54 protein-coding genes (1 of these 54 only partly in view) are annotated in these 57,286 nt (G+C 65.9%); 31 read left to right on the top strand and 23 right to left on the bottom strand.

Going from position 1 to position 57,286, the window contains the following annotated elements; genetic code table 11:
- A protein-coding gene (locus LDH66_RS16195) for a CARDB domain-containing protein (protein ID WP_226482129.1) crosses the window boundary here: on the top strand, positions 1 to 1,429 show its 3' portion. Its footprint begins 677 nt before the window's first position; only the last 1,429 of its 2,106 coding nucleotides appear in the window; its start codon lies off the left edge, out of view; its stop codon occupies positions 1,427 to 1,429.
- Between the two features lie 161 nt (positions 1,430 to 1,590).
- Positions 1,591 to 2,271, top strand: a complete 681-nt coding sequence (locus LDH66_RS16190) for a class I SAM-dependent methyltransferase (protein WP_226482128.1) — start codon at positions 1,591 to 1,593, stop codon at positions 2,269 to 2,271.
- A gap of 79 nt (positions 2,272 to 2,350) precedes the next feature.
- Here LDH66_RS16190 and LDH66_RS16185 read toward each other — a convergent pair whose 3' ends face one another.
- From LDH66_RS16185 to LDH66_RS16170, 4 genes are all read right to left on the bottom strand, one after another.
- Positions 2,351 to 2,890 (bottom strand): heme NO-binding domain-containing protein, encoded by a 540-nt coding sequence (locus LDH66_RS16185; protein ID WP_226482127.1) that lies wholly within the window; start codon positions 2,888 to 2,890, stop codon positions 2,351 to 2,353.
- A 103-nt stretch (positions 2,891 to 2,993) separates the two neighbouring features.
- On the bottom strand, positions 2,994 to 3,851 hold the full coding sequence (gene prs, locus LDH66_RS16180; protein WP_226482126.1) for a ribose-phosphate diphosphokinase: 858 nt from the start codon (positions 3,849 to 3,851) through the stop codon (positions 2,994 to 2,996).
- A 193-nt stretch (positions 3,852 to 4,044) separates the two neighbouring features.
- Positions 4,045 to 4,575, bottom strand: a complete 531-nt coding sequence (locus LDH66_RS16175; RefSeq protein WP_226482125.1) for a hypothetical protein — start codon at positions 4,573 to 4,575, stop codon at positions 4,045 to 4,047.
- Positions 4,576 to 4,662: 87 nt separating this feature from the next.
- Entirely contained in the window at positions 4,663 to 5,550 is an 888-nt protein-coding gene (locus tag LDH66_RS16170; protein ID WP_226482124.1) for an HVO_0234 family beta-propeller protein, read from the bottom strand.
- Positions 5,551 to 5,654: 104 nt separating this feature from the next.
- Between LDH66_RS16170 and glmM the strand changes: the two genes are divergently transcribed.
- Positions 5,655 to 7,031, top strand: a complete 1,377-nt coding sequence (glmM, locus tag LDH66_RS16165) for a phosphoglucosamine mutase (RefSeq protein ID WP_226482123.1) — start codon at positions 5,655 to 5,657, stop codon at positions 7,029 to 7,031.
- A gap of 277 nt (positions 7,032 to 7,308) precedes the next feature.
- Here glmM and LDH66_RS16160 read toward each other — a convergent pair whose 3' ends face one another.
- From LDH66_RS16160 to serA, 5 genes are all read right to left on the bottom strand, one after another.
- Positions 7,309 to 7,704 (bottom strand): universal stress protein, encoded by a 396-nt coding sequence (locus LDH66_RS16160; protein WP_226482122.1) that lies wholly within the window; start codon positions 7,702 to 7,704, stop codon positions 7,309 to 7,311.
- A gap of 76 nt (positions 7,705 to 7,780) precedes the next feature.
- Positions 7,781 to 8,962 (bottom strand): DUF7118 family protein, encoded by a 1,182-nt coding sequence (locus LDH66_RS16155; protein ID WP_226482121.1) that lies wholly within the window; start codon positions 8,960 to 8,962, stop codon positions 7,781 to 7,783.
- Between the two features lies 1 nt (position 8,963).
- Entirely contained in the window at positions 8,964 to 9,332 is a 369-nt protein-coding gene (gene hisI / locus LDH66_RS16150; protein WP_226482120.1) for a phosphoribosyl-AMP cyclohydrolase, read from the bottom strand.
- Between the two features lie 105 nt (positions 9,333 to 9,437).
- Positions 9,438 to 9,683 carry a hypothetical protein gene (locus tag LDH66_RS16145; RefSeq protein WP_226482119.1) on the bottom strand — a complete coding sequence of 82 codons (246 nt, stop codon included), beginning with the start codon at positions 9,681 to 9,683 and terminating at the stop codon, positions 9,438 to 9,440.
- A gap of 176 nt (positions 9,684 to 9,859) precedes the next feature.
- A complete protein-coding gene (gene serA / locus LDH66_RS16140; RefSeq protein WP_226482118.1) occupies positions 9,860 to 11,446 on the bottom strand; it encodes a phosphoglycerate dehydrogenase in 1,587 nt (528 codons plus the stop codon).
- 308 nt (positions 11,447 to 11,754) lie between these two features.
- On the opposite strand from serA, the gene LDH66_RS16135 reads away from it, so the two are divergent.
- Positions 11,755 to 12,210, top strand: a complete 456-nt coding sequence (locus LDH66_RS16135; protein ID WP_226482117.1) for a universal stress protein — start codon at positions 11,755 to 11,757, stop codon at positions 12,208 to 12,210.
- Between the two features lie 48 nt (positions 12,211 to 12,258).
- On the opposite strand, the gene LDH66_RS16130 is transcribed toward LDH66_RS16135, so the two are convergent.
- Entirely contained in the window at positions 12,259 to 12,945 is a 687-nt protein-coding gene (locus LDH66_RS16130) for a DUF7978 family protein (RefSeq protein WP_226482116.1), read from the bottom strand.
- Positions 12,946 to 13,098: 153 nt separating this feature from the next.
- Between LDH66_RS16130 and serB the strand changes: the two genes are divergently transcribed.
- Both serB and LDH66_RS16120 read left to right on the top strand, forming a co-directional pair.
- Entirely contained in the window at positions 13,099 to 13,743 is a 645-nt protein-coding gene (gene serB, locus LDH66_RS16125; RefSeq protein ID WP_226482115.1) for a phosphoserine phosphatase SerB, read from the top strand.
- Between the two features lie 198 nt (positions 13,744 to 13,941).
- On the top strand, positions 13,942 to 14,331 hold the full coding sequence (locus LDH66_RS16120; protein WP_226482114.1) for a hypothetical protein: 390 nt from the start codon (positions 13,942 to 13,944) through the stop codon (positions 14,329 to 14,331).
- Between the two features lie 195 nt (positions 14,332 to 14,526).
- Here the strand turns inward: LDH66_RS16120 and LDH66_RS16115 are convergent, their stop codons facing one another.
- From LDH66_RS16115 to LDH66_RS16105, 3 genes are all read right to left on the bottom strand, one after another.
- Complete coding sequence (locus LDH66_RS16115) at positions 14,527 to 15,342, bottom strand: DUF7978 family protein (protein ID WP_226482113.1); 816 nt, start codon at positions 15,340 to 15,342, stop codon at positions 14,527 to 14,529.
- A 138-nt stretch (positions 15,343 to 15,480) separates the two neighbouring features.
- Positions 15,481 to 16,686, bottom strand: a complete 1,206-nt coding sequence (gene metX, locus LDH66_RS16110) for a homoserine O-acetyltransferase MetX (protein WP_226482112.1) — start codon at positions 16,684 to 16,686, stop codon at positions 15,481 to 15,483.
- A complete protein-coding gene (locus tag LDH66_RS16105) occupies positions 16,683 to 18,020 on the bottom strand; it encodes an O-acetylhomoserine aminocarboxypropyltransferase/cysteine synthase family protein (RefSeq protein ID WP_226482111.1) in 1,338 nt (445 codons plus the stop codon). The genes metX and LDH66_RS16105 overlap by 4 nt, the downstream gene beginning before the upstream one ends.
- Before the next feature lie 168 nt (positions 18,021 to 18,188).
- Between LDH66_RS16105 and LDH66_RS16100 the strand changes: the two genes are divergently transcribed.
- A complete protein-coding gene (locus LDH66_RS16100) occupies positions 18,189 to 18,527 on the top strand; it encodes a DsrE family protein (RefSeq protein ID WP_226482110.1) in 339 nt (112 codons plus the stop codon).
- A 53-nt stretch (positions 18,528 to 18,580) separates the two neighbouring features.
- Here LDH66_RS16100 and LDH66_RS16095 read toward each other — a convergent pair whose 3' ends face one another.
- Positions 18,581 to 19,237 carry a DUF6517 family protein gene (locus tag LDH66_RS16095; protein WP_226482109.1) on the bottom strand — a complete coding sequence of 219 codons (657 nt, stop codon included), beginning with the start codon at positions 19,235 to 19,237 and terminating at the stop codon, positions 18,581 to 18,583.
- Between the two features lie 127 nt (positions 19,238 to 19,364).
- Between LDH66_RS16095 and LDH66_RS16090 the strand changes: the two genes are divergently transcribed.
- From LDH66_RS16090 to LDH66_RS16070, 5 genes are all read left to right on the top strand, one after another.
- Positions 19,365 to 20,597 (top strand): MFS transporter, encoded by a 1,233-nt coding sequence (locus tag LDH66_RS16090; RefSeq protein WP_226482108.1) that lies wholly within the window; start codon positions 19,365 to 19,367, stop codon positions 20,595 to 20,597.
- A 112-nt stretch (positions 20,598 to 20,709) separates the two neighbouring features.
- Positions 20,710 to 21,201, top strand: a complete 492-nt coding sequence (locus LDH66_RS16085) for a plastocyanin/azurin family copper-binding protein (protein WP_226482107.1) — start codon at positions 20,710 to 20,712, stop codon at positions 21,199 to 21,201.
- Positions 21,202 to 21,504: 303 nt separating this feature from the next.
- On the top strand, positions 21,505 to 22,107 hold the full coding sequence (locus LDH66_RS16080) for a plastocyanin/azurin family copper-binding protein (RefSeq protein WP_226482106.1): 603 nt from the start codon (positions 21,505 to 21,507) through the stop codon (positions 22,105 to 22,107).
- Positions 22,108 to 22,262: 155 nt separating this feature from the next.
- Positions 22,263 to 23,375 carry a pyridoxal-phosphate-dependent aminotransferase family protein gene (locus LDH66_RS16075; RefSeq protein ID WP_226482105.1) on the top strand — a complete coding sequence of 371 codons (1,113 nt, stop codon included), beginning with the start codon at positions 22,263 to 22,265 and terminating at the stop codon, positions 23,373 to 23,375.
- A gap of 117 nt (positions 23,376 to 23,492) precedes the next feature.
- A complete protein-coding gene (locus LDH66_RS16070; protein WP_226482104.1) occupies positions 23,493 to 24,839 on the top strand; it encodes a hypothetical protein in 1,347 nt (448 codons plus the stop codon).
- 202 nt (positions 24,840 to 25,041) lie between these two features.
- Here LDH66_RS16070 and LDH66_RS16065 read toward each other — a convergent pair whose 3' ends face one another.
- Positions 25,042 to 26,385 carry a S8 family peptidase gene (locus tag LDH66_RS16065; RefSeq protein ID WP_226482103.1) on the bottom strand — a complete coding sequence of 448 codons (1,344 nt, stop codon included), beginning with the start codon at positions 26,383 to 26,385 and terminating at the stop codon, positions 25,042 to 25,044.
- A 303-nt stretch (positions 26,386 to 26,688) separates the two neighbouring features.
- Positions 26,689 to 26,979, bottom strand: a complete 291-nt coding sequence (gene eif1A, locus LDH66_RS16060) for a translation initiation factor eIF-1A (protein WP_090617463.1) — start codon at positions 26,977 to 26,979, stop codon at positions 26,689 to 26,691.
- A 131-nt stretch (positions 26,980 to 27,110) separates the two neighbouring features.
- On the opposite strand from eif1A, the gene LDH66_RS16055 reads away from it, so the two are divergent.
- A complete protein-coding gene (locus tag LDH66_RS16055; protein ID WP_226482102.1) occupies positions 27,111 to 27,290 on the top strand; it encodes a DUF7470 family protein in 180 nt (59 codons plus the stop codon).
- 66 nt (positions 27,291 to 27,356) lie between these two features.
- Positions 27,357 to 27,617 carry a DUF8015 family protein gene (locus LDH66_RS16050; protein ID WP_226482101.1) on the top strand — a complete coding sequence of 87 codons (261 nt, stop codon included), beginning with the start codon at positions 27,357 to 27,359 and terminating at the stop codon, positions 27,615 to 27,617.
- A gap of 9 nt (positions 27,618 to 27,626) precedes the next feature.
- Here the strand turns inward: LDH66_RS16050 and LDH66_RS16045 are convergent, their stop codons facing one another.
- Complete coding sequence (locus tag LDH66_RS16045; protein WP_226482100.1) at positions 27,627 to 29,603, bottom strand: DUF460 domain-containing protein; 1,977 nt, start codon at positions 29,601 to 29,603, stop codon at positions 27,627 to 27,629.
- Between the two features lie 631 nt (positions 29,604 to 30,234).
- Here LDH66_RS16045 and LDH66_RS16040 point away from each other — a divergent pair.
- From LDH66_RS16040 to LDH66_RS16010, 7 genes are all read left to right on the top strand, one after another.
- On the top strand, positions 30,235 to 32,094 hold the full coding sequence (locus tag LDH66_RS16040) for a cellulase family glycosylhydrolase (RefSeq protein ID WP_226482099.1): 1,860 nt from the start codon (positions 30,235 to 30,237) through the stop codon (positions 32,092 to 32,094).
- A 168-nt stretch (positions 32,095 to 32,262) separates the two neighbouring features.
- Entirely contained in the window at positions 32,263 to 34,518 is a 2,256-nt protein-coding gene (locus LDH66_RS16035) for a fibronectin type III domain-containing protein (protein WP_226482098.1), read from the top strand.
- A 213-nt stretch (positions 34,519 to 34,731) separates the two neighbouring features.
- Positions 34,732 to 36,786, top strand: coding sequence for a cellulase family glycosylhydrolase (locus LDH66_RS16030; protein WP_226482097.1), 2,055 nt, complete (start codon positions 34,732 to 34,734; stop codon positions 36,784 to 36,786).
- Positions 36,787 to 36,802: 16 nt separating this feature from the next.
- Positions 36,803 to 37,009: a hypothetical protein gene (locus LDH66_RS16025; RefSeq protein ID WP_226482096.1), complete on the top strand. Its 207-nt coding sequence runs from the start codon at positions 36,803 to 36,805 to the stop codon at positions 37,007 to 37,009.
- Between the two features lie 66 nt (positions 37,010 to 37,075).
- Positions 37,076 to 38,614 carry a glycoside hydrolase family 5 protein gene (locus LDH66_RS16020; RefSeq protein ID WP_226482095.1) on the top strand — a complete coding sequence of 513 codons (1,539 nt, stop codon included), beginning with the start codon at positions 37,076 to 37,078 and terminating at the stop codon, positions 38,612 to 38,614.
- 167 nt (positions 38,615 to 38,781) lie between these two features.
- Entirely contained in the window at positions 38,782 to 40,290 is a 1,509-nt protein-coding gene (locus tag LDH66_RS16015) for a cellulase family glycosylhydrolase (protein WP_226482094.1), read from the top strand.
- A 91-nt stretch (positions 40,291 to 40,381) separates the two neighbouring features.
- A complete protein-coding gene (locus LDH66_RS16010) occupies positions 40,382 to 41,869 on the top strand; it encodes a glycoside hydrolase 5 family protein (RefSeq protein WP_226482093.1) in 1,488 nt (495 codons plus the stop codon).
- A gap of 8 nt (positions 41,870 to 41,877) precedes the next feature.
- On the opposite strand, the gene rnz is transcribed toward LDH66_RS16010, so the two are convergent.
- On the bottom strand, positions 41,878 to 42,813 hold the full coding sequence (rnz, locus tag LDH66_RS16005) for a ribonuclease Z (RefSeq protein ID WP_226482092.1): 936 nt from the start codon (positions 42,811 to 42,813) through the stop codon (positions 41,878 to 41,880).
- 313 nt (positions 42,814 to 43,126) lie between these two features.
- On the opposite strand from rnz, the gene LDH66_RS16000 reads away from it, so the two are divergent.
- The 3 genes from LDH66_RS16000 to LDH66_RS15990 all read left to right on the top strand — a co-directional run bounded on the left by LDH66_RS16000 (position 43,127) and on the right by LDH66_RS15990 (position 45,809).
- A complete protein-coding gene (locus tag LDH66_RS16000; protein ID WP_226482091.1) occupies positions 43,127 to 44,275 on the top strand; it encodes a DUF7282 domain-containing protein in 1,149 nt (382 codons plus the stop codon).
- A 39-nt stretch (positions 44,276 to 44,314) separates the two neighbouring features.
- Positions 44,315 to 45,319, top strand: coding sequence for an AAA family ATPase (locus tag LDH66_RS15995; protein ID WP_226482090.1), 1,005 nt, complete (start codon positions 44,315 to 44,317; stop codon positions 45,317 to 45,319).
- Positions 45,320 to 45,452: 133 nt separating this feature from the next.
- Positions 45,453 to 45,809 carry a hypothetical protein gene (locus LDH66_RS15990; protein WP_226482089.1) on the top strand — a complete coding sequence of 119 codons (357 nt, stop codon included), beginning with the start codon at positions 45,453 to 45,455 and terminating at the stop codon, positions 45,807 to 45,809.
- Between the two features lie 41 nt (positions 45,810 to 45,850).
- Here the strand turns inward: LDH66_RS15990 and LDH66_RS15985 are convergent, their stop codons facing one another.
- Positions 45,851 to 46,366, bottom strand: coding sequence for a DUF21 domain-containing protein (locus LDH66_RS15985; protein WP_226482088.1), 516 nt, complete (start codon positions 46,364 to 46,366; stop codon positions 45,851 to 45,853).
- Positions 46,367 to 46,464: 98 nt separating this feature from the next.
- On the opposite strand from LDH66_RS15985, the gene LDH66_RS15980 reads away from it, so the two are divergent.
- Positions 46,465 to 46,902 carry an acyl-CoA thioesterase gene (locus tag LDH66_RS15980; protein WP_226482087.1) on the top strand — a complete coding sequence of 146 codons (438 nt, stop codon included), beginning with the start codon at positions 46,465 to 46,467 and terminating at the stop codon, positions 46,900 to 46,902.
- A 353-nt stretch (positions 46,903 to 47,255) separates the two neighbouring features.
- On the opposite strand, the gene LDH66_RS15975 is transcribed toward LDH66_RS15980, so the two are convergent.
- Positions 47,256 to 48,377, bottom strand: a complete 1,122-nt coding sequence (locus tag LDH66_RS15975; RefSeq protein ID WP_226482086.1) for a methyltransferase domain-containing protein — start codon at positions 48,375 to 48,377, stop codon at positions 47,256 to 47,258.
- A 178-nt stretch (positions 48,378 to 48,555) separates the two neighbouring features.
- Between LDH66_RS15975 and LDH66_RS15970 the strand changes: the two genes are divergently transcribed.
- A complete protein-coding gene (locus tag LDH66_RS15970) occupies positions 48,556 to 49,116 on the top strand; it encodes a TATA-box-binding protein (RefSeq protein WP_007109921.1) in 561 nt (186 codons plus the stop codon).
- A 378-nt stretch (positions 49,117 to 49,494) separates the two neighbouring features.
- Complete coding sequence (locus LDH66_RS15965) at positions 49,495 to 49,914, top strand: DUF7344 domain-containing protein (protein WP_226482085.1); 420 nt, start codon at positions 49,495 to 49,497, stop codon at positions 49,912 to 49,914.
- A gap of 93 nt (positions 49,915 to 50,007) precedes the next feature.
- On the opposite strand, the gene hisG is transcribed toward LDH66_RS15965, so the two are convergent.
- Positions 50,008 to 50,868, bottom strand: coding sequence for an ATP phosphoribosyltransferase (gene hisG / locus LDH66_RS15960; RefSeq protein ID WP_226482084.1), 861 nt, complete (start codon positions 50,866 to 50,868; stop codon positions 50,008 to 50,010).
- A 391-nt stretch (positions 50,869 to 51,259) separates the two neighbouring features.
- On the opposite strand from hisG, the gene LDH66_RS15955 reads away from it, so the two are divergent.
- Both LDH66_RS15955 and merB read left to right on the top strand, forming a co-directional pair.
- Positions 51,260 to 53,326 (top strand): heavy metal translocating P-type ATPase, encoded by a 2,067-nt coding sequence (locus LDH66_RS15955; protein WP_226482619.1) that lies wholly within the window; start codon positions 51,260 to 51,262, stop codon positions 53,324 to 53,326.
- Positions 53,327 to 53,433: 107 nt separating this feature from the next.
- Positions 53,434 to 54,069 carry an organomercurial lyase gene (merB, locus tag LDH66_RS15950; protein WP_226482083.1) on the top strand — a complete coding sequence of 212 codons (636 nt, stop codon included), beginning with the start codon at positions 53,434 to 53,436 and terminating at the stop codon, positions 54,067 to 54,069.
- 8 nt (positions 54,070 to 54,077) lie between these two features.
- Here the strand turns inward: merB and LDH66_RS15945 are convergent, their stop codons facing one another.
- Positions 54,078 to 54,695: a helix-turn-helix domain-containing protein gene (locus LDH66_RS15945; protein WP_226482082.1), complete on the bottom strand. Its 618-nt coding sequence runs from the start codon at positions 54,693 to 54,695 to the stop codon at positions 54,078 to 54,080.
- Between the two features lie 187 nt (positions 54,696 to 54,882).
- On the opposite strand from LDH66_RS15945, the gene LDH66_RS15940 reads away from it, so the two are divergent.
- Positions 54,883 to 55,839, top strand: a complete 957-nt coding sequence (locus LDH66_RS15940) for an ABC transporter ATP-binding protein (protein ID WP_226482081.1) — start codon at positions 54,883 to 54,885, stop codon at positions 55,837 to 55,839.
- Complete coding sequence (locus LDH66_RS15935) at positions 55,836 to 56,732, top strand: ABC transporter permease subunit (protein WP_226482080.1); 897 nt, start codon at positions 55,836 to 55,838, stop codon at positions 56,730 to 56,732. The genes LDH66_RS15940 and LDH66_RS15935 overlap by 4 nt, the downstream gene beginning before the upstream one ends.
- 117 nt (positions 56,733 to 56,849) lie before the next feature.
- Here the strand turns inward: LDH66_RS15935 and LDH66_RS15930 are convergent, their stop codons facing one another.
- Complete coding sequence (locus LDH66_RS15930; RefSeq protein WP_226482079.1) at positions 56,850 to 57,218, bottom strand: SHOCT domain-containing protein; 369 nt, start codon at positions 57,216 to 57,218, stop codon at positions 56,850 to 56,852.
- Positions 57,219 to 57,286: the final 68 nt, after the last annotated feature.

Raw genomic sequence — 57,286 nt, 5'->3', positions numbered from 1 at the left:
CGCGACCCTCGAGGAGTCCCCGGACGCGGTACTGGCCGCCCTCGCGGACGCTCGCGACGATCTCGCTGTCGGCGCGCGGAGCGGCGAGGTGTTCGTGGTCGCGGTGCCAAACGAGATCGACTGGGGGTCGAAGCGCGGGATCCAGTACGGCGAGTCGGACGCGTGGGTCGTCGACGACGCCGCGCTCGACGAGCGGAACCCGGTCTGGCTGCACGAGTACGTCCACGTCCGGCAGGATTTCGCCGGCGAGACCGACACCGACCCCGCGATGGAGTGGGTCTCCGAGGGCCAGGCCGACTACTACGCCGGCCTGCTCGCCCTCGAGAGCGGTGCGACTGACTTCGCCGACTTCCGGTCGCTCCTCGAGCGCGGCGAGCACGAGCCGTACGCCGACGGCACCCTCGTCGACCGGTCGACCTGGGACGATCCGGAGACCCACTACGCGAAGGGGGCGCTGGTCTACGGCGAGATCGACCGCCGACTCCGGCTCGCGACGGACGGCGACCGGACGCTCGAGGACGTGTTCCGGACGCTGAACGCCCGGGAGGAGCCCGTGACCGAGGCGGAGTTCCTGAACGCGCTCGAGGAGGAAGGCGGACCGGCGGTCCGTGCGGTCGCGGAGCGGTATACGCAGACGGCAGCGTCGCCCGAGATGTGGAGTCGGAGCGAGCACGAGGCCGCCTTCGAGCAGTCGGTCGCGGCCTTCGAGTACGGACTGGGGTCCGAGCCGATCGAAGTCGCGGATCGGGAGTGGCCGCGTTGGACGGCGTCGGAGACCGACGGTACCGACGAGAACCGCGACGTGATCGCGGTGCCGGTCGACGAGTCGGTGACGATTCCGAGTACGGTCGCGAACGTCGGTGAGCGCGAGGGGACCTACGACGCGACCCTGCAGGTCGACGGCCGAGTCGTCGATCACCGCCGGGGGACGCTCGCGCCCGGGGAGGACGCGAACAACGCCCTCTCGTGGACGCCGTCACAGCCCGGCGAGTACGACGTTCGCGTCGGCTCGGAACGGCTGACCGCGGTCGTCCGTTCGTCACCGAGCGTGACCGTGACGGACCTGCGGGTCTCGCCCGACGGCATCGGGCCCGGCGAGTCGGTGAACGCGACCGCGACGGTCGAGGCCGCCGGCGACCGACCGGCCGCGGCCGTCCTCGCGTTCCGGACGGTCGACGGTGTCGTCGCCGAACGACCGGTAGCGCTCCGACCCGACGAGACGACGACGGCCGACGCCACGCTCTGGTTCGACGAGGCCGGACGATACGAAATCGCCGTCGGCGATCGGACGACGATGGTCGATGTCGGCGGTGGCGGCGGTCCGGCCGCGACGGTCGAGGAAATGTCCGGATTCGGGATCTCGGCGGCAGCGGTGGCTCTCGTGATGGCGCTTCTCGGATCACTGGTGGCCCGTCGTCGCAGCTACTGAGTTCGGTCCGTCTCTTCTCCGTCCGCAGCTACTGAGTTCGGTCCGTCTCTTCTCCGTCGAACCCGGTCCGGGGTGGCCGTTGGATAGAGTTGCGACCGGTTCGATTCCCCACGTTTTTGGCAACTCTGTGGAAACGGAGGACACGTGAGCGAGATTCCCGCATGACGCACCCGGATCGGAACGACGATGCCGTCAAGGACCTCGTCCGACGGCACTGGAACGACCGCGCACCGACGTTCGACGACGCGAGCCATCACGGGATCCACACCGACGACCAGCGCGATCGGTGGTCGTCGGTTCTCCGCGAGTGGACCGGTGACGACCCGCGCCAGGTGCTCGATATCGGCTGCGGGACGGGGGTCATATCGCTGCTGTTGGCGGGGCTGGGCCACGACGTCACGGGCGTCGACGTCGCGCCGCGGATGCTCGAGCGCGCTCGAGCGAAAGCCGAGCGGGCGAACCGATCGATCGAGTTCTACCGCGGGGACGCGGAAGCCCTCGCGGTTCCCGACGACGCCGTCGAACTGGTCACGGCCCGACACCTGATCTGGACGCTCCCGAACCCGGAGCGAGCGATCGAGGAGTGGCAGCGAGTCGTCGAACCGGGCGGACGGATCCTCGTGATCGAGGGCTACTGGGATCACGACGAACCGTGGGACGAGTACGAGGAGATCCACGATAACTTGCCGATGTACGACGGTCGACCGCCCGACGAATTACGCTCGGTCCTCACACGGCACGGCCTCCGAGACATCGAATACGAACCGCTACTCGATCCGGTACTGTGGGGACGGGAACCGCACCACGAGTATTACATCATGGCCGGAACGGTTTCGCGTTGAGTCGAGACGCGTCGGCGATCCGCCGATCGGCCGACACACGGTTCGACCGTGCGGTCGTCTCTCGCTTTCTTCGCCGTCGTTATTCGAAGTCGACGCGGAACCGACAGGCTTCGTCTCCGTCGTCGACGCAGGCCGTCTTCGCGACGGTCGCGTCGGCGTCGTAGGCGGCGACCACTCCCTCGAGGATCCCGTGGGCGAGTCCGCAGTAGCGCTGCTCGCGGTGGGTGTCGTACGTGACGATCGCGTGATCTGATTCGCGCGTACAGGAGAGTTCGGGAATCGAGGTGTTCTCCGTGGCCGTTTCGATGTTGTCGTAGACGTCCTCGAGTTCGGCGAGTAGTTCGGGCAGGTCCCAGTCGCGTTTGACGTGGGCGCTGAACGTCGAGAGCAGTTCCGGTGCGAGCGTCGTACCGAAGTCGCGCTCGATCGCCTGCCGATCCTGCGTGGCCATCGTCGAGAGCGTCTCGAGGATGGCGTCGATTTCTCCGTCATCGTAGTGAGAAACGGGGAGATAGAGCTTCGGCTCGAGGCCGGACTGCTCGACGATCGTGTCCCAGGTATCGTCGTCGGTCCGATCGACGATGTATTCCTTGAGGGTCTTGTGGACGATTCCGTGCATCTGACAGATCTAGGCGTTCTCCGCGACGGCTCGTGTGGCCGAGGCCCCCTCGTGCCACGCGCTAACAACTAGACCAGTGTCTGGGGACTACTTAACCGTTTAGTTACAGGTGTGCCGCGAGCGTCGGTGCGACGGAGACGGTGGCGACGCCTCGCTCGATGGTGTCAGTGCCGTAGATCGCCTCGACGCCGGCCCGCGAGAGCTTCGTGACGGCGTCGCGAGCGAGCAGCGGATGGACGCAGGTGACGAAGACTCGACCGACGTTCCGGTCCTCGAGGACGGCGACGGCCTCGCTCATCGTCGATCCCGTCGCGATGATGTCGTCGACGACGACGACGTCGCGGCCGGCGACCTCGACGCCGCTTGGCGAAATCTCGACCTCGGTGCCGGAGTGGCGGGTCTTCTCGAAGTAGTCGGTCTCGCCCGCGCCGTAGGCCGCTCGAGCCGTCTCGGCGAGGTCGATCGCTCCCGCGTCGGGAGAGAGGAAGACCGGCTCCGCGAGGTCGTCGGGCAGGGGATCGGCCAGTCGCCCGGCCGCGTCGACGGCGGTCGCCGTCGGCTCGAAAAATTCACAGACCGCCTCCTCGTGGGGGTTGACGGTCAGGACGCGGTCCGTCCCGGTCGAAATCGAGCGGGCGACTGCTCGGGCGGAGACGGGGTGGCCCGGCTCGAAGGCCGCGTCCTGCCGGCCGTAGCCCATGTAGGGCAGGACGGTGACGACCTCCTCGACGCCGGCCTCGCGGACGGCGTCCTGCAGCTGGAGCACCTCGAGATGGGCGTCGCTCGAGACGGTCGAGGCGACGATCACCGCCCGGTCCGGCTCGGCCTCGGCCACGCCGGGGACGGCGGCGAGCAGTTCACCGTCGGGAAAGCGGTCGTACTCGACGGCGGCGAGCGGTTCTTTGAGGTCGCGTGCGAGCGCCGCAGCGAGAGCCTGCGACGCGGATCCGCTGACGATCATAGTCGGTGGGACAGGCCGGGGGCTAAACCAGTTTTCGTTCTCCGACCGAGAGCGACGGCTCGTCGATCGGTTCCGTATCCCGCGAAAAGCTCCTCGTAGCTTCACCTTGTGACCAGAAGTACTTAAACGACCGCTCGGCGCGACTCGAGGCGAGTCCGTTTGTGATCGCGTCGGTCCTCACCGACCCGCTCGTTCACTCTTCGGCGTCGTCTAAGGCCGTATCGCCGTCGCCGCAGGGACCGCCGTCGGTATCGCTCAGGACCGTCAGCTCGCCGTTGCGATCGACCATCGCGAAGACATTGACACAATCCGGGTCGTTCCACCGCGCCGGCGTCACCTGCGTCGGCTTTCCGCCGTCGAGTCGGAACATGACGCTGAACGATCCCGATTCGGTCGGCCAGTTTCGCTCGAGTTTCGCGCCGCTGTCCTCGGCGAGCTCGTGGGTCGACCAGTGTTCGGGGCCGTCGCCGAACTCGACGATGACGTCGATCGTGTGTGTCCCGTCGTCTAAGTTCTCGAGAGAGATCTCTCCGAGCAGCGTTCCGCTGGCCGCCTCGGTGGTTTCGCTCCCGGTTTCCGGATCCGCGCTCTCGTCCCCGTCCCCATTCCCGTTCCCGTTTCCGCCGTCCCCGTTTTCGTCGTCACTGCCCATACAGCCGGCGACCGCACCGGTGAGCGCGGTGCCGGTCGCGGCCAGTAGTCGTCGCCGCGGTAGCTCGTTCATGTACTGAAAGAGAATAATCCTGGCTAAATAAACGTCCGTCAGACACCGGCCGCGATCTCGGTCTCGCACTCGGGATTAGCGTTCCGACTACTGCGGCGGAACGGCGAGGCCCGTGACGCCGGTGATCCCCAGCGTTCGCGTCCGCCACTCCCCCTCGCTCGCCGAGAGGAACGTCCCCGACTCCGTGACGGCATAGACCGCGTCGCCGTAGCCAACGCCCACGATCCGGCCCCTCGAACGGTCACTCGCTCGCTCCCGCCACTCGTCGTCGTCGGACGCGTACTCGTAGACCGTGTCGCCGGCGACCGCGTGGGCGCGGACGAGCCGTCCGGGCTCCGAACGGGGGTCCGCCGCGACGACGTCGAACTGCCCCTCGCGGATTTCCATCCAGCCGTTGCCGAGCTTGTAGAGCCCGTCGACGGTGGCGGCCAGCGGGACGCCGGCGGCCGAGACGTCCCGGATGTCCGTCAGTCCCGCGTGATCGAGTCCGCCCTCGTGGACGCGGTAGACACCGCTGTCGGTGCCGACGAGGTCGCCGTCGATCGCCCGCACCGCGGCGACGGTCTCGTCCTCGAGCGTGGTCCACTCGTCGGCTCCGGCCGCCCGACACGCGACGCGGCCGTTCGAATCAGCCGCGATCAGATCGCCGTCGTCGTCGTAGCCGACGGCGACCGCCGGGCCGAATCCCGTTCCGACGAACGTCTCGTCGGTGGCGGCCGCGTCGGTGGCGCCGTTTCCGGTCTCGGGTTCGGCTCCCTCCTCGAGCGCGAGCACGCGAACGTCTTCGTCGGTCGCGACGGCGACGGCGTCGCGGGTCGCTGCGACGTCTCGGGCGGTACAGCGCTCGCAGAGTCCGAATTCGCCGACGGTGTCGCCGGCGACGCTGACGCGGACGACGCCGATCTCGCTCGCGACGTACGCCGTGATCGCACCCTCGCGGTCGCCGTAGACGCGCTTTTCCTCGATCGAGTCCATACGGAACCGTGGCGGGGACGGGCCGAAAACGTTCCGTCACGGGCGTCCGTCCCGCTGGCCGGGTTGCGGAATCCCTTTGAGGAGTCCGGTCGGACTAGCACGTGATGCAAGTCTTCGGATCGAGCGGGACGCGGGGCGTCGCCAACGAGGAGTTGACGCCCGCGTTCGTCCTGCGCGTCGCGAAAGCGGCGGGGACGACCTGGGGCGACGGTCGCGGTGGGGACCGAGTTGCCATCGCCCGCGACACGCGCCACACCGGTCGGATGCTGGCCGACGCGGCCGCCAGCGGGTTGGCGAGTACCGGAACCGACGTCGACCGCCTCGGTGTCCTCCCCACGCCGGGGGCACAGGCCTACGCCGAACGCGAAGGGGTACCGGTCATGGTCATCACGGCCTCGCACAACCCGCCGCCGTACAACGGCGTCAAACTCGTCGGGGACGACGGCGTGGAACTCTCGACCTCGAGCCTCGAGTCCATCGAGGAGACGCTGCTCACCGAATCGTTCGCCGTCGCCCCTTGGGACGAGACGGGCCGCGTTCGCGACGTCGAGGGCGTAGCACGGGCATACGTCGACGAACTGCTCGCGGCCGCCGATCGGGAGCAGATCGCCGACGCCGACCTCACCGTCGCGCTCGATCCGGGCCACGGTGCGGGATCGCTCACCAGTCCCGAGTTCTTCCGGAAACTCGGCTGTCGAGTTGTCACGGTCAACGCCCAGCCAGACGGCCACTTTCCGGGTCGGGACCCCGAGCCAGTCCCCGACAACCTCGCCGATCTCGGCCGGCTCGTCCGCGCCACCGACGCCGACGTCGGCATCGCTCACGACGGCGATGCCGACCGCGCCATCTTCTTCGACGAGAACGGCAAATACGTCGAGGGCGACGCCACTCTCGCCGCGCTCGCGGCCGCCGAACTCGAGCCCGGCGACACCACCGTCTCGGCGGTCAACGTCTCCCAGCGGCTCGTCGACGTCGTCACCGAAGTCGGGGCCGAACTCGAGTTGACCCCGATCGGCTCGACGAACATCATCACCCGGATCCAAGAGCTCGAGGCCAACGGCGAGCGGGTGCCCGTCGCGGGCGAGGGCAACGGCGGGATCTTCTTCCCCGACTACCGCCTCTCCCGAGACGGGGCCTTCACGGCCGCGCGATTCCTCGAGTTGGTCGCCGAACGGCCGGTCAGCGAGATCGTCGCGCCCTACGACGGCTACGTCAACGTGCGCCACAACGTCGAGTACGAGTCGACAGCCGAGCGCGACGCGATGCTCGACGCGGCGGCCAATCAGGCCCAGGCCGCCGCCGCCGAACTCAACACCCGCGACGGCTACCGGCTGGATTACGGCGACGCGTGGGTGCTCGCTCGCCCCTCCGGGACCGAGCCGCTCGTCCGAATCTACGCCGAGGCCCGTGACGGCGACCGCGCCGCGGAACTCGCCGGCGACATGTACGACGCGCTCGCCGCCGCGAAGGCCGACGTCTGAGGCAGTTTTCTGCGACCCGCTCGATCGACCGCAGGTCGACGTATCTCTCCAAATCGATCATCCGGCCCGCGGTGGCGCGCGCTGGTGGCCGGCCGAACGCCAGTGAGGGCGGCCGCCGATGTCGTGCGAGGGATGAGCGATCGACCGGATAGAGAGAGCGAATCGGCTGGGGAGGGCGTGGCGATTCCCCGTTGCCACGGTAGCAGGACACTTTTCTCGCTCATTTCCATCAGAACCCACTGCCCAATTCACGTCTCTATCGAACGGTCACACTCTGTCACGGAACGATCGTCACGGGAATCTCCGCGCGCCGGGTGACCGCCTCCGCGACGCTGCCGAGCAACATCCGCGAGACGCCGGCCTTCCCTTCGCTCCCCATGACGATCGCGTCGACGTTCTCCTCGGTCGCGTACTCGAGGATCGCGTCCGCCGCGCCGCTGCCCTCGACGACCGTTGTTTCGACCGATCGACCGTGTTCGGCGGCAGTTTCTCGGACGTCGGCGAAGAACTCCGGTTCGTCGTCCCCCGAGACGACGCTGCCGTAGTCCGCCTCGAGGTCGTCGATCGCGAAGACGACCGTCACTCGATCGGCGGGCACCCACTCGAGAGCGTGCTCGAGGGCCGCTCGCGCCGGCGCGGAGTCGTCCATCGGGACGAGAATATGTCTGGTCATGGACGAGCCTTCGAGCGGCGGCGGCTAAAATGCGGGGCCGGTCTCGAGTGCGGGCTCCGCCGCGGAGTCACGCCGCTCAGACCGGGTCATCGCTCTCGAGCGCGTCCTCGAGTCGCTCCCGTTCGGTCCGCAGGGCCTCGAGTTCGTCCGCGACGCGGCCGTCGGTCAGGCGCTCGCGTTCGGCGGGGCTGAGTTGGGCGACCGCCTGCGCGGCGGTCTGCAGGCGGTCGTAGTCGGGATCGGTCGCGAGCAGGCGGACCTCGCGCAGGGCCGCGACCGCGTCTTCGTCGGCGATCCGGGCGACGAACGGGCGATACTCTCGCGCCCGGCGGCGCAGTGCGCCGGCCGGCTCCGGCGGCCAGTCGATCGTCAGCGGCTCGGCGTCGATCCCCTCGAGATACGTCTGCTGGGTGGCGACGTTGCGCTTGAGTTCGTCCGCGCTGTCGACGTAGTGGGAAAGCTTCGACCGGGAGTAGTCGGCATACTCGAGCAACTCGGGAATGGTGTACTCGCCGGCCGGGTTCTCGCGGACGTACGCCGCCAGATCGTCCGGCGGTCGCTCGTAGCTCACGAACGGATACCACTGGCTCCGCTCGAGCAGGTCGAACACCTCGCGCGCGCTGGCCTCGAGCCGGTACTCCCGAACGGCCTCGCGGATCGCGTCGTTGTACGTCTCGATCGGCTCCCGGAGTCGCTCGACCGGGGCGTCGAGATCCGCGTTCGCCAGCTCGAGCAGCCGCTCGTGCTCGTCGGTCTCGTCGTCGATGGCCCGCAGGCGCGTCGTTGCGGCCGTGCGGGCCTCGGCGAGCTCCTCGCGGGCGGCCTCGCGTTCCTCGAGCAGGTCGGCGTACTCGGCGGCCGGCTCGAGGGCCTCGCGGGCCCGTTCGAAGTCGGACTCGCTGAGCCGACGCTTGTCGATCGCCTCGAGGGCGTCCTCGAAGGCATCGTACTCGGGGAGCCCGTCCGAGAGGCCCGAAACCAGTCCGTCGAATTTGCCCTCGAGTTCGATGTAGGCCTGGAAGTTCTCCTTGCCAGTCCCGGTCGCGCGGTCGACGTAGTCCTCGAGCAGTTTCGACGCCGTCCGGTAGGCCGCCGCGGTCTCTTCGACGGTCTCCTCGCCGTGGTCTTCGATCCGCGTCTCGACCGTCTCGAGGCGCTTCCGGGCGGCCTCGAGCGCCTCGAGCGGGGTCGGTTCGCCGTCGTCGCTGCTGGCACCGTCGTTCGAGCGGGCGTCGGAGGGGCGGACGCGTTCGCTCATTTCACTCGTAGACGGCGTCGGGGTCGAACACTCGCTCGCCGACGTTCTCGCCCTCGATCGTCCGGTGGAAACACGAGCGGTGACCGGTGTGGCACGCGCCGCCCTCCTGGTCGACCAGATAGAGGAGGGTGTCGGCGTCGCAGTCTACCCGGACCTCCTCGACGTCCTGGACGTGACCGCTCGTCGCCCCCTTCTCCCAGAGTTCCTCCCGGCTCCGAGAGTAGTAGTGCGCGCGGCCGGTCTCGCGGGTCCGCTCTAAGGCCTCCGGCGAGACGTACGCGAGCATCAGTACCTCGCCGGTGTCGGCGTCCTGTGCCACGGCGGGGACGAGGCCGTCCTCCCCGAAGTCGACCGCAACGTCGTCGTCCATACTCGCGGTATCGTTCGTCCGAGCGATAGGTCTTTTGCCGCGCGAACCGCGAGAGAACATCGACACTCGCGGACCGGACTGTCGAAAAAGTGAGCGAGACCGCCGTTATCGTCCGTTCCAGCTCCAGCGACCGACGACGACCAGCGCGACCGCGAACGCCAGCAGGCCGACCGTCGACGCCGCCGCGGCGAGTCCCGGGGCCAACAGCAGTCCGACTACCAGCAACAGCAACCCGAAGATCGAGACGAGCGAGAGACCGATCCCCTCGCGAATCCCCCACTTCGTGTCCGCGGCGTCCTCGCGGGCGCTGTCGGTCGGCTGCTGTACTGTACCGCGTTCCGGAATTGTCATGTCGTTCGCCTCCTCCGAGAGGGAGGCTCCCCACGGAGATAAAGCGCGCTCACGAACGGGCTGACTGTCCGATCGGGAGGGAGTTCGGTCCGCTCGAGCGGGCATCGAATTCGAAGTCTCTCTCGATCCGAACCGAATCGAAAATCAGTGACCGAAGTATCGGTGGTCTCGAGCGCTCAGTTGTGGCCGTTCAGCGTGATGTCGTTGATCCCGATGATCCGTTCGTCGGACTCGAGTTCCTCCTTGGCCGCGTCGGGGACCTCGCTGTCGACGTTGTAGACGGTCAGGGCCTCGCCGCCGATGGTCTCGCGGGCGTTGAACATGCCGGCGATGTTGACGTCGTACCCGCCCATCACCGAGCCGATATGGCCGATGACGCCGGGTTCGTCCGTGTTGCGTGCGACGACCATTCGACCGTGGGGGATGGCGTCGACGCGGTAGCCGTCGATGCGGACGATGCGCGGGTCGTCGCCCGCGAACAGCGTCCCGTCGACCGAGACTTCGTCGTCGGCGTTGCTGACGGTCACGGAGACCAGGCTCTGGAAGTCCTCGGCCTGTCGGGTCTTGGACTCAGTGACGTCGACGCCGCGATCCTCGGCGATCTGGGGCGCGTTGACCGCGTTGACCTGCCACTCGAGGGGCTGGAAGACGCCCTTGAGCGCGCTCGCGGTGACGAACTCGACATCCTCGTCGGCGATGTCGCCCTCGTAGCTGACCTCGACGTTCTCGATGCGGCCCTCGAGCAGTTGCGCGGCGACCTTGCCGGCCGTTTCGGCGAGCTCGATGTAGGGCTCGACGCGGGGGAACGCGCTCTCGTCGATCGAGGGGGCGTTGAGGGCGTTCGCGACGGGTTCCCCGACCAGCGCGGCGTTGACTTGTTTGGCGGTCGAGGTCGCGACGTTCTCCTGGGCGGCCTCCGTCGAGGCACCGAGGTGGGGCGTGACGATGATCTCGTCGTGCTCGAGCAGCGGCGAGTCAGCCGGCAGGGGCTCCTCGGCGAAGACGTCGATCGCCGCGCCGGCGAGGGTGCCGTCTTCGACCTTGGCGGCGAGTGCGTCCTCGTCGACGACGCCGCCGCGGGCGCAGTTGACCAGGTAGCCGTCGTCCAGCAGGTCCAGTTCGTCCTCGCTGATCAGCCCCTCCGTTTCGGGGGTCAGCGGCGTGTGGACGGTCACGAAGTCGGCGGCCTCGAGACACGGCTCGAACTCGACGAGTTCGGCACCGATGCGCTCGGCGCGCTCCTCGCTGATGTAGGGGTCGTAGGCGACGATGTCCATGCCCAGCGAGTCGAGCTTCTTGGCGACCTCCTGGCCGACGCGGCCGAGGCCGACGACGCCCAGCGTCTTGCCGTTGAGTTCGGTCCCGAGGTAGTCGCTTTTGGCCCACTCGCCGTTCTTCAGGCGGATGTGGGCCTGCGGGATCGATCGCGCGGTCGCGAACGTCATCGCGACGGTGTGTTCGGCGGCTGCGCGAACGTTCCCTTCGGGGGCGTTGGCGACGATGACACCGTGGTCTTTCGCGGCGTCGATGTCGATGTTATCGACACCGATCCCGGCTCGGCCGACGATGACGAGATCCTCGGCGGCCTCGAGCACGTCGTCCGTTACCTCGGTCCCCGAGCGAACGATCATACCGTTCGCGTCGGAGACCGCCTCGAGGAGGTCGTCGCCCTCGAGTTCGTAGCCCGTCTCGACTTCGTGGCCGGCATCTCTGAGTACGTCCAGACCCGCGTCCGCGATCGGATCCGTGACGAGAACCTTCATGCGCGAGACAACCGTGCGGAACAGGTAAACCCTTCCGTTGTGGTCGGAGGTGGCAAAAAATACCGCGGTCGACGGCGAGTCCGTTTTCCCGGACTGACGGCTCCGTGCCGTTCCGTACCGGCGTCGCCCGTCTCGTGCTGCTGACACGAGAAGTCGATCCGTGCTCGAGCCGACTGCGATCGCCGGGCAGTTCGGAGCCGTGTGCCAGCGGGTGATCCTGTCGCTGTCGATCGAGCGTCACGGATCGTCCTCCCAGTGAGCGGGAATCTCTTGCTAGGATTATCAGTCGATATCCCCTCTTCTCAGGTATGTACGACCGAATCCTGCTGCCGACCGACGCCGAAGCGGGAACGGAACTCGCAACCCAACACGCCATCGCCGTCGCGGAACACACCGGCGCGGAACTGCACCTGCTGTACGTCGTCGACAGCGACGTCTACGACTCCTACAGCGGCGACGAGTACGTCCACGAGTTCGAGGGACTCGAGGCCGCCCTTGAGCAGATCGGTGAAGACGCCCTCGGAACGGCCGCTGAGGCGGCCCATGAGGCGGGACTCGAGCCGACGACGGTCGTCAGGCGCGGTCGACCGCACGAGGAGATCCTCGCCTACGCCGACGAGGCGGACGTCGACCTGCTCGTCATGGGATCCACGGAACGGCCCGGCGAGTACCGGCAGCTCCTCGGGAGCGTCACCGACCGCGTCGCCCGGCTCGCCTCCCGGCCGGTGACGATCGTCAAGACCCCGGTCGACGAAAGTGCATAGTCGTTTCAGCACGGGTTCTCGAGCGGCCATCTCAGCTGACCGCCGGCCTTAGCGGTCATCGGCCAGCAGTCGCGGGACGGCGGCGACGGCGGCTCCGATCGCGACGAAGAAAACGACGGTCCCGCCAATCGTCAGGAGCAGGGACGCGTCGGTCGGGACGGCGATCGGCTCCGGATCGGTCCCCTCGGGCGTCCACGTGGCGAGCAGCGAGAGGGCGATCGCGACCGCGAGGTAGCTCAGTCCGAACGAGCCGAGCGCGAGGCCGGCGTCCGCACGCGTCTCGAGGCGAACGGAGCGAACGAGCAGATAGCCGGCGACCAGCAACACGACGACCGGAACGAGCGCGGTAACGTGGCTGATGAAGCCTTGATCCATTCTAAATGCGAAGCCGATCGGTTCGCCGCTCTGTTCGATCGGTGCACCGTGGCTCCCCAGTGTCACGAACCCCGCGAGGATCCACCGGCTCGGCTCGTCCTCCGCTCCCGTTCCCGACGTTGCGATCAGTACGCTCACGAGGTGGTAGGCCACCGCGTAGACGACCGCGAGGGCGCTCGCGCCAGACACGAGCCCGGCTTTCCACGGCGAGACGGTCAGTTTTCGCCGCCTGCGCCGCGGAACGTCGGTCGGATCGTCGCCGTTCCTGCCGTTCCCGCCGTCCCCGCCGTCCTCGCTCTCGTCGAACTCTCGCTCGTCCTCGAGCGAGGGCCCCGTCTCGTACTGCTGATTAGATGACATGTGGCCGGCAACGAACGACGATGGGGAATACGTTTCGGTCGTTCGACGCGTGGAACCAGCACCGAATCGAGCGACCGTCCGCGGTCTCGACGGCGAGCCGTCACGGAACCGAAACCTGAACTGGTTTATCCGGGGACCGACAATCGGGGCACAATGACAGTCGTCGCTTTCGACTTCGACGGGACGCTTTCCGATTCCGAAATGACCGTACTGCTCGGCGACCGCCGCAGCGTCGCCGAGGACATGGCCGACATCACCGAACGCGCGATGAACGACGAGATCGGCTACGCCGAGAGCCTCCGCAAGCGCGCGGCCCTCCTCGAGGGCCTGCCCGAAGCCGAGGCCGACGCCGCCTTCGACGAGGTCGTCCTCCGCGAGGGCGCTGCCGACCTCATCGAGGAACTGAACGCGGCCGGCGTCACGACCGCCATCCTCACGGGCGGGTTCGAACGCGGCGTCGCGGCCGCTCTGGAACGGGAGGGCGTCTCCGTCGACCATATCGTCTCGAACCGGCTCCCGATGAAGGCGAGCGAACTCACGGGCGCGGTCGAGGGTCCCCTGATCGAGGGCACCAAGGACGACGCCCTCGAGGACCTCGCCGCCGACGTCGGCGTCGACCTCGCGGACACCGTGGCGGTCGGCGACGGGGCCAACGACCTGCCGATGCTCGAGGTCGCCGGTCTGGCGATCGGCTTCGAGCCCAAACCGGCGGTCGAACCCCACTGTGACGTGGTCGTCTCCTCGATGGCCGAGGCCCGCGAGACGCTCGTCGAGGACGGCGTGCTCGCCGACCGCTAATTCGTCGGCGTTACGACCGACTTATCGTTCGTAACCAGTAGTTGTGCTCCTGCATCCCGAGCCCGAGCCACAGTTGATCGTCTCTTCTCGTCGCTGATCGCCGGTCCGATCGAACGGTCGTCGAGCAGTGAATATCCGCTCTAACTTCCCATTTCCGGACCGAGAGAGTTTTAACTCATACTCGAGTAAGTGCTCTTGATGATGTGGCAAGACCTCGTATTCATGCTCGGAAGCGGCCTCTCGATCGTCTTTCTCGCGCCGACGCTGCGCGACGCGAACGCGCGGGTTCCCCTCGGCACGAGTCTGCCCTCGATGGGGATCGGGTTCGTCTACAGTATGACCTTCTTCACGCTGGGGATGACCTTCTCCGCCGCGGGCGCGTTCGCCGCCGGCTCGATGTGGTCGATGATCGCCCTGTTCCGCTCACCGCAGGGCGTTTCGATGAACCTGTTCGCCCGCGAAAACCTCGCGCTGTTCGTCTCTGACGTCCAATACTGGCTCGCGCGCCGCCGCTCCGACGGCTCGCTCGCCGATCAGTACGTCTCGGCTGACCCGGGTCGTGCCCACGGTCAGAGTGACGGTCGCTAATCGCTTTCCTGTCCCCTCAGAATCGATCCGCCTCTGACTCGCTTTTCCTTTCACCCCCTCCCCGAATTCTGATCCACTCTTCGAGAGGCGGTGCTGTGGCTTTCGGTACGAAGCCGACGCATTCGTCATCCGAAAGGGTATCAGCTTCCGCACTGCACCCCGTGAAAAACGCCTTCGAATCGATTCTACCGGTAGTTACCGCTCGTTGACCGCGGTGACTGCGCTCTCGACCGCGTCACGCCACTGCGTGAGCAACCCGCCGGCGGCCGCGAGGACGGCGGGAACGGCGAGTCCGCCGAAGAGGATGGCGTCAGTCGTCGCCGGTCCGAACTCGACATCGCTGATGACGTTGCCTTCGTCGCTGAAGAACTGTTCATACTCCAGCGTCGCAACGTTACCAAGACTGGTCGAGTCTCCGACGAGCGTTTGCACGAGCACGTCCTCGGAGTACGTATGGGTCATCAGGAACGCAGCGACGGCCGCGAACACGAGATACGGCGGGACGACCGTCACCCCGGCCTTGACTGCGTCGACGGCGTCGTCGGCGTCGGTGTACCTCGCAACGGCGTATCCGGCAGCGACCACGGCACCGATCGTCGCCAGGAAGAGAACCGTGTCAAGCAGGAAAAACGGCGTATTGGCGATCGCCGCGACGTTGTTCGGCGCGTCAGAGATCGTCGCGGGTTCTCCCGCTGCCTCGAATCCGACGCCGAACGAGGCGATGTAGCTCCAGCCCGCTCCTACCCACGAACTCACTAGGTCCGTCGCGACCACCGTCGCATCGTCACCCGTCCCCTCGACCGTGACCTCGGGGGTCGTCTGTGCGGACGCCACGAGCGTCACGAGCAGATGTGCGAGGTACGTCGCGACCACGGCGATGGCCCCGAACACCGCCCCCTCTTTTATTGGTAGATCGCTTCCCTCATTCTGCGGAACCTGCCGCTGCGCCGGCTGATTCTGTTGTTGCTCCGTCGATTCCTCCTCGTAATCCACTTGCTTCCCGTCTGACATCACCGATACATCAGACAGAACGATATTATAACTTTCGACACTGTTTCTTGCGGATTAGAAATAATATCCATGGAACACGCGTTCAGACCGCTCTCTCCGAGACCTGGATTACTATAGAAAATATCTAATCCGAACGGATTACTCAGAAAAGAGACTCGTGTGGACCGGGGCGAACTCTCCGGACTCGTCGGGTTCCGGAGCCGTATCCGTGATCGCTCGCCCAGCGAGTCCCTCCTCGAGCAGTTCCGACAGCGGCGGGCCGACCTTTTCGGGTTCGACGAGGAAGGCGTCGTGGCCGTGGTCGGACTCGACGACGTGGTGGGCGACGTCGACCTCGGCCTCGCGACAGGCCTCGGCCAGGGACTCGGCCTGTTCGACGGTGAAGTGCCAGTCGCCCGTAAACGAGAGGAGGAGGAGTTCGCCCTCGAAGGCCGCGAGCGCGTCGGCGTCGGACTCGTAGCCCGCTGAGAGGTCGAAGTCGTCCATCGCGCGGGTCATGTAGAGATAGCTGTTGGCGTCGAACCGGTCGGTGAACTTGTCGGCCTGATAGTCCAGATAAGACTCGACCTCCCGATAGGGGAAGAAGGCCGCGGCGGGGTCCGGCGGCTCCTCGCGGACCGCCTCCCGGCCCGCCGACCGGCGGCCGAACTTCCGGCCCATCGAGGCCTTCGAGAGGTACATGATGTGACCGATCTGGCGCGCTCGAGCCAGCCCCTCCTCGGGCTCCGGGCCGCCGTAGTAGTGGCCGCCGTTCCAGTTCGGATCGCCCGTAATCGCTCGTTTGGCGACAGTATCGAGCGCGAGACACTGCGCGTCGAGCCGGGCGGCGGTGGCGACCGCGCCCGCCCGCTCGACGTCGTCGGGGAAGCGTCGCAGCCAGTCGAGGACGTTCATCCCGCCGACGCTGCCGCCGACGACGGCGTGGAGCCGGCCGACGCCGAGTTCGTCCAGCAGGTTCCGCTGGGCGCGGGTCCAGTCGCCGACCGTGACCGGGGGGAAGTCGGTGCCGTAGGGCTCGCCCGTCTCGGGGTTCTCGCTCGCGGGGCCGGTCGTCCCGTAACACGAGCCCGGCGCGTTCGCACAGATGACGTAGTACTCCGTCGTGTCGATGGCCTTCCCGGGACCGACGACGTCGCCCCACCAGGCGCGAGCCTGGCCCGCCGTCTCGCCGCCGGCGTCCGGGCGACGGGCGACGTGGGCGCTGCCGGTCAGCGCGTGACAGACCAGTACCGCGTTGTCGCCCGTGAACTCGCCGTAAGTTTCGTAGGCGACCTCGAGACTCGGGATCGACTCGCCGGACTCGAACCGGAACTCACCAAGCTCTGCCGTGTTCTTCGTCGTCACGGTGTCTCACCGTCCCCGCGACAGGCTCGCGTCGCCGCCGCGATCGCTTGCTCGAGGTCCGCCAGAATGTCCTCGGGATCCTCGATCCCGACCGACATCCGGATCAGATCGGCCGTGACGCCCGCCTCCTCGCGTTCCTCAGGTGAGAGCTGGCCGTGCGTGGTGCTCGCCGGATGAATGACGAGCGTCTTCGCGTCGCCGATGTTCGCGAGGAACTGGGCGATCTCGACGTTCTCGCAGAAGGCCTTGCCGGCCTCGAAGCCCTCTTCGAGCCCGAACGCGACCATCCCGCCGTAGTCCTCGAGATACCGCGTCGCGTTGTCGTGGGTGGGATGGTCGGCGAGCCCCGGATGCGTGACCCAGGCGACGTCCTCGTGGTCGTCGAGGTACTCCGCGACGATCGCGGCGTTCTCGCAGTGCTTTTCGACGCGGAGGGGCATCGACTCGAGCCCCTGTAGCGTCTGCCAGGCGTCGAACGGCGACTGCTGGTTGCCCAGACTGCGCAGCGAGCGGTATCTGGCCGCGGCGGCGAACGGTGCCTCGGGGAAGTCCCGCGAGAAGTCGACGTCGTGGTAGGCGTGGTTCGGGCCCGCGATCTCGTCGTAGCCGTGCTCACCCCAGGGGAAGGTGCCGCCGTCGACCAGTACCCCGCCGACGGTCGTCCCGGAGCCGTGGAGCCACTTGGTCGTCGATTCCCAGACGACGTCGGCTCCGTGCTCGAGCGGGCGACAGAGCGCCGGCGTCGCGAAGGTGTTGTCCACGACCAGCGGGACGCCGTTCTCGTGGGCGATCTCGGCGACCCGCTCGAAGTCGGGCGTGACCAGCGAGGGGTTGCCGATCGTCTCGACGTGGACGAAGGCGGTGTCCTCGTCGATGGCGTCCTCGTATTCGTCGTACTCGAGGGTGGGGACGAACTTCGGCTCGATGTCCCTGCGGGTCGCCGTCTTCGAGAAGTAGGCCGTCGTCCCGCCGTAGGTGTCGGTCGAACAGACCACGTTGTCGCCCGCTTCGGCGAGGATCAGCACTGCGGAGTCCAGTGCAGCCATACCGCTGCCCGTCGCGACCGCGCCCGCGCCGCCCTCGAGGTCGGCGAGGCGGTCCTCGAGCGTGGTGACGGTCGGGTTAGCGATCCGAGAGTAGATGTAGCCGTCGTCCTCGAGGGCGTAGCGGTCGGCGGCCGTGTCGGCGTCATCGAAGACGTAGGAGGTCGTCTGATAGATCGGCGGTGCCATCGCGCCGGTCTCCGGATCCGGAGACTGGCCCGCATGGACGCTTCGCGTGCCGAGTCCGTGCTCGCTCTCGGCGTCGGCGTCGTCGCTGGCGTCGTCGCTCATGTTTAGTATGCATACTACTCCACGTTCATATGCACCGCAGTAACGGCAAAAACCGCAGACTAGAGATTGTCTCGCATGAACGGGTCGACGACTCGAATCGTCGGCTCCACCGGAGCGCTTCGCTTGCAGGCTCAACCGCTATCTCCCGAGAGCCTGTCCGGTCGACACGTGCAGACAGTCTTCCACCTCATCGCCGACGACCCGGCACAGCGAGAGACCGCGCTCACCATCGCCGAGAACCTCACGAAGGACGACTCTGTCGAGATCGACGACATCGCCATCGTCGCCCAGGCCGAGGGCATCGAGCCGCTGACGGCCGGCGGCGACGGCAGCGATATGGTCGAATCGCTGCTCGAGACGGGTATCGCGGTCAAAGCCTGCGGAAACACGCTCGACCTGAAGGACCTCGCGGAGTCCGATCTCGTCGACGGCGTCGAGACCGTCCCCTCCGGCGGCGGCGAACTCACCCGCCTGCAGAGCGAGGGCTACGCCTACATTCGACCGTAGAATCACGAACTGAACGAATCTCAGGCCAAACCGTCCGTGTTCCGTCCGCCCACTCACTCGTGCTCGAGCGCCCCGAGCATCGTCCGGACGGGCTCGGACTCGGTCTCGAGACCCCGCAGTTGCGGATAGACCGCGACGCAAATCACGAAATCGTCGCCGTGTTCGATGGGATCGCTGAGTTCCAGATAGACGTCGAGCGTGGTTTCGGCCGAAATCAGCCGCGCACTCGCCTCGTACCGGGCGAGCGTCGTTTCGGTACCCAGGATCGAAATCGATTCCTCGTCGACGGTTCGGACGTCCTCGAGTCGGTCGTACCGGTTCTGAATCAGTTCGACGAGGTCGTCCGTCGAGTACTCGCCGACGGGATTGAACGTCTTTCCGAGGAACGAGACCTGCGGTGTGGTGAGAACGGCGACGACTGCCGCCTGAACGCGCGTTAGACCGACCGCGTCGAGCGCGATCGCTCGATCATACTCGGCGTACCAGTTCCGGGCCTCGATCGAGCGCTCGATCCCGAACCGGCCGACGGTCCGCTCGACGACGACCTCCTCGACGGTGTGTTCGCCGTAGCCGGTCTCCTCGAGGGCCGCCCTCGAAACGGTTCCCGGCGTCGACGAAAGCGAGTCCCGAACGAAATCGGTACAGCCGGCGACGATTCCCGTTCCGGCGGCCGCTCCACCGGCGAGCAGTTGCCGACGCGTGACTGTCATCGAGTGTGAGATGTCGACGGCGACCGAAAACGTATCGGTTCCGACCGTGTCAATCTGCGTGACAATGAGCGGATCGGTTCGGTCCGAGACGAACGACTTGATAGGCTCGTAGCGCCAAGGGTCGGCCGTGCACTCGAGTGACCGCGATCGGGTCGTCCTCGCCGCCCTGGTCTTCGCGGTGTTGTTCTCGCAAGTGCTGCTCTATCCGGGCGTCGCGACGCTCGTCGAGACGCTGGGTGCCGACGCGACGACGTCGGCGTTCGCGGCGACCCCGCTCGACGCGAGCATGTGGTTTCTGGTCGCCGAGTTCGCCGCCTACGTCGCGTTCGTTGGCGTCTGGGGCGTCGCGAGCGACGCGACCGGTCGGCGGACGCCCTTTATCGTCGTCGGCGCGCTCGCCGGCGCGGCCGGCTATGCCGCCCTCGCCGCCGTCCCGACGATCGGCTCGATCCCCTTCGAGGGGGTGCTCCTCTTGCGGGTCCTGCAGGGGGCGATGACTATCGGCGCGTTCTCCCTGACGATGACCATGCTGATGGACTTGGAGGGCGGTCACGGTCGGAACATGGGCGCGGCGGGGATCGCCATCGGTCTCGGGGCCGCCCTCGGTGCCCCCGTCGGCGGCCAGCTCACGGCGCTCGATCCGATCGCACCGCTGGTCGTCGCCGCCGGCCTGCTGGTCTGTGTCGGCGGCCTCGTCTCGCTGGTCGAGGACCGGACCCCCGACGGAAACCGGAGCGCTCGAGCGCTCGTGGACGGGATTCGCCGACGGCCGACGCTGTCGATCCCGTACGCGTTCGGCTTCGTCGATCGGCTCACGGCGGGCTTCTTCGCGCTCGTTGGGACCCTCTACTTTCAGGAGACGTTCGGCCTCGACGCCGGGGCGACCGGCCTCCTGCTGGCGTGCTTTTTCGCACCGTTCGCTCTGCTGCAGTATCCCATGGGTGCCCTCTCGGACCGGATCGGTCGGACGGTCCCGATCGTCGTCGGCTCGGTGTGTTACGGCGGCGGGATCCTCCTCGTCGGAGCCTCGCCGTCGGTTCCGACCGCCGCGATCGCGATGGCCGGCGTCGGCGTCCTCGGTGCGCTCGTCGCCCCCGCGACGATGGCGCTGGTCACTGACCTCGCGGCCGAGAGCGAGCGCGGCGTCGCCATGGCCGGGTTCAACGTCGCCGGGAGCCTCGGCTTCCTCGGCGGCTTTCTCATCGGCGGCACCGTCGCCGGCACCTACGGCTACGACCTGGCCTTCCTCGTCGTCGGCGGCCTCGAGATCGCGATCGCCGTCGTCACGGTGCCCGTGTTCCTGCGACTCTCGCTCGAGCCGACCGACCGGTTTCGATCGGGCGACCGCGAGAACGCCTGAGCGTCGGGATCGAAACAACTGATCTGATAGTTCTATATTGTGGTATGTACTCTCATAACGTCGTATGGGGAGAAGGTATCAATTTTTATGTGGCCGAACCTAAACGCCGTTGATGGCACGAGATAACCCGGTTTCACGGCGGACAGCGTTGAAGATCACTGGTGCGGCAGCGTCGACGGCGCTCGTCGCCGGTTGTAGCAGCGACGATGGGAACGGAAACGGTAACGGCAACGGGAACGGGAACGGAAACGGCGGCGGCGCGAGCGAGTACGAGGCCGAAGCCGGCGACGAGATCATGTTCAGCGGTCAGACCTCCGAATGGGAAGGCGTCAGTCCGGACGCGATCGCGGGCTCGTCGAACCCGACGCTCATCCTCTCGGAAGGCGAAGAGTACACGATCGGCTGGACCGAGGGCAACGGCCAGCCACACAACATCGAGATCCGCGACGACAGCGGTAGCGTCGTCGGCGACCACTCGACCGAGCAGACGTCCGAGGAGGAGCCGTCGGACCAGACGCTGACCTTCACGGCGAGCAGTGAGATGGCTCAGTACGTCTGCCAGCCCCACTCCTCGCAGATGGTCGGCGACATTACGGTCGAATAACGGCTCTCTGGCCCCGTTTCGCGACAGTGACCACCCTCGAGTGCCCTCTCGCAGGCACAGTGTGACAGCGCGGCTGTCGGCGACGAGCGGTCGATCTCTGTTTTCTCATTGCGGTTCTGCTATGTCCGTCCCGACCGTGTCACTCGTTTCGCGATACGTCGTTCGATGGTATCAGTACGCGGTATCGTGACCGGTACGATCCATCAAACTCATTTAACCTCACACATGTCAGAAAATGTTCGTGATGGAACCGATGGCTCCCGTCGCGAACTGCTACGGGTCGGCGGGATAACGGTCTCGAGTGTGCTATTCGCCGGCTGTCTGGACGAGAACTCGGCTGACGGTGATCTCGACTCGTCGACCGGCGACGGGAGCGGTGACGAGGGCCCGCAGGCTAACAGCGACTCGGCGGATGACGGCGATTCCGCGTCGGACGGCGACGCATCAGCAGACGATGACGACGCCGAAGCGGATGCGGACACCGGTACCGAGGACCCGGACGACGACGCTGACGAGGAGCCCGATCCGGTCGAGACCGATCGCGCGTTCGAGATCGAACCGGGAACGGAGATCCGGTTTCGATCCGACGCCATCACGTGGGTCGGTACGAGTCCGTCGGCGATCGAAAACGTGGCGAACCCGACGATCGCGCTCACCGAGGGCGCACGGTACGCGATCCGCTGGACCGACGCCGAGGGCGCGGTCCACGACATCGCGATCTATGACGACGAGGAGACCGTCGTCGACGACCTCGAGACGCCGATTACCGACGATCCCGGCGACGAGCAGGTCCTCGAGTTCGACGCCTCGAGCGAAATGGCCGAATACGTCTGTCGCCCGCACTATACGGCCGGGATGAGCGGTGCTATCGAAATTCGGAGCGGCGGCACCGACTCGAGCGAGTGACGCACCGCTTCGGTCACTCACGAGTTCGCCCGTGAGAGGTCGGCGAGTCGCTGCGTTCGGCGCGGCTTCGATCGCCGATCACCCCCAGCTCTCAGTGGGGCATCAAAAGTACCATACCGTTTCGCTACCCAGTGGCCCTTACTCAGGTGGTTTCCGTGACCAAGAAACGCGAATACAAGGACGATTATCCCGACAAGACGCTGTATATTCCGGGTCCGACCGAGGTACGCGAGGACGTCATCGAGGCGATGGCCGAACCGATGTTCGGTCACCGCATGGACCGAATGACGGACCTTTACACGACCATCGTCGAGGACACGAAGGAGTTCCTCGGCACCGACAACGAGGTCGTCATCCTGACCGGTTCGGGCACGGAGTTCTGGGAGGCTTCGACGCTCAACCTCGTCGACGAGAACATCCTCGTCCCGACCTGTGGCAGCTTCAGCGAGCGCCACGCCAACGTTGCCGAGCGGTTGGGCAAGGACGTCGACCGGCTCGAGTACGAGTGGGGAGAGGCGATCAAACCGGCGGACATCCGCGAGACGCTCGAGGAGAGCGACAAACACTACGACGTCGTCGCGACCGTCATGAACGAGTCCTCGACGGGCGTGCGAAACCCGATCGAGGAGATCGGTGACGTCGTCGCCGAGTATCCGGACACCTACTTCGTCGTCGACGCCGTCTCCTCGCTGGGCGGGGACTACGTCGACATCGACGAGCATAACATCGACGTCATCTTCGCCTCGAGCCAGAAGGCGTTCGCGATGCCGCCGGGACTTGCGATCTGCGTCGTCAGCGACGACGCCTACGAGCGCGAACTCGAGAAGGACTCGGCGTCGTGGTACGGCGGTTTCCAGCGCACGATCGACTACTACGAGCGGAAGGGCCAGACCCACTCCACGCCGGCGATCCCGATCATGCTGGCCTACCGCAAACAGATGAAGTACATGCTCGAGGAGGGCCACGACGCCCGGGACGAGCGCCACCGCGAGATGGCCGAGTACACCCGCGAGTGGGCCCGCGAGCACTTCGACATGTTCCCCGAAGAGGGGTACGAATCCCAGACCGTGAGCTGTATCGAGAACACGCAGGGGATCGACGTCGCGGCGACGATCGAGGAGGTCTCCGAACGGACCGACATGGTCTTCTCGAACGGCTACGGCTCCACGCTGGGTGAGGAGACGTTCCGCATCGGCCACATGGGCGAACACGACCTCGAGTCCATCAAGGAGCTGACCGACGCTATCGAGGACGTCGCCGGACTGTAGAACCCCGACGTCGAACGATAGCGACGACGGTGTACTCGAAACACGATCGGCCAAAGCGCGTCGACGCTGCGGAAGTAGTTATTTGTTTTCGGACGGGAACGTTGGCAGTAAAGCATTATGAAAGGGTCCAAGTACACCTTCGAGACGGGCTCCAGACCGGCCGACGAGATCGCGGCCGAGATCGAAGCCGTCATCGACCGGATCGACGACGACGGCTACGTCAACGACTGTCTGGACAACGTCTACTGGCGACCCGGCGGGAGCACCTATAGCGGGGCGTGGGACGACAACGCCCCGCCGGAAGAGATCGAGGCGCCGCAGGTGGCGAAAACGTCGACGGAAGACCACAGTTACAGCGGCGAGGCGCGGCTGTACCGCCGGTTCGACGGCGAGTACGTTGCCGTCGACGTCTTCAGAACGCTCGCGCGCAGTTTCTGGGCAATCGCGGACTACCTGGCCGCCAACTACGGCCTCGTCCCGGCCCTCAACAACGGGAGCTACCGACTGTTCCCTGCGGATCCACAGCTTCCTGGCTGTCACGAACTCCCACCGGAGGACCCGCAGTCGGAGCGAGAAGCGATGCTGTTCGCCGTCCTGCGAGACGGGCGCGACGACCTCTCGCTCGAGGAGGCCGCGACGTTGCTGGACGTCGACGAGTGCTACCACCTGTTCGCGACGAAATTACCCGACGCGGTCGAGGATTCGGAGATCGATCGGCGAGTCATCGAGTGGCTCGAGAGCGACGATCCGGACCTGCGGGCGCGGGCCGTCCGATGGATCGGCACCGTTGCGACACGGCCGACGAATCGCTCGTGGGGGACCACACCTCCTGGCAAAACCGTGTCGAGTCATACTCCGGACGATGTCCCCTCGCTCGACGGGACCGATACGTTCGGACGGTTCGTCCGCACGCTTCCGGCGGTCGATGCGGCGACACAGCGGCTGGTCGCGCGTACGCTCTGGGAACCGTGGCTACTGAGCGCCGACAGACCCCCGAAGCCGGACCACGTGAGTGTCCTCGTGGGACGTCTCGACGCCGAGTTGCCGGAGATACGGGTGGGGGCACTCCACGGCGCCAGCCGCGTCCTCGGCGAACTCGTCGTCACCGCCGAGAACGGCGACGAAGGCCCCGACTCCCTCGAGGCGCTGGCGCCCGCGATCGAGGCGTTCTACGACGCGTACGTCGCCGCGCTGTCCGACGAGCATCCGATCGTGCGAGCGCGGGCCGCCGACCTGATGGTGTCCGTCCTCGCGGGAGAGCGCGGCGACGGCGTGATGCTCGTCGCCGAGCGGCTGTTGAACGAGGTCCCCCTCGAGACGCGGAGGGAGATGGTCCGCGGTCTCGACCGGCTGAACGAAGAGCGGGAGGCGATCGCGACCCGGATCACCGACCGAAACGTCGAGCGCCTGTCCGACCGCGTGTTCGACGACGAGGACGCGACCGGCGGGCACTCGAACGAATAGACGGGAGAGTAACTACTCGTGGCGAGCAACCGGGCGCAGTGGGAGAATGCCGGTCATCGAACGTCCCGCCGTACTCTGCGACTCCCGCGGCTCCGACCGATCGAACCGATTCTCGATGTTTTCGAGACCGCCGAGGGGAAGTTGAGCGACCGAACCGCCGATCGAAGCGAGACGGGCTCGCTCGAGCGATCGCTACCGCCGATCACTCGAACAGCCCCAGGAGCCACTCGAAGAAGCCCGCGATCAGATCCACGAACCGCTCGAGGAGCGACCGAATTCCGCTGACGGGACCGCTGCTCCAGTCCGCACCCTCCGTCGCGCGATCATCGCCGAGGGCCGCTCGGGCGTTTACGAGTCCGTCTCCTTCCGCACAGGTTCCGAGCACCGTCTCCGCCGTCTCGCCGAGGATCTTCCGGACCGGATCGCTCGGTCCCGGACCATCCTCTTCGCGAGTCTCCCAGACGAGCGCCGCGACGCCGGTGACGAACGGACACGCCATACTCGTGCCGCTCGCCTCGGCGTACTCGTTGTCGACGGTGCTCGAGGTGACGTTCGTCCCCGGGGCCAGCAGGTCGACGGCCGACCCGACGCTGCTGTAGGACGCCAGTCGGTCGCCCTCGTCCATCGCGGTGACCGCGACGACGTCCTCGTGGGTCGCGGGATAGGTCATCGTCTCCGCGGCACACGAGTCACTTCCGTCGTTCCCCTCGTTCCCGGCCGCACAGAGCAGGAGGTGCCCCGCCGAGTGCGCGGCCTCGATCGCCCTGCCGAGCGTGGAACTCTCGGCCTCGCCGCCGAGGCTCATCGAGATGATCTCCACGTCGTTAGACATGCACCAGTCGATCCCGGCGATCAGTTCGCTGTACCGGCCGGAGCCGTCGTCGCCGAGCACCTTCACGGCGTACAGATTCGCCTCGGGAGTGACGCCGACGACGCCGCGGTCGTTGTCCGACGCGCCGGCGATCCCGGCGACGTGCGTCCCGTGGCCGTGGCGGTCCTCGTAGTCGCCGGCCGTCCCGTCGGCGGTGAAGTTCCGACCGCCGGCGACCGACAGACTGCAGTGATCCGACTGGATTCCCGTGTCCAGAATCCCGACGTCGACGCCCGACCCGGACGAGTCGACGTCGTGGGCACCGATGCGTTCCACCCCCCACGACGGTCGCTGATCGGGATGGGTAGAACAGTCCGAGCCGCCGGGGGGATCGAAGATGTCCGACAGGGACGGCGACCAGTCTCCTGGAATCCCCGTCTCGTCGTCGTCCTCGACGGACGCCACGCGGCGGTCGCGCCGCAGTTCCGCCAGCCCGGTTGACGGGACCTCCGCGACCACGAACTCGAAGTTGTCGAACTCGAGGACCGTCGTGCCACCGACGGCATCGATGAGAGCGAAGAGATCGCCGAGCCCGTCGAGCAAGCCCGTCTCGGGGTGGACGAACACCCGCTCGGTGTCGGTTTCGGACTCCGCGGCGGCCGCGGGAACGCCGAGCAGCCCGGCCGCAGCGCCGGCACCGATACCGCCGAGTACTCGCCGCCGGCTGAGTTTCATGCGCGGGTCGATGCACAACGATAGAATAAGTCTTCTGTGTCGGACGACAGTCAGTCGAAGCGACCGATCTCGCCCTCGAGAGTATCGATGTCGGCGATGGTGAATAGTATCGGACAGTGGAGCTATCCCCCTCGTATCGTCGGCGAGTGAGTGGTTCGAAGAACCCGAACGACGCCGTTCTCCGCGAGTGCCACAGGCGCTCGCGGGCCGACGACTGACCCGTAGGGGAAGGAGGAGTGCTTTTCATCGAAGTTTTACCGAGTGCGGTCGCGAAGCGACCGCACGCAGAGTAAAAGTTCGGTTCTATTGGATGTGGCCTTCTTCCCGCAGCTGATCGGCCTCGCTCTTCTCGTAGCGCCAGGTGATATCGGCCTTCTCGTCCTGCCAGTCCCAGGGTTCGACGAGCACGACGTCGTCTTCGCGGATCCAGATGCGCTTTTGCATTTTGCCGGGGATGCGCGCGGTGCGCTCCGTCCCGTCGGCACAGCGTACTTTGACCCGATTCGCCCCGAGCATGTTCGTGACGGTCGCGAAGACCTCGTCATCCTCGGGCATCCGGAGGTTCTTCCGACCGCCATCTCCGTCGTCGCTCATGGCCGCGGATTCGCGTTCGATCGGTTTAACCCTTTATCGTTTTGTCTGGGCGGATCGCCGGACGCTGCCGGCCGTCGCGTCGCGAACGGGGAACCACGCCGTTTATTTCACTCGGCTCTGCAACCCTGCGTATGTTGCGAAATCTCGGCGCACTCGGTATCGCGGGTATCGTGATCCTGCTCGCCGGTATCGGCCTCATCGCGTCCCAGAACCTCCTGATCGCTCTGGGAATGGCCCTTATCGTCGCCGGCCTCGGACTGGTCGTCAAATCGCTGATTTCGGGAATGCTACAGAATTTCGGAATGTTCTGATCTCCGCCGGAGAACCCGGTGTACTGAGCCTCAAGCGTTTTGCGCTTCGATCCCGTCCGTACTCCTATGACCTATTCGCTCCACTACTACGACCTCGTGTTGGTCTGTATCGCGGCGAGTCTCGGGACCGGCGCCGTCGTCGGCTACGCGACCCCGGTCCCGTTCCCGGTCGCGGTCGTCGCGCTCGGAATCGTCTCGATCGCCTTTATCGGCCACGCGCTGTTCGTCAACGGCCCGGTCGACGATACCGAGGATCTGAGCGAGGAAGTCGATCTCGAGGAGGTGCCCAAAGTACTGTCGCCGATGGAGTCCGGTCCCGAAACGTAAGCGCTCGAGTCACACTTCGTTGTCGCCCGCGCGGTGTTCGCTGATGAGTTGGTCGACCATCGCGGCTTTGCGATCCCGCTTTCGATCTTCGGCACGTTCGTGCCAGTCGTCGATCGCGGCTTCGACGTCGTCCTCGCGGGCGACGGCGAGTTCGTCGACCTCCTGCATGGCGACGTCGTCGGCGGGCCCGACCGGAATCTCGCTCTCGAAGAGTATTTCGTCGGCGATCTGGGAGAGGCCGCCGTCCTTGAGGATGACGCGAGGGTCGAACTCCGCGAGCAGTTCGGCCGTGGATCGGCCCGCGCCGCTGGCGTCTCGAATGTAGACTACGTCGCCGCTCGCGATACCGTACTGCTCGTCGGCCTCGCGGATCGCGCCCTTCGTGAACTTCTCGACGACCTTGACCGGGACCAGTCCCTCCTTCTCCGCGGAGACGTCGCTGAAGTTCGAGTGATCGAGCTTCCAGAGGGCCTTCATGCGGTCGACCTTCTTCTCAAGCGTCTCGACCTCCTCGCGGGCCTCGTCGCGCTCGCGCTCGAGTCGGTTGGCCTTCCGCTCGAGTCTGCTGACTTCCCGATCCCGGCGGACCTCCTTGCGCTCTTCGCGGCGGGCGACGCCGAGTTCGGTCTCGAGTTCGTCGATTCGATCGTCGCGGTCCTCGACGCGGCCCTCGAGCCGTTCGACGTGCGACTGGAGCCGTTCGACCTGTCGCTCGAGGTCCTTGATCCGTTTTTCTTCCTCGCTCAGTTCGCGGGGTTCGTGTTCGGTCGACTCCTCGTCGTCGCCGCTCTCGTCGTCGTTCAGCTCCGTCAGGACGGCCTCGACGCTCTCCTCGTCGGCGACGACGCGGGCGGTGACTTCGCCGCGGTCGATTCCCGGCGGGAGTTTGTCGGCGATTCGCTCGAACTGGTCCGCGTGGGCGTCGAGGGCGTACAGCGCGGCGGCCATCGCGTCGCGCTGGTGATCGTCGTCGTACGGATGATCGCGCGTGCGGTGTTGCTTCTCGTCGACCGGGAGGTCGCTCTCGGGCGTCCAGCCCGCGGCGTCGAAGCTCCGGCGGAACTTCTCGACCGTTTCGGGCATCGGCGTCACGTCGGCCGCGACGACGATCGGTCGGCCGCGCTCGACGATCCACTCGATCACGTCGGCGGTGTCGCTGGTTCGCGAACTCCAGACGTCTAACACCTCGCCCTCGAGGCCGACGATGGCGACGGCGGTCGTCGTCCCGGGGTCGATGCCGACGAGCACGTGATCGCGGCGCTTGACGAGCGGCTCGAACTCGATACCGTCGCGGCGCTCGCGCTCGATCTCGACGCGGACGTCGCCCGATCGATTGCGGGAGACCGGGATGTCACTGGGTCGAGCCTGGACGGTGAAGATCGCGTTCGCGAAGCCGCCGTAGGCCTCCCGAACCTCCCGCTCGTACTCGAGGTTGGCCGCCTCGAGTTCGGACTCGACCTCGCGGGCTCGTTTCCTGACGGAGCCGTGGATACGGCGAGTGTAGCGGTCTTCGCTCCACCCGCCGCTGCCGGTCGAGCGGCCGCGCGCGACCTTGACCTCGGTCGTGTCGGTGAAGGCCGATACCTCGTGGCCGACGTTGTGGGCGGCCAGTCGGGCGGCGGCCTCGGCCTCCTGCATCGGATCCTTCCCGTAGGGGACGTTGTGGCGGTTCGCGACGCGGGAGAGGGGCTCGGGCTGTTCGGCACCTGTCACTTGGACGAGCGTTGTTCCGGCGGGCAGCGATCCGAGGAAGTGGATGAGCTGGTCCTTGTCGGCGGCCAACTCGTACATGTTGTCAGTCGCGACGATCGCCGGCTCCTCGTCGTCGATCAGTCGCCTGAGTTTCCGGTGGGTGACGACGTCCCGGGTGACATCGTCGCCGTCGTAGACCGCTAGTGCGTACGACGGCGCATCACCGCGCACGTCACCGCTCTGGATGTCGACACCGAAGACGACTGCATCGAGCGCACTCGTTCGCGTACTCACAGGGGGCCATAGGAACGAGGTAGCTATAAATCCGGCGCGGCCACTCAGTTGGCGTTGCGTCGTGACTGTCACCCGAATCGAGCGGCCAGCCCCGGCCGTCAACTACTGAAAGTGGACGTAAATGTAGATGAAGACGTCGATTCCCGCGGTCTCGATACCGTGGATGGGGACTCTCGTTTGGCATCGAACCGCCCGGAAAACCAGGTGTTTTCCGCTTTCTCGGAACTCGTCTCGGTCGCGACACTCACTCCGCAAAGATGTAAATTAAGAATCATCACACACCCATTTCTGAGACAAATATTATATAATAATATAAATATAATATATAGTATATTTTTGCCGCCTATCGAATCTGTGTCGTTATTCAGTGAAAGTGGACGACAGGTCCGTATATCGATTTTATGTAGTGTCAACCAAATATAGGAAATAGGACGGGCTGATTTTGCTACTAACGTATGTAATCTATTGATTGTCAACATATTTATTTTTGTACTGCTTAAACATAATATTCAACATAAAACACACAAATTTTATAACTGTATGGATCGATCATAGATCGAGAGGGGTCGAAACCCTCGGCGTTCCCAACGGACGGATCACGGACTCGTTCGATGGGGACGAGAATCACACCATGTCAGAGAATACGGATTTACACGATTCAGAGGCACAGTCGAATCGCACCAGTCGGGATCTCTCGAGGTCACGCCGAACGATACTACAGGCCACGGGGACGAGCGTGCTCGCACTCGGCGGTCTCGGTAGCGTCACGAGCTCTGTAGCAGCACAGGAAGCCACTCTCCCGCCGTTAGCCCGGGACGAAAACCAGATCGTCGACCCGGACGGAAACGAGGTCATCCTTCGGGGTGTGAACATCGCCGACCCGGGTGAACAGAGCCGTAACTGGCGGGGCCAGACCGCTCCCGAGACGTTCAGGCTGGCCACCGACGAGAGCCAGGGGTGGCATACCAACATCGTCCGGGTGCCGGTAATGCCCGCGTTCATCGCCGCAGCGACGCGCAATCCGCAACCGGGACAGATGCCCCACGACGACGACTGGGGCCCGGCCCTGCCGGGCCAGTTCGATAGGGACGACCTCAGATGGTACTGTGAGGCCTTCCTCGACGATCTCGTCGAACTCGGAGCCCAGCGCGGCGCCTACGTGATGATCGACTACCATCGTCACTACCCGGTCTTCCATCAGGAGGACCACAAGAATCACGGCGTCGACCCGACCGTCTGGCAGTGTTCGTCCGATGGCGGTGAGGACTGGCGACATCCCGAAGTCTGTGGCGAGCGGGGCGTGCTCTGGCACGGCGAGGACCAGGTCGACGAGATCTGGGACCTGATCCACGAACAGAACATCCTCGAGGCGTTCGACCTCGAGGAAGACGACATCTACCTCGAGCCGCCGGAGATTACGAACGCGCTCGACGAGGAGTTACACATGTTCTGGGAGGTCATCGCCAGTCGGTACGCCGGCGACGACCACGTGATCTTCGACGTCTACAACGAGCCGACCGGCCCGTACGGCGGCGACTGGGGCGGCCCGCAGCGACAGGCAGGCGAACTCTCTGACCCGGCGGTAGCGCCCGGCAGTGGGGAGGCGGACGATTACGACGTCGCCCACGAGGACATGAAAGCCTGGTACGACCTGTGGGTCGATCGCGCCCAGCCGTGGGTCGATACGGTCGAGAACAACGCGGACGGTCAGTTGATCACGATCGGGAGTCCGCGGTGGAGCCAGTACACCTACTGGGCGCCGTACAACGAGTTCGACGCCGAGAACATGTGTTACACCGCCCACGTCTACACGCAGGACAACCTACGGCCGCTGTCGAAGTACTTCGGCGAACCGTCCGAACACGTCCCGGTCTTCTTCAGCGAGTTCGGGTGGATCGAAGGCGGCGGCAACCACGTCGATACGCCCTGGATGGACTGTAGCGGCGAACACGGTGGCGACTGTGAGCCCTACATCCAGGAGTACGAGGAGTTCATCGAGAACTACGACGTCCACCCGCTGGCGTGGTCGTTCGACCACACCTACGAGCCGAATATGTTCGAACACGGGACGCCGGGCGCGAACGACGGCGCGAAGGGTGCCGACGACTGGATGAACTACCTGAACGACGAGACGCCTGGCGTCTGGTGGCACGAACTGAATCAGGAACTGGCCGGCGACCGCGACACCATCGCGCCCGGCGAGGACCCGTATCCGGACGCCGACAACGGGAAGAACGACAAACACGTCGGTCCCGGTCCGATCGACGGCGACGAGACGATCTCGGTCGGCGACCACGAGGCGCGGGATACGAACGACGACGGGCTGTACGACGACGTCGACGGAGACGGAGAGACGACACACGAAGACGTCGACGCCTTCTTCGAGAACCTCGAGTCCGACGGCGTTCAGGACAATCCCGACGCCTTCGACTTCGACGAGAACGGCCAAATCGGCTTCTCGGACGTTCTCGAATTGCTTCGTCGGACCTAACCGGCAACTCTGAGCAGGAATTATTAAGTAGTATACTATGAAAAATTTTATTATTAAAAAACACAAAAACTCTCTCGGGCCGACTCCCACGAACGGCCGTCTCGGATCGGTCTCGAGGCGCGAGCAGGTAGTACAGGTGACGACAGTAACTGATACGGAGAGACATCAATGAACGATACCATCGACACGCACGACGAGGAACAGTTCGCCGAAACCGATCGCTCGACGGACACGTCTACATCACGCCGCACCTTCATGCGGGCCGCCGGTGCCAGTGCGGGTGCACTCGCACTCGGGACATCGACGGTGGCGGCCCAGGCAGACGTCCCGACGGTGACGGTCGACGTCGCCGATGAGCAGATCCAATCCGGCGAGACGACGACTGCGACGGTCCGGCTCGAAAACTCCCCCGCTAGTTCGATCGGCTCTGCCGTCGAAATCGCGCTCGATCCCGATGTCGCCCAGATCACCCAGGTGGACGGTGGCGACTACTTCCCGGAGAGTCCCCTCGATTTAGAGGAGAGCGTCAACGAGGATATCGAAGAGGCGGGCGGCTCCGTCTCGCAACTCCGCGTCCAGCCGTACGCGCCGGACGGAATCGGCGAGACCGAGTACGAGGTGGCGACCTACCACCTCGAGGCTCAGGGTGAGGGCACCACCGAGATCGAACTCGTGGATATCATGCTGACCATCCCCAACGGAGACAATATCTACGACGCCAACTACGACGTATCGACGCTGACGGTCGGTGACGGTATCGACGAGCCAGTCGCACCCACACTGCCGTCGGATCTCGAGGTCGTCGCCGAGAACGAGACGTCGGTCGAGGTCGCGTGGAGTCCCGTGTCGAACGCCGTCGAATACGCCGTCTCAGTCGACGGCGAGCGGGAAACTACCACGACCTCGAGCAGCGCGACCATCACTGGACTCGAAGCAGACACCACCTACGAGATCGGTGTCACCGCTCTCGGCGAGGACGACACGGCGTCCGAGACGGCGACGGTTCAGGCGACGACGGTCACCGGTGCGGAGCCGGAGACGCCCACGCTCACGGTCAACCTCGACGACGCGGTGATCGATCCGGACGAGACGACGGCCGTCGATCTCGGCCTGAGCGAAGCGCCGGATGGTGTGGTCGGATTCACTCTCGAGGTCGGTATCGATCCCGACGTCGCGACCTTCACTGACGCCGAACTCGGCGACCTGTTCGTCGACGCCCAGGAGATGTTCAAGACCGTCGAGGTCGAAGACGACTATGCGAAACTCAAGGCGCTCGATCCCGTCGACGCCGGGACCACTGATATCGAGTTCGGTCGGATCGAACTCGCCGGCGTGGCAGACGGCGAAACCGTCGTCGACGTCGACATCGTCCGACTCGAGGACAATGTCGACAACGTTGCTATCGAACCGACGGTCGAAGAGGCGATGCTCACCGTCGGCGACGGCGAGCCGGACGGCGAACCGCCGAGCGTCCCCGAGAATCTCGAGGTCGTCGCCGAGACCGAGACGTCGGTCGAACTGGCGTGGAATACCGACCCGAACGCCGTCGAGTACACCGTCTGGGTCGATGGCGAGCGGGAAACCACCACGACTGCGAGCAGCGCTACCGTCACCGACCTCGAGTCCGGTACCACCTACGAGATCGGTGTCAGTGCCCTCGGCGAGAACGACACGGAGACCGACGCCGCGACGGTGACTGCCACGACCGCGGAAGCCAATACGCCGCCGAGCACGCCCGAGGGACTCGAGGTCGTCGCGGAAAACGAGACGTCGGTCGAGGTCGCGTGGAGTTCCGATCCGAACGCCGTCGAGTACGACGTCTGGGTCGACGGCGAGCGAGAGACGACCCTGAGTTCGACCAGTATCACCGTCACTGACCTCGAGGCCGGAACTTCTTACGAGATCGGTGTCAGCGCCGTCGGTGAAGACGGCACGGAGACCGACGCCGCGACGGTGACTGCCACGACCGCGGACGCGGACGATGGCGACGGCGACGGAAGTGACAGCGACTATCCCGAGTGGGACGCTGACACGCTCTATCAGGAGGGCGACCGCGTCCACTGGAACGGTGACGATTGGGTCGCACAGTGGACGAACAAGGACAAAGAGCCCCGCTACGAGGAGCTCTACGCGTGGGAGCCGGTCGACGGCGAGATCCCGCTCGAGGTAGACCATCTGGCGACGATCGATCCGAGCGCCACGGACGTCGACGCCGGCGAGCGCATCGACTTCCGGGTGACGGACGAAACCCCCGACGATATCTGGACTACAGAACTTCAGTGGGATCTCGGTGACGGAACGACTGCCAGCGGCTGGTACGCCGGCCACTCCTACGATTCCAGTGGGAGCTACACGGTGACGCTCACTGCGACGGACCAGCGGGGACGCGAGACCACTCACGAGGTCGAGATCACGGTCGCCTGATCGCGCGTTCCGGTGTCGGGACTCTCGTCGCGGGTCGCCGCTCGAACCTGACGGCCTCGATCCGATCCCGATCCCGATACCGGGAACGACCGACTCGACTCACACGACTCGGATTAAACCAATTTTAACGCAGAACTGGAGTCGAAATATAGCGGCTCGCAGAGACGGCGGACGAAGCACGCGCAGACACGCGAATCCAGTAAGGAAATACCAATGCAACCGACTGACACCACACAGCAGACGGACGAATCGACAGCGACGAACGAGGACACGCGACGGAGCGTCCTCGCGCAGGCGGAGACCGACGGCACGTCGCCGATCTCGGTCACGCGGCGCAACGTGATGCGAACGACCGCCGCCGCGGGCGTCGCCGGCCTCGGACTGAGCGCCGGCTTCGCCGGTACCGCCGCGGCCGGCGGGATCGACGAGTTCCAGAACCTGACTGTCAGCGACGACAACCGGATCGTCAACGAGGACGGCGAGACGTTCAAGATGCGGGGACTCAGCATTCCCGATCCGAAGCGACTCCACCGGACGCGGAACCTTCGCGGGAAGACGCCGGAACAGCTCCTCGATCTGGTGACGAACAACGAGGCGGGCTGGCATCCGCGGGTCATCCGTGTTCCCGCCCAACCACAAGACATCGGCACGAGGGACGACGGGTCACACCACCCCATGGGCCACACCGGCCCCGAGTACGAGTACGGCGAACTCGAGTCACCGCAGGCGGTCGACAGCGATCGACGGAAGCAACGGCCGGCCCAGCCGCAGGCGTTCACGCAGGCGGAACTCGAGGACTACCTCGACAACTACTATGAACCGATCGTCGAGCGCTGCAAGGAGCGCGGCGTCTACTGCATCATCGACTATCACCGCCACTGGCACGAGCAGCCGCCGGGCATCGAGGAACCCTCCTACGCCGAGAACCACCTGCCGTACGACAGCGACTACACGAACTACTGGGCGTACAACAGCCACGAGATGTTCGGCGAGGACGCGCCGGGTTCCTGGGGATACGTCGATCAGACGTACATTCAGGAAACGCCCGGCGACGACTACGTCGAGGGTCTCAACGAGGGTAACCTCGAGGGCACGCCGTACGCGTACGAGAACTGGACGGTCAACCAGGAACTGCTCGACGAGGTCCTCATGTTCTGGGACGAGGTGGCCGAGCGGTACGCCGACGAACCCCACGTGATCTTCGAGCCGTACAACGAGCCGACCGCGCCGGGCATCTGGGGTCCCGTCGAGGGCTGTGGAGCGTACAAACAGAAGCCCCTCTGGGACACGTTCCTCGACGACTTCATGGGCCCGATCATCGAGAAGATCCGCGAGTATCAGTCCGACCGCGTGCTGCTGGTCGGTGTTCCCGGCTGGTGTCAGTCGGTGCAGGCGCTCCACTGGCGGAACTTCAACGAGGCCGGTTACGACAACATCGCCGTCACCTGGCACAACTACGCGGGCCACGACGTCAGCCAGATGAACAACTGGTTCAACGATACGGAGTACCAGAGTCCCGATGCCGTCGAGGCCGAGACCGGAGAGGAACTCGAGGCCCCCTATCTCCCGGTGGATGACGACCCCTACGAGGAGTCGTGCTACGGCTGGGAGGCCTACGAAGCGGCGGGACTGCAGAACGCGATGGATCATCACCCCGTCGCCATCACCGAGTTCGGCTGGATCAACAACGCGGACGTCTCCCACTGGCTGCGCGGAACGACCACCGGTCAGGGTACGCTCCCCGAGTACGGTGAACCGTTCCTCGATCAGGTCGAGGGGGATGACCGGGTCAGCTGGGTCGGCTGGTGTGCTGACGTCCGTTGGCTGCCGAAAATGTTCGAGGTTCCGTGGGAGACCGAGGAGGGCGAACTCGACCTCGTCAACGACAACTTCTACGACACGCCGTTCGAGGACATTCCGGTCGGCTGCGAGGAGCCGCCATGCGAGTGGAACCTGATCGGCGGCGAGGACAGCGGCGTCTACCTCAAGCAGATGCTCGCCGATCACAGGGACGATCAGGTGCCGTTCGACACGAGTCCCGTCGGCAACGAGACGATCTCGGTCGGTGACTACGAGGCCCAGGACACGGACGACGACGGCCTGTACGAAGACGTCACCGGCGACGGAGAGACGAGCCACGAGGACGTCGACGCGCTTTTCGAGAATCTCGAGTCCGACGGCGTCCAGAACAACTCCGAGCAGTTCGACTTCGACGAGAACGGTCGAATCGGGTTCTCGGACGTCCTCGAACTGCTGCGGAAGATCTGAGCGCAACCGGTGAGCGGTGGGTCGGTGGCGGAGTCGGGACGCGGACGGCGACGGCCTGTACGAAGACGTCACCGGCGACGGGGAGACGACCCACGAGGACGTCGACGCCTTCTTCGAGACCCTCGAGGCCGACGGCGTCCGGGACAACCCCGACGCATTCGACTTCGACGAAAACGGCCGCGTCGGCTTCGCGGACGTCCTCGAGCTCCTTCGGGACGTCTGACCGGCGGCCGAGCAGCGACGAGCGACCGAGACAGCGATCGCGACGACAGCGAGACAGCACACGACCATGACCACGAACGACCACGAGACGCGACGAGAACGGAACAGGGACGATCCAACGACTCATGCCAATCGATCGCCACCGAACGCGATCGACGGTGGCGGGCCGAGCGATCCCAGATCAGGTGGCATGCGCCACTCCCGACGGGGCTTTCTCGCGATGGCCGGCGTCGGCACGACCGGCGTCGCGGCCAGTCTGCTGGCCGATCCCGCACGCGCCGCCGACGGCGCGGCCGATCGCGGAATCGAAACGCCGTGGCTCGAGCGCGACGGGAACGTGCTCCGCGATCCGACCGGAAACGAGGTCGTGCTCCGCGGCGTCAACGTGATCGATCCCGCGCGCACGGCGCGGTCGTGGCGGCGGCCGCTCTCGGAGACGATCGACCACGCGACCGACCCCGACAGGAACTGGTACGCGCGGATTATCCGCATCCCGGTCCAGACCGGAGACATCGTTTCCGTCGACCCGGACGACGGCAGCGTGAGCGATGAACCGCAGAACGAAGTCGACCCGGGAACGTTCACGCGGACGCAACTCGAGGCCTACGTCGAGCATCACCTCCGACCGGTCGTGGAGCACTGTAAGGCGGTCGGCGTCTACTGTATCGTCGACTACCATAGACACTCCGACACGAGTCTCGAGTACACCGATCCCGACCTCGACGAGGAGGTCCGGCTGTTCTGGAACACCGTCGCGCCCGAGTTCGCCGACGACTCCCACGTCCTCTACGAGGTGTACAACGAGCCGATCGGTCCCTACGCCGGCCAGGAGCCGGGCGAGGAGTACGACGTTCGCGGTGCCGACGCCGAGCAGACCTGGCTCCAGTGGCGCGAGACCGCCCAACCGTGGGTCGACGCCATCCGTGATCACGCCGAGCGCAACGTCGTCATCATCGGCTCGCCGCGATGGAGCCAGTACACCTACTGGGCGCCGCGCCACGAGTTCGAGGGAGAAAATCTCGCATACGCGGGCCACGTGTACGCCGGCCACGACGGGCTGCGACCGCTCGGGGACTACTTCGGCGAGCCGTCCGAGGAGGTTCCGGTGTTCCTCACGGAGTTCGGTTACCAGGGCGATGCCGGGACCCCCCTCACGGGGACGACGTCCGAACACGGCGCGATGTTCGAGGCGTTCTTCGACGAATACGACACCGTTCACCCGCAGATCTGGTGTTTCGACCCGGCCTGGCAGCCGACCATGTTCGACTCCGACGACGATTCCCTGGAGTGGGAACTCCTCGGCGGCGAGGAGTATCAGGGCGAGTGGTGGCAGACGTATCTGGCCGATCGACGCACCGACGACCTCCCCGAGACGACCGACGGTTCGGATTCGATCGCGGTCGGCGACTACGAAGCCCGGGACACAGATGGTGACGGACGCTACGAGGACGTCACCGGCGACGGAGAGACGACCCACGAGGACGTCGACGCGTTCTTCGACAACCTCGAGTCCGATGGCGTCCAGGAGAACCCCGAGGCGTTCGACTTCGACGGAAACGGTCGAACCGGGTTCTCTGACGTCCTCGAACTGCTCCGGCGCGTCTAGCAGTAGCCGAGCCGAACGGAATCGGTCGCTAGTCGATCTCTCGAACCGTCAATCCGGCTGCGATCGGATACCGTTCCAGCGGACTGACCGCTCCAGAGTGACCGTTCTCAAAATATTTTATTTAGAGAAAATTTTATATGAAAATAATATATACTACTTGGTAGACTATGAGTCACGATGATCGTGCGGGCGAGAAGCGGCTACCCGACCGAGCGGACCGGCAGTCGTGGCGACCGACGCGACGAATGTTCGTGAAAGCGGCGGGCGTCGGAACGGCCGGCCTCGCACTCGGCGGGCTGGCGGGATCGGCAGCGGCGGTCGGGGATCCGACGCCGCGCCTGCGAACCGACGGGAAGTGGATCGTGACCGAGGACGGACAACGGGTGAAACCCCGCGGCGTCTCACCGGCGTCGCTGGATTACCTCGAGTCGATACACCCCAGAGGCCAGCGAGAGATCCTCGAGCAGGCGACCGACGGGGAGCAGTGGCACCCGAACACGGTTCGGCTGCCGGTAGGGGAAGACGCGGTCCACGACCGCGGGATGGAATACGTCGTCGACGACCTCCTGCGTCCGGCCGTCGATCTGCTCGCCGATCGGGGCGTCTACGCGATGATCGACTTCCACATCATTCGGCCGTACGTGGAGGCGATGGCCCACGGGGAAGGGATGGTCGAGGACGAGTGGGCGGACAGTCTCGACGGCCTCGGCTTCGATCCGCGCGTCGACACTGACGACCTGCTGACGGAGTTCTGGAGCGCGGTCGCGCCGGCCTTCGCCGACGACGAAAACGTTCTCTTCGAACTTTTCAACGAACCGACGCTCCCCGTCACGTGGTCGACCTACGGGGAACACGGTCCGGACGTCCAGACGAGGGAAGACGAGTGGCTGCTCTGGCGCGACACCGCTCAGCCGTGGGTCGACTCGATCCGGGACGAGGCACCCGAGACGCCGATCGTCATCGGGTCGCCCGACTGGACCTCCCGAACGAAATTCGCCGCCGAGTACCCCTTCGACGGGGAGAACCTGATCTATTCCGGCCACATCTACCCGGACAACGGCCTCCCATACGACACGCTCGAGCGGGGTGAGGAGGGCGACACGTACGAAGTCGGCCCGTTCGATCCCGAGTACGGTGCGCCCGCCGAGGAGATCCCGGTCATCATCACCGAATTCGGTTGGGATCCCGACGAGGAGTTCCGGGAGAGCGTCGAGTTCGGCACGACGAGCGGGTGGGGCGAACCCGTCCGCAAGTGGCTGGAGTCCTCCGAGAACATGGGCTGGATCGCCTGGTGTTTCGACGATACGTGGGCGCCCACGTTCTTCGACTCGCCCGGTGACGGGGCCGGCCAGCCGTGGGAGCTCAAAGACGATCCCGAACAGATGGGCTGGTTCGTCCGCGAGTGGCTCGAGGAGACGAAAGACGACGTGATCGGCGGCGGTGGCACCGACGAAAGCGACGCGATCGCGGTCGGCGACTACGAGGCCCGGGACACGAACGACGACGGGCTGTACGACGACGTCGATGGAGACGGAGAGACGAACCACGAGGACGTCGACGCGTTCTTCGAGAACATCGAATCCGACGGCGTTCAGGAGAACCCCGAGGCGTTCGACTTCGACGGAAACGGTCGAATCGGGTTCTCGGACGTCCTCGAACTGCTCCGGCGGACCTGAGGCTCATCGATGACGTCGACGAATCTACGGATCACGACCCGACCGGTGAGCGAGCCATACGACACTGAACGATCGACGAGGACCTGAACACATGACTTCGGACGAACGCACGGCGGACGAGTACGGAATCGATCGACGGGACGGACCGACGCGGCGCCGCTTCGTGAAAGCGATCGGTGCGGGCGCGGTGATCTCCCCTTTCGCCGCCAGCACGGCGGCGGCCGCGACGGAACCGACGACCGACCCCGACGACCTCGCATACGTCGAGACGGACGGTACCGAGTTCGTCGTCGACGGCGACCCGGTCTACTTCAACGGTGCGAACAACTTCTGGATCACCCACGAGTACGAGGGGACCGAGCAGCGCATCGACGACGTCTTCGATCTCTACGAGGACCTGGGAATCGACCTCGTTCGGTTCTGGGCGCACGGCGAGGCCAAAGACGGTCCCCTCGCACTCCAGCCCGAACCCGGTGAGTACAACGAGGACGCCCTCGAGAACCTCGATTACCTGATCGAGGCCGCCAGAGACCGCGGGATCAGGCTCATCGCGACGCTCGTCGACAACTGGGACCACGAGGGCGGGATGCTCCAGTACGCCGAGTGGGCGGGTGCCGAGTCACGCTACGAGTTCTACACGATGGACGAGACGCGCGGAATGTACCGCAATCACGTCGAAACGATCCTCACGCGAGAGAACTCGATCAGCGGGATCGAATGGCGCGAGGATCCGACGATCGCGCTGTGGGAACTGGCCAACGAACCACGTCTCGAGCAGGACGACGTTCCCGAAGAGATGGACGATCTCGAGCCGCCCGAACACCGCGAGATCCTCGGCGACTGGTTCGCCGACATGTCCGCATACATCAAGGATATCGACGGCAATCACCTCGTCTCGACGGGATCGGAGGGCCACTACTACGGGACGTGGGAGGACGACTACCCGAACGACGATTGGGACGGCCAGGACTACATCGAACACCACTCGATCGATACGATCGACGCCTGTTCGTTCCACCTCTATCCCGATCACTGGGACCTTCCGCTCGAGGACGGGGCCGAGTACATCCGAGACCGCGTCGTCGACGCCCACGAGGAGATCGGCAAGCCCGCCTATCTCGGCGAGTTCAACGTCGACGATACCCAGCACGACCTCGAGACGAAAAACGAGTCCCTCGCGGAGTGGTACGACGTCGCCGACGGGTACGACTGCAACGCCGTCCTCCCGTGGCAGGTCGTCCTCGAGGACACCGAGGACCACGACGGGTTCCAGCTCTACGCGAGCGAGTCCGGCCATCTCATCGAGGAGTACGCGGCGGTCGTCGCGGAGAAGAGCGGTGATGAGGACGATTCCGACCCAGAGACGATCCCGGTCGGCGAGTACGAAGCCAGAGACGCGACCGGCGACGGACGCTACGACGACGTCACCGGTGACGGGGAGACGACCCACGAGGACGTCGACGCGTTCTTCGACAACCTCGAGTCCGACGGTGTCCAAAACAATCCCGAACGGTTCGACTTCGACGAGAACGGTCGAGTCGGGTTTTCCGACGTCCTCGAACTGCTCCGGACGGTCTGAGTCGTCGATCAGCCGTCCGGATACTCGATCTCGAGGTTCTGTCCGTCGTCGGGGACGAACACGTCGGTCTCGTCGCCAGCGAAGACCTCGCGCGCCTGCTCGAGGTGGGCGTCCGTCTGCCCGGCGTAGCGCGAGGAGAGGTGCATCAGCGCGAGCCGATCCGCACCGGCTCGGTTCGCGATTTCGGCTGCCTGGCGAGCCGTCGAGTGGGCGGTGTCGGCGGCGCGCTCGGCGCGGTCGTCGGCGAAGGTCGCGTCGTGGATCAGCAGGTCGGGTTCGTCGGCGGCCTCGATCGTCGCCTCGGCCGGCCGGGTGTCGCCGGTGTAGACGATCGCCCGGCCGGGACGGGGCTCGCCGACGACCTGCTCGGGATCGACGACGGTGCCGTCCTCGAGTTCGACGGTTTCGCCCTCGTGGAGCCGCGAGAACTGGGGGCCAACGGGGACGCCGAGTTCCTCGGCGCGTTCGCGGTCGAACCGGCCCTTGCGGTCGTCTTCGACGAGTGCGTAGCCGACCGAGCGGGTATCGTGGTCGGTGTCGAACGCGCGGACCTCGTACTCCTCGGCGCGGTAGGCGACGTCGCCGCCGCCGACCTCGCTGATTCGGACGGGAAAGGAGGGCCGGTTGTCGAGCGCGTTGACGAGCGACTTGAGCTGCCGGCGCGTACCGTGGGGCGTGTGGATCGCCAGCGGCTCCGTGCGGTCGTTGAAGGCCATCGTCTGAAGCAGGCCCGGAATCCCGAGGACGTGGTCGCCGTGGAGGTGCGTGACGAACAGATGTGAGACGGAAAACCCCGTCCCGAACCGCATCATCTGGCGCTGGGTCCCCTCGCCGGCGTCGAACAGCAACCCCTCGCCCTCGCGGGCGACGAAGACGCTGCTCGGATTCCGCTCGGTCGTCGGAATCGCCCCGGCCGTCCCCAGAAACGTCACGCGAAGTGGCATCGGTAGCCCCTCGGCGGGCCGCGACTAAACCGGCTTCGGATCGCTCGAGCCCGTATCCCGATCTCGGTACCGGACCCAGCGGATGGGAATCGCGCTCTGGGTTCTCACGTCGGTCACTGGCGACCGCTCGAGCAGGTCGGGGAGTGATCCGGTTCGAACCCCGAGTTGTCACGTTCCGCGGACGAACAGGGTTCGCGAACTGTCGTAACTGGCGACTATTCAGGTAAACCGTCTCGGAACAGTTCGCCATCGTGCGAACGGACTGCGCGTTTTACGTCGGTCGAGTTCCAATAGAACGACGACGACACCCCCAATGAGTTCGAGACTGACGTTCGGTACGCTCAAGCGGATCGTCGCGATCCTGATCGCGATCGCGATCGTGCTCGCCGCCGGAATCGTGGTCGGGCAGGCTCCCGCTATTTTCGGCGTCGAGGAGGACCCCGAAGCCTCGATCACGTTCGAGGACCAGCAGGGCGAGGGGACTAACGTCACGATTCGGGAGGTCTCCCTTTCGGACGGCGGCTACGTCGTGCTCACCGATGGCGGCGACGAACCGCTGGCGGTCTCCGAGCGCCTCGAGGCCGGCACTCACGAGAACGTGACTATCGAGCGCGAGGACGACTCGACCCGCGAACTCGTCGGCCAGCTGACGGCGACGGTCCACCGCGACACCGGCGATGACCAGTTCGCCTACTACGAGACCGACGGCGAGGAGGACCACCCCTATCTCGAGGACGGGTTCCCGGTCAGCGACACCGCGACGGTGACGACGACCGAGGAGAACGCGCTCGGCGATTCGTTCGCCGTCGAATCGATCGACGCGCCCCCGACGGCGACGACCAACGAGACGATTCAGGTGAACGCGACGATCCGCAACCCGACCGAGTTCCAGACGCAACAGTCCGTCACGGTCCGCATCGACGGGGCGGTCTTCGAACGACGGGTGCTGGAACTCGAGGGCGGCGAATCGCGGACCGTAACCTTCGAGACGGACACGAGCGGCGCACCGCCGGGGAATCGGACGATCGGCGTCTATACCGATGGTGACGGCGCGGTCGCGGAGATCGATCTCGCGTTCCACACCGACCCGAGCGTGACGGTCGACAACGCGAGCGCGGAGCGCGTGACCGTCGGGGCCGCGATTCCCGAGCGAGGATTCGTCGCCGTCGAACAAAACGGATCGGTGGTCGGCACGAGCGGTCGACTCGAGCCCGGGGAGCACGAGAACGTCACCGTCGACCTCTCGGAGAACGCGTCGATCGCCGAGAGCGACGAGCTGACGGCGACGCTCTACGCGGGCGATCCGAGCGACGTCGATTCGGCGTCGCCGATCGAGTTCGAGGGCGACCCGGTTCGGACGACGTTCACGATCGGTGGCGCGGCCGACGCGGAGAGCGGCGACGGCTCTGACGGTGACGGCTCCGAAGCCGACGACTCGGGGGCCGAATCGGCCGACGAGTAACCGACCGATTCTTACCCGCCCCGCTCCTACTCGCTGGCGATGGACGCGCCGCTGTGGACCGAGATCCACGCCCCGGAGCTGGCCGAGTTGCCACAGGACGACGCCCGCGAGTACTTAGAGCGGGCCGTCGAGGAGCCGATCAACCTCCTCCTGCAGGGGCCGCCCGGGAGCGGGAAGACGGCCGCAGCGCGCGCACTGGCCCGCGAGGCACACGACGATCCGGACAACGACTTCGTCGAGATCAACGTCGCCGACTTCTTCGGCCGGACCAAGACCGAGATCAAGAACGATCCTCGCTTCGAGCACTTCCTCGTCGGGCGCTCCTCGATGTCGAAGCGGGACATGATCAATCACGTCCTCAAGGAGTCCGCGAGCTACGCGCCCGTCTCGGGCGGCTACACCACGATCCTGCTGGACAACGCCGAGGACGTCCGCGAGGACTTCCAGCAGGCCCTGCGCCGGATCATGGAGCAACACCACCGAACGACGCAGTTCATCGTCGCCACGCGCCAGCCCACCAAGCTCATCCCGCCGATCCGCTCGCGGTGTTTCCCGGTCTCCCTGCCCTCGCCCACCAGCGAGGAGATCGTCACCGTCCTCGAGCGCATCGTCGAGAGAGAGGGCGTCGACTACGACGACGACGGCCTCGAGTTCGTCGCGGGCTACGCGAACGGCAACCTCCGGCAGGCGATCCTGGCGGCCCAGACGACCGTCGAGGACGAGGGCGAACTCACGATGAGCGCGGCCTACGAGACCATCGGCGAGGTCGGCCTGGACGACGAGATCGAGTCGATGCTCGACGACGCCGAAGCCGGCGAGTTCACCGACGCGCGGTCGACCCTTGACGACCTGCTCGTCGACGAGGGGTTAGACGGCAACGAGGTGCTCGAGGCGATCCTCCGCATCGCTCGCAAACGGTATCAGGGCGAGCAGCTCGCCCGGATCCACGAACTGGCCGCGGACATCGATTTCGAAATGCACGAGGGGACGAGCGACCGGGTTCACGTCTCGCACCTGCTGGCGGAGCTCGGCCGAGACGCCTGACGACTCTTCTTCTGTCGAAAACTCACCGATGACGGACGATTCGCTCGAGGAACGGCTCGCTGATCTCGAATCAGAGAAAGCGGCTTCCTCACAGTCGTCGCTCAACTCACCCGATTCCTCGAGCGACGGCCCGGTGCCGATCGGGCTGACTACGCGTTTCTGGGCCGTGTCTGTTCTCGTTCCGCAAGTTCGGATTCTGCTCGATATCACACCTGTCGTCGGTATGTCGCCTACGGGGAGATCGATACTCCTTGCGTCGCTAATCGGCGGCGTCGTCGTGGCGGAATGCCTGCTTCGCGGGCTCGGACCAGCCATCGCGTCGGCGCTCTCGAAGGGCTTTTTCGCTGCATTTCTTTGCGCTATCGGCGCGCTCGTCGTTTCAGTAATCGCGACCGGCTTTTCGCCTCCCGATTCGGTTATCGGGACCGGATTTCTCGTCGTCAGCGCCCTCGTCGCTGCCCACCGGTTCGATCGAACGGAACTCGACTGACGGTATCCGGGGTGGACGACGGCGTCCGTCCGGCCGTCGACTCAGTCGACGTACGGTTTCTCGATATCGGTCGTCCCGCCGAGCCGATCGCTGATCCATCCCGTCACGATGTCGAAGACGGTCACCAGCGGCGACAGCGAGCGTTCGACCAGCGAGACCGGCCGCGCGACCGTCATCGCCCACCGCTGGGCGTTGCCCAGGCCGTACGACTTGGGGACGATCTCGCCGAACACGAGGACGACGACGCTGACGGCCACCGTCGCTGCGGTCACGGCGATGCCAGTGGGGAGGTAGGTGACGAAGACGACCGTCACGATACTCGAGAGGGCGACGTTGACGACGTTGTTCCCGACCAAGACCGTCACCAGCAGCCGGTGTGGGTCGTCCCGCAACGCCTTTAGCGCGCTCGCTCGCGGTTCGTTCGTCGCCGCCTGGTCGTCGATCCACGCCATCGGCAGGGTGAAGATCGCCGTTTCCGCGCTCGAGAAGAAGGCGCTACAGCACAGTAAGACGGCGGTGGCACCGAGTCCGAACCACGCCAGCGTGAGATCGACCATGCGCTCGATTCGGGGACGACAGTCAAGAAGCCGAGTGATTCTTCGGCCAATATGGGTTCGGAAGGGACCGTTATCCCATCGCCGCGCGAAGAGCGGGTATGCCGACCCTTCTCGAGACGCACATCGAGAATCGCTTTCGTGTCCAGCCGAATCACGCGAACAACAACAACACGCTTCACGGCGGGAATCTGATGAAGTGGCTCGACGAAGTGAGCGCGATGTCGGCGATGCGGTTCGCCGGCGAGACCTGCGTCACCGCTCGCGTGAACGAACTCGACTTCGAGCGCCCGATCCAGATCGGCGACACGGCCCTCGTCGAGGCCTACGTTTACGACTCGGGCCGGACGAGCGTCCACGTCGCCCTGCGGGCCTGGCGCGAGGAGCCACGCAGCGGCGAGACAGAGAAGACCACCGAGTCCACGTTCACGTTCGTCGCGATCGACGAGAACGGCGAGAAAGTCACCGTCCCCGACCTCTCGGTCGAGTCCGAGGAGGGGAGGCGGCTTCGGGATCGCGTCCTCGAGATCGAGGACTGATCACCCGCGGAAGGTCGCGTCACCCGCGTCCCGGAATGCCTCCCAATAAGCGATGGAACGATCCGAATCCGTACCGCGAACCGACTTGGTGGGCGGCCAACTGTCGAGTCCGATGCTGGCGCGCTGGGTCGCGGTTCGTCGTCGACGAACCACGACGCGATATCGCGAGGGATGAGTGAGTGAACGAAGTGAACGAACGTTAGCGCGGAACCATAGGTTCCGCAAACAGTCGAACGGGTGCGCCGCACCCGTGAGACGAAATCGGTTGGGGAGGGCGTGGCAATTCCGTGCTGCCACGATAGTAGCGTACTCGTCGGGTCAGTTCTTCGGTTACGATCTCCAGCACGAACTGATTACGGCGATCGCCGCTCGAGCACCATCACGTACCGCGTCAGCGACCGATGGACGCGGCGTTCGAACGCTGACTCGAGGTCCCAGCCGGCGGCGCGCGCCTCGCTCGCCCACGAGCGATCGGCGATCACGACCGCCTGCGGCGCGACCCGATTCGCTTCCTCGAGCGCGCCCGAAACGAGGTCCTCGAGCCGATGGGTGTCGATCTTCGACTGCCGGCCGTAGGGCGCGTCGAAGACGACGCCGTCGACGGCATCGTCCGCCAGCGGGAGCCGGGTCGCGTCGCCGCGGCCGACGTGCCACGAGCCCCGACTCGCGCCGGTCGGCGAGGGCTCCTCGCGCTCGAGGAAGTGCGCCAGATTCTCCCGCGCCCCCGCGGCCATCTTCGCCTGCGCGTCGGTGCCGATCACGTTCGCGCCGACCAGCCCCGCCTCGACGAGCACGCCGCCCGTGCCACACATCGGGTCCAGAACCGTCGCGCCCTCCCGAGCGCCCGCGAGGTTCGCCACGGCGCGCGCGAGCAGCGGATCCATGCTGCCCGGCTGGAAGAACGGTTTGTCCGTCGGTGCGCGGGTTCCGAAATCCCGGACGCTCTCGGCCGCGAGCCAGCCGAGCGCGCAGACGGAGACCCGCTCGCCCGTCGGTTCGTCGCGTCCGTCGCCCGCGACGCGCTCGAGCCCGTTCCCCTCCGCGTCGCCCTCGAGTCTCCCCTCAGAAAACGCGACCCGCAGGAGGTGGTCGGGATCCTCGAGATCGACGGCGAACCCGCGATCGACCAGGACCTGGCCCAGTTCGCGTTCCGCGCGCTCGGTACTCACGTCGCTCGAGCCGTGAACGTCCGTCGCACGGACCGCGACCGATCCCGACCGGTCGATCGCGGCGGCCTCGAGCACGGCTCGAGCGCTCGCGAGGTCGGCCGCGCCCCGGCCGAGGAGTTCGCTCGCGCGGTGGGTGTAGGCGAGTCCGCGGACGCGCTCGGGGATGATCCCTCCTGCGACGGCGAGCCCGGGCGCGATCCGGCGGATCCCGGCCGCCGCGCTGGCCGCCTCGCGGGCCGCGAACGCGTCGTCCTCGCCGCCGAACTCGAGCAGATACACGCCCGACTGTCGCGTCGGCGCGGCCATGAGCCTACCGCTTTTCCGTGACTCGGCCGAACATACACGATACCAAATATCACACTTGTGACCCGTCGAGCGCCCGGAAATCGGCGATCCGCGATCTGACAGCGGAGCGTATAAACCGGATATATCAGGTGGCGGTACTAACCTTTATAAACCTTAAATACGTCTTTTTAAGCGACTAATGACGGATCCGAAGGACACCATCAACATCGAAAACGTGGTGGCGTCGACCGGCATCGGGCAAGAACTCGACCTCCAGAGCGTCGCGATGGACCTCGAGGGGGCCGACTACGACCCCGAGCAGTTCCCCGGTCTCGTCTACCGAACCCAGAATCCCAAATCCGCCGCACTGATCTTCCGTTCGGGGAAGATCGTCTGTACCGGCGCGAAAAGCACCGACGACGTCCACGAGAGTCTGCGAATCGTCTTCGACAAGCTCCGTGAACTCCAGATTCAGGTCAACGAGGACCCCGAGATCGTCGTCCAGAACATCGTCACCTCGGCCGATCTGGGCCGCAACCTCAACCTGAACGCGATCGCGATCGGTCTCGGTCTCGAGAACATCGAGTACGAGCCCGAGCAGTTCCCCGGCCTCGTCTATCGACTCGACGAACCGGAAGTCGTCGCGCTGCTCTTCGGCTCCGGGAAACTCGTCATCACCGGCGGGAAGAAGCCTGTCGACGCCGAACACGCCGTCGACAAGATCGTCTCCCGACTCGAGGACCTCGGCCTGCTCGAGTAACGCCGTCCGTTCTCGGTCGTTCGATCGCCTCGAGCGGTGCCGACGCCACCAGCGTGCCCGTGTCCGCGACCGGACGCGTCGTCGGTGGTCGGCCGATCGACGCGTCCGCAAGGAGTGCGGAACCCGTTCTCCGATCCCCCGCTGTCGTGTCGCTCTTCGATCAGCCGCCGGTAATCGCTTCTTACCCGCTCGCAGCGTCGCCTCCGTTTTCGACCCGCGTCCCGGTTCGTCGACAGTCGATCGCACTTCGGTCGCTTTCACCGAGTTATCGATCGTTCAATTCCTGCCCAGCGGCCCTGACTCGCCTGAATCGATACTGACTCGTCGAAACGACCGCTCGCGTTTATCCGGATATCCGTCCCTGACTCTCACGTGCCCATGACGATCCACCCAGATCGAACGCTGCCCGCCTCGGATCGGTTTCAGCTCGGTACCGACGGCGCGATCGGCCGTCGCCCGCTCCCGCGGGAGACGATCCGTCAGGTCCTCGACAGCGACCGCCGGCGCGAGGTCGTTCGCTGCGCGCTCGCCGCCACCGATCCGATCGCGGTGCGAACGCTGGTCGGCCGGCTCGCCGACGCCGAGCGCGATCCGACCGTCGGGACGACGATCCACCGACTGCGCCAACGGATCCACACCTCGCTGTGCGAAACCCATCTCCCGCTGCTCGAGAAACACGATATCGTCCGCTACGACGAGATGCGAAGCCTCGTCGCCCCGGCGGCGAACTGCGCCGCGTTCGAATCCCTCCTCGAGTTCGACTCCCTCGAGCGACCGATCAGCGCTCGACTCGAGTAACTGACCCCGCTCGCTTCGCCTCGAGTTGTCTACCCCTGATCGAGTCGAGTCGTCCGACCCCCGAACGATGCGAGTCCCCGAAGTCCGACCCGCTCACTCGACGAGTCGCTCGATCTCGGTCACTAAGATATCGCTCGCGCCGGCCTTTTTGACCTCGGTGATCGTCTCGAAGACGTCCCGTTCGTTGACGACCGCGTGGACGGCCACCTTCGATTCCGCCTCGTCCTCGTCGGCGATGTCCATGATCGTCGGCCCGCCGAGCCCCGGAATGACGTCGCGAACGGCCTCCAGCCGGTCCCGCGGCACGTTCATCATCAGGTAGCGCTTGCCCTCGGCGCGTTTCACCGAGGAGAGGGCGGTCCTGACCTCGCCGACTTTGGGGTCGTCGAGGACGTCCTCCCGACCGAACAGCCGGACCGAACTCTCGAGGACCTCGTCGACGACGGCCAGCCGGTTCATCTTCAGCGTCGTCCCGGTGCTCGTGATGTCGACGATGGCGTCGGCCATCTCCACGTGGGGCGTGAGTTCCGTCGCGCCCGAGACCTCGACGATGTCGGGATCGACGCCTGTCTCCGTGAAGAAGTCCGCCGTGATGTTCGGGAATTCGGTCGCGACGGTCTTGCCCGCCAGGTCCTCGACGCCGCCGATGTCGCCGTCTTCGGGGGCGGCCAGGACGAGCCGACAGCGCCCGAACTCGAGGTCGAGCAGTTCCGAGACGTCGTCGACGCGGGCCTCCTGTACCTGATCGAAGCCCGTAATCCCGAGGTCGGCCGCGCCGTCGGAGACGTACTCCGGGATGTCGGCCGCGCGAGCGAACAGCACGGTCACGTCCGGATCGACGGTGTCGGCGTAGAGCTTCCGGTCGGCCCCGTTCTCGAGGTGGAGCCCCGCCCGCTCCAAGAGGTCGATCGTCGGCTCGTGCAGGCGGCCCTTGTTAGGAACGGCGATTCGCATATGTCCGACCTTGGAGGGCGGCCGGGAATTGTCTTTTCATCCGGACGAACACGCGTCCTCGCTCCGCTTCCCGGGAGTAGCCGGCCCCGGTTCCTTGGTACACGCTCGCGTTTCGATACTCGAGGACCAACTCGTGGACGATCGCGACCGCCGAACCGAGGACGATCCGGTGCCCGCCGAGACTCGAGACGACGGCGAGCGGCCGGACCGGGTCGAACGGTCGCTGCTCGAGGACGAGGCCGACGACGCCGAACGGGGACGAGCGGAGATCCGCGATCGCCAAGAACGCGAAGGTGCCCGCGTTGAACACGGTGACCGCGACGACGGCGCTCACGGTGGTGATCGCGGGGGTAACGAGGGCCACGAGCACGGTGATCACGGCGGTGGCGGCATGCACGCCGGTCACGAGACGATGTTCCGGCGGCGGTTTTTCGTCTCGACGCTGCTCTCGATTCCCGTCCTGCTGTACAGCGAGACGCTGCAGGGCTGGCTCGGCTTTTCCGTCCCCGCGTTCCCCGGCAGCGAGTGGCTCACCCCCGTCTTCGCGGTGATCGTCTTCGCCTACGGGGGCGTCCCCTTCCTCCGGATGGCCGTCCCGGAACTGCGCGACCGCGCGCCGGGGATGATGACGCTCATCTCGATGGCGATCACCGTCGCGTTCGTCTACAGCCTCGCGAGCGTCGTCGTCCCCACTCAGTCGGCGTTCTTCTGGGAACTCGTGACGCTGATCGACATCATGTTACTGGGCCACTGGATCGAGATGCGCTCGGTCCGGCGGGCCTCGAGCGCGCTGGACGAACTGGCGAAACTGATGCCCGACACCGCCGAGCGGATCACCGAGAGCGGTGAGACCGAGGAGGTTCCGGCGAGCGACCTCGAGGAAGGCGACCTCGTGCTCGTCCGACCCGGTGCGAGCGTCCCCGCGGACGGGGTCGTCGAGGAGGGGGAATCGGACGTGAACGAATCGATGATCACCGGCGAGTCGACGGCCGTCTCGAAGGAGCCCGGCGACGAGGTCATCGGCGGGACGGTCAACGGCGACGGGAGCCTCCGGGTTCGGATCAGCGCGACGGGCGAGGAGACGACGCTGGCCGGGATCATGCGGCTGGTCGAGGAGGCGCAGGGAAGCGAATCGAAAACGCAGGCCCTCGCCGACCGGGCGGCGGGCTGGCTGTTCTACGTCGCCCTCGGCGCGGCCGTCGTCACGGCGATCGCGTGGACGATCGCGACGGGGTTCGATTCGGCGGTGATCGAACGGGTCGTCACCGTCCTCGTCATCGCCTGTCCGCACGCGCTCGGGCTGGCGATCCCGCTGGTCGTCGCGATCAACACCTCCTTGGCCGCGCGCAACGGGATGCTCGTCCGAGATCGCATCGCCATGGAGCAGGCTCGGGCCCTCGACACCGTCGTCTTCGACAAGACCGGGACGCTCACCGAGGGCGAGCAGGGCGTCGTCGATATCGCGACCGTCGACGGCGTCTCCGAGGACGAGGCGCTCGCGCTGGCGGCCACCGTCGAGGGCGACTCCGAACACATGATCGCCCGAGCGATCCGCGAGGCGGCCGACGAGCGCGGCCTCGAGCGGGGAACTGCCACGGACTTCGAGGCGCTGAAAGGCAAGGGCGTCCGCGCGACGGTCGACGGGGCGGCGCTCCGCGCCGCCGGACTGTCTCGCGGCGACGAGCCGCGAGACGACGAGCGGATCCACGTCGGCGGTCCGAACCTGCTCTCGGAACTCGAGGGCGACGTGCCGTCAGAACTCGAGCGGTTCGCCGATCGGGCGGGCGAGAACGCGCAGACGGTGGTCTACCTCATTCGAGAGGAGGAACCAGTCGCCGCGTTCGCGCTCGCGGACGTCGTTCGCGAGGAGAGCTACCGCGTCGTCGACGCGCTCCACGAACTGGGGCTCGAGGTGGCGATGCTGACCGGTGACTCCGAGGACGTCGCTCGCGCGGTCGCGGCCGATCTCGGGATCGAGACGGTCTTCGCCGAGGTGTTGCCCGAAGACAAGGACGAGAAGATCACCGAATTACGGGAGCAGGGCAAGTCCGTCGCGATGGTCGGCGACGGCGTCAACGACGCGCCAGCGCTCACGAGGGCCGATATCGGCATCGCGATCGGGAGCGGAACGGACGTCGCCGTCCAGTCGGCGGACATCATTCTCGTCAAGAACAATCCGATGGACGTGGTTCGGCTCGTCAAGCTCAGCCGCGCGAGCTACCGGAAGATGAAACAGAACCTCGTCTGGGCCGCGGGCTACAACGTCTTCGCGCTCCCGCTCGCGGCCGGGATCCTCGCGCCGATCGGGATTCTCCTCTCACCGGCCGTCGGGGCACTGCTCATGTCGCTCAGCACGGTGATCGTCGCGATCAACGCGCAGTTCCTCCGCCGGACCGATCTCTCGGTGCCGAGCCTGCCGGGCGTCGCCGCGCCGCGGGAGCCGCGGCCGGCGGACTGACCCGTCGACCTGACCGCATCGATCTCCCACACATCCCCTTGACCATCTAAACGGTCCCAGTACGTTGGGAGTCACGGCGATAGTCCTGACCGATCGTATACCGCAGTATGACGGACGATTCGCGTACCTGTGGCAGCGGCACCGACGACCGGGAGTGCGAACCCGACTCGAGGAGCGACCGATGGATATCGGACTCGCCGGTTCTCGAGGCACCGCTCCCCGACGATGTACGGACAGCGTTGGGGCGACTCCTCGGCGAGGAGTCCGTCGAAACGCTCGCGGAGTGGATCGCCGAGATCCGTCGCCGAACGGGCGGCGGATCGATCGCGGTCGACGATCTGTGCCACGCCCCCGGGGAGACGGCTCACTGGGGCGAAATCGACGGGGAGCGGTACCACTTCCGGTGTTTCTACGACGCGGTACTCCTGTCGGCACTCGCGGACCGACCGGTCGCGATTCGGACCGAAAGCCCGGACGGAACGGTAATCGAAGCGCGCGCCGCGGGAACGACTCGACTCGCGGTCACTCCCGAGACGGCAGCGTTCTCGTTCGGCGTCGACGAGACCGTCGCGCCGCCGGACAGCGAGCCGTCGCACGCGGACGTCTACGCCGCGGTCTGTCCGTACGTTCGGGCGTTCCCGGACCGCGAGGCGTACGAACGGTGGGCGGACACCGTCCCGGCGGCGACCGTCGCGATGCCGCTCGCGGGCGCCACCGAACTGGCGGCCGCGCTCGTCGCGTGACCGCTCGGTTACAGATGCTGACCCAGCAGGTTCCGCTCGGCCCGCTGGAGATGCTCGGCGATCGTCGACGGATCGACGTCGAGTTCGGCGGCGACGTCCTCGGTCGTCACCGTTCGCGGCACCTCGTAGTACCCCATCTCGTAGGCGGTTCGGACCGCCTCGCGCTGGCGGTCGGTCAGTTCGTCCAGCGGATGGTCGCGACCGTCGTAGGTCCCGAGCTTTCGCAGGTCCGGCGAAATCCCCGCCCGCTCGTACTCGTCGACGGTCCCCGAAATCGTCTCCTGAGAGCCGACCAGCGACAGGGTGGCACCGCGGTCGGTCACGTCCGGCTCACAGGTCCCGATCAGTTCGTCCGACCGATCCGCGAGTTCCGCCGGGAGCGCCGGAGCGGTAAACGCGATCACGTACCGGTACTCCCCCACCGAGTCGGCGATCCGCTCCCACCAGTCGACGTACTCGAGGCCGGACAGCCGGTCCTCGTCGATCGGCGTCTCGACCGCGACCTGTACGATGGCACCGGTCCCGTGACACGCGAGTTCCTCGAATCCCAGAACCCCCGCATCGCGACTGAGTGAGACGAGTTCCGCGATCCCCATCCGATCGAACGCCGGGTCGCTGAGTGACACGTGAGCTTCTCGCATGCGCCTAGCGACGACCAAACTGGCTTTCGATAAAGTATTGTCCACCGTTCACGTTTCCGACCGGTCTCGATCGGTCTCGAACTGCGGGCCACCGTTCCGTCGACGGGGGATATAAACGGTCCCAGTATACTCGGAGCACGACCGATGCGTTCCGCGCCGGTACAAGCGGGTGATGACTGCGATCCAGACGGACGACCTGACCAAGCGCTTCGGAGACGTCGTCGCCGTCGACGGCCTCGACCTGCACGTCCGAGAGGGCGAAGTGTTCGGCTTCCTCGGTCCGAACGGGGCCGGGAAGTCCACGACCATCGACATGCTGTTGGACTACGTGCGTCCGACCGAGGGAACCGCGACGGTACTCGGCGCGGACGCCCGCGAGGAGTCGGAGGCGCTCCGTGAACGCATCGGCGTGCTTCCCGAGGGTATGAGCCTCTACGACCGCCTGACCGGTCGCCGCCACCTCGAGTTCGCGATCGAGTGGGCGGACGCCGACGACGACCCCGACGCGATACTCGACCGCGTCGGACTGGACGAGCGCGACGCCGCCCGATCGGTCGGTGATTACTCGAAGGGGATGCAACAGCGGCTGGCGCTGGGGATGGCGCTGGTCGGCGATCCCGATTTGCTGATCCTCGACGAGCCCTCCTCGGGGCTCGATCCGCACGGGATTCGCCGGATGCGAGAGCTGGTCCGTGAGGAGGCCGCGAACGGGACGACGGTGTTCTTCTCGAGTCACGTCCTCGGCCAGGTCGAGGCGGTCTGTGACCGCGTCGGCATCCTGTCCGACGGCGAGTTAGTGGCCGTCGACACCGTCGAGGGACTGCGGAGAACCGTCGGGGCCGGCTCCGAACTCCGCCTGCGCGTGAGCGGCGATATCGGCGTCACGCTCACCGATATCGACGGCGTCGACTCGGTACGGTCGGCGGACGGTATCGTTCGAGTCGCGTGTTCGGACTCGCGTGCGAAGGCGCGAGTCGTGACCCGGCTGACGAACGCCGGCGTCGATATCCTCGACGTCGATTCCGAGGAAGCGTCGCTCGAGGACGTCTTCACAGCGTACACGACCGACGGCGGCGTTTCGGATTCGGAGACAGCGGACGCTGCCGTGTACGGGGAGGTGGTAGCATGACGGTCTCCTGGCGAGACGTCGCCCGGAAGGACTTCGAGGACGCGGCGCGCTCGCGGCTGCTGTGGGGGCTCATCGCCGTCTTCGTCGCCTTCCTGGTGATGTCGCTGCTCTCGGCCGAACAGCTCTTCCCGGAGCCCGTGACCGTCGACGCCGCGCTGGCGCTTTCCGGCGTGGCGATGCTCGCGCAGTTGTTCGTCCCGGGAATCGCGCTGGTCGCCGGCTACATGGCCGTGGTCGGCGAGCGGCGGTCCGGGAGCCTGCGAGTGCTGTTGAGCTACCCGTTCTCCAGGGGAGAGATAGTGGCCGGCAAACTCGCCGGCCGGCTGCTCGTCACCGGCACGGCCCTGGCCGTCGGGTTCGCCGTGGCCAGCGTCCTCGTCGTGGCGCTGTACGGCGTTCCCGGCGTGACGACGTTCGCCGGATTCGTCGCGACCGGCGTCCTGCTCGGGCTGACGTTCACGGCCCTCGCGGTCGGCGGCTCGGCCGCCGCCTCGACCCAGGGACGGGCGCGGACGCTCACCATCGGCTCGTTCGTGGGGATGGTGTTCTTCTGGAAACCGGTCGTCGTCGGGATCTATTACGCGGTCACGGGCTCGCTCCCGGGGATTCAGGCCGAGCCCTGGTACTTCCTCCTGAAGCGGCTCAACCCGCTCGAGGCCTACCGCGTCATCGCGGGCGCCGTCCTCGACGAGCGGGTCGACGCGGTCCCCGAGTTCCCGCTCGAGGACGTTCCCGTGAACGCGCCGGCCGAGACGCTCGAGCTCTCGAACCGGCTCGCGGGCGAGGTCCCGTTCTACCTCGCCGACTGGTTCTCGGTCGTCGTGTTGCTCGCGTGGGGACTCGTTCCCGTCGTCGCGGGCTACCGGCGGTTCGAGGACGCGGACCTCGGGTGACGGTGACTCGGCTTCGATCGACTCGAGCACGAGGCGGCCGAACGCCCCGTTCGCGAACCGTGTTCGAACGGTCGGTTGTCGCCGACGGACCGCGGTTCTGCACGAGGGTGCCGGTCCTCACTCGTCCCGCTCGAGCGCGTCTCGCCGCTGTTCGTACTCCTCGTCGCTCACTTCGCCGCGAGCGTACGCGAGGCGAAGCTCCTCGAGCGCCCGATCGGAGTCGTCCGACCCGGCGATCGCGCGATAGAGGAGGTATCCGCCACCGATGACGGCGGCGACGAACAGGAGTTGTAGCAGGACGGCGACGAGGGGCATCCAGCCGGGTGCCGTTCCGTTACTCCACGCTCCGTGTCCCCACATTCCGCCCATCATCGGGCCGAACCCCATCATTCCGAACCCCATGAAGACCATCGGTAGAACCACGATGGCACCGAGGGTAATGAGGACGATCGTGACGAGTCTCGTATCGTTCGTCTCTGTTGCCATGAGATCTCACCAGTGACGGATCGTTCCGTCTCTATCTAGAGAGACGACCTCCGTACTCAATGCGATTC

It is taken from the genome of Natrinema amylolyticum (assembly GCF_020515625.1).
Classification (GTDB): domain Archaea; phylum Halobacteriota; class Halobacteria; order Halobacteriales; family Natrialbaceae; genus Natrinema; species Natrinema amylolyticum.
Note: the sequence above shows the minus strand (reverse complement) of the source record. Positions and strands in the feature narration are given on the sequence as shown.

Coding starts and splice junctions, on each gene's coding strand:
- LDH66_RS16135 (WP_226482117.1), top strand. CDS start 11,755: ATGTACGACCGAATCCTGCTGCCGACCGACGCCGAAGCGGGAACGGAA.
- LDH66_RS16000 (WP_226482091.1), top strand. CDS start 43,127: ATGAGTTCGAGACTGACGTTCGGTACGCTCAAGCGGATCGTCGCGATC.
- LDH66_RS15955 (WP_226482619.1), top strand. CDS start 51,260: ATGCACGCCGGTCACGAGACGATGTTCCGGCGGCGGTTTTTCGTCTCG.
- LDH66_RS16070 (WP_226482104.1), top strand. CDS start 23,493: ATGAAAGGGTCCAAGTACACCTTCGAGACGGGCTCCAGACCGGCCGAC.
- LDH66_RS15940 (WP_226482081.1), top strand. CDS start 54,883: ATGACTGCGATCCAGACGGACGACCTGACCAAGCGCTTCGGAGACGTC.
- LDH66_RS16085 (WP_226482107.1), top strand. CDS start 20,710: ATGGCACGAGATAACCCGGTTTCACGGCGGACAGCGTTGAAGATCACT.
- serA (WP_226482118.1), bottom strand. CDS start 11,446: ATGAAGGTTCTCGTCACGGATCCGATCGCGGACGCGGGTCTGGACGTA.
- LDH66_RS16095 (WP_226482109.1), bottom strand. CDS start 19,237: ATGACAGTCACGCGTCGGCAACTGCTCGCCGGTGGAGCGGCCGCCGGA.
- prs (WP_226482126.1), bottom strand. CDS start 3,851: ATGATCGTCAGCGGATCCGCGTCGCAGGCTCTCGCTGCGGCGCTCGCA.
- LDH66_RS16145 (WP_226482119.1), bottom strand. CDS start 9,683: ATGACAATTCCGGAACGCGGTACAGTACAGCAGCCGACCGACAGCGCC.
- LDH66_RS16035 (WP_226482098.1), top strand. CDS start 32,263: ATGAACGATACCATCGACACGCACGACGAGGAACAGTTCGCCGAAACC.
- LDH66_RS16105 (WP_226482111.1), bottom strand. CDS start 18,020: ATGAGCGACGACGCCAGCGACGACGCCGACGCCGAGAGCGAGCACGGA.
- LDH66_RS15965 (WP_226482085.1), top strand. CDS start 49,495: ATGACGATCCACCCAGATCGAACGCTGCCCGCCTCGGATCGGTTTCAG.
- merB (WP_226482083.1), top strand. CDS start 53,434: ATGACGGACGATTCGCGTACCTGTGGCAGCGGCACCGACGACCGGGAG.
- LDH66_RS16170 (WP_226482124.1), bottom strand. CDS start 5,550: ATGGACTCGATCGAGGAAAAGCGCGTCTACGGCGACCGCGAGGGTGCG.
- LDH66_RS16030 (WP_226482097.1), top strand. CDS start 34,732: ATGCAACCGACTGACACCACACAGCAGACGGACGAATCGACAGCGACG.
- LDH66_RS16040 (WP_226482099.1), top strand. CDS start 30,235: ATGTCAGAGAATACGGATTTACACGATTCAGAGGCACAGTCGAATCGC.
- LDH66_RS16160 (WP_226482122.1), bottom strand. CDS start 7,704: ATGACCAGACATATTCTCGTCCCGATGGACGACTCCGCGCCGGCGCGA.
- LDH66_RS16050 (WP_226482101.1), top strand. CDS start 27,357: ATGACCTATTCGCTCCACTACTACGACCTCGTGTTGGTCTGTATCGCG.
- LDH66_RS16175 (WP_226482125.1), bottom strand. CDS start 4,575: ATGAACGAGCTACCGCGGCGACGACTACTGGCCGCGACCGGCACCGCG.
- LDH66_RS15980 (WP_226482087.1), top strand. CDS start 46,465: ATGCCGACCCTTCTCGAGACGCACATCGAGAATCGCTTTCGTGTCCAG.
- LDH66_RS16015 (WP_226482094.1), top strand. CDS start 38,782: ATGAGTCACGATGATCGTGCGGGCGAGAAGCGGCTACCCGACCGAGCG.
- rnz (WP_226482092.1), bottom strand. CDS start 42,813: ATGCCACTTCGCGTGACGTTTCTGGGGACGGCCGGGGCGATTCCGACG.
- glmM (WP_226482123.1), top strand. CDS start 5,655: ATGCAAGTCTTCGGATCGAGCGGGACGCGGGGCGTCGCCAACGAGGAG.
- LDH66_RS16010 (WP_226482093.1), top strand. CDS start 40,382: ATGACTTCGGACGAACGCACGGCGGACGAGTACGGAATCGATCGACGG.
- LDH66_RS15985 (WP_226482088.1), bottom strand. CDS start 46,366: ATGGTCGATCTCACGCTGGCGTGGTTCGGACTCGGTGCCACCGCCGTC.
- hisG (WP_226482084.1), bottom strand. CDS start 50,868: ATGCGAATCGCCGTTCCTAACAAGGGCCGCCTGCACGAGCCGACGATC.
- eif1A (WP_090617463.1), bottom strand. CDS start 26,979: ATGAGCGACGACGGAGATGGCGGTCGGAAGAACCTCCGGATGCCCGAG.
- LDH66_RS16115 (WP_226482113.1), bottom strand. CDS start 15,342: ATGTCAGACGGGAAGCAAGTGGATTACGAGGAGGAATCGACGGAGCAA.
- LDH66_RS16120 (WP_226482114.1), top strand. CDS start 13,942: ATGATGTGGCAAGACCTCGTATTCATGCTCGGAAGCGGCCTCTCGATC.
- LDH66_RS16130 (WP_226482116.1), bottom strand. CDS start 12,945: ATGTCATCTAATCAGCAGTACGAGACGGGGCCCTCGCTCGAGGACGAG.
- LDH66_RS15970 (WP_007109921.1), top strand. CDS start 48,556: ATGACGGATCCGAAGGACACCATCAACATCGAAAACGTGGTGGCGTCG.
- LDH66_RS15975 (WP_226482086.1), bottom strand. CDS start 48,377: ATGGCCGCGCCGACGCGACAGTCGGGCGTGTATCTGCTCGAGTTCGGC.
- LDH66_RS15995 (WP_226482090.1), top strand. CDS start 44,315: ATGGACGCGCCGCTGTGGACCGAGATCCACGCCCCGGAGCTGGCCGAG.
- LDH66_RS16020 (WP_226482095.1), top strand. CDS start 37,076: ATGACCACGAACGACCACGAGACGCGACGAGAACGGAACAGGGACGAT.
- LDH66_RS16190 (WP_226482128.1), top strand. CDS start 1,591: ATGACGCACCCGGATCGGAACGACGATGCCGTCAAGGACCTCGTCCGA.
- LDH66_RS16055 (WP_226482102.1), top strand. CDS start 27,111: ATGTTGCGAAATCTCGGCGCACTCGGTATCGCGGGTATCGTGATCCTG.
- LDH66_RS15930 (WP_226482079.1), bottom strand. CDS start 57,218: ATGGCAACAGAGACGAACGATACGAGACTCGTCACGATCGTCCTCATT.
- LDH66_RS16185 (WP_226482127.1), bottom strand. CDS start 2,890: ATGCACGGAATCGTCCACAAGACCCTCAAGGAATACATCGTCGATCGG.
- LDH66_RS15935 (WP_226482080.1), top strand. CDS start 55,836: ATGACGGTCTCCTGGCGAGACGTCGCCCGGAAGGACTTCGAGGACGCG.
- LDH66_RS16155 (WP_226482121.1), bottom strand. CDS start 8,962: ATGAGCGAACGCGTCCGCCCCTCCGACGCCCGCTCGAACGACGGTGCC.
- serB (WP_226482115.1), top strand. CDS start 13,099: ATGACAGTCGTCGCTTTCGACTTCGACGGGACGCTTTCCGATTCCGAA.
- hisI (WP_226482120.1), bottom strand. CDS start 9,332: ATGGACGACGACGTTGCGGTCGACTTCGGGGAGGACGGCCTCGTCCCC.
- LDH66_RS16065 (WP_226482103.1), bottom strand. CDS start 26,385: ATGAAACTCAGCCGGCGGCGAGTACTCGGCGGTATCGGTGCCGGCGCT.